Below are 57,671 nucleotides of genomic sequence, written 5' to 3' on the forward strand. Positions count from 1 at the left end.
GAGCAACTGACTTGTAATCAGTAGGTCACCAGTTCGACTCCGGTAGCCGGCACCATATAAGAACCCGTTATCTCGCAAGAGATAGCGGGTTTTTTCTTTGGGTAAAATCTAAATTTTGATTAGCTCAATATCATTTGCTAATTGACATCACTTCCCAGTACTTAGTTGTTTCATTTTGGATGTAAACAAAGAACTTGCTGTTGATGATAAATATAGCAATGCTTCGGTTAAAGCCTTTAACGAAGCTGAACGTATTTGTAGATGTTAATTTTCCACTATCTTGTATTAAGAAGAGCTCAAAATATTTGTTTTCTGTTGAAATGCAACATAAATATTGTTTACCAGTGACTGCATCATAAGCAATGCTCATATAATCATAATAATATGGAAAAGTACCACTATCAGCTAAAGGATCACGGATCAGTTTGCCTGATGGGTGAACTGTTCTTGTCATATATTCTTTATCCTTACTCATGGAAAGTAAGTAAGTATTTCCATCAGCATTAAATGAAATATTAGTAGGATAGAATTTATTCTCAGTATCTGAGTCAGTTACTATAAGTTTAGTCATTTTAGTTCTCCTATTGAATGAAGTTTTATTTTTGACTTTTTTAATAGTTTTTAAAATAATAAAATTCGATAGGAGCTTTATAAAGAGAATGTTATTTAATTAATTGATTTTATTGGCTATAATATTATAAAGTTACTTTATTATAATGAATCACCAACCCATCACTGACCAATTAAACACTCGCCCCAAAATTTTCACTTCTTCTAATGTAGAACGCTCATCTGGGTAATCAATAGTATTATAGCTACGAATGATAATGGTGTTATTGGGGAGTCGATGTAAAATTTTGACTCTCAAAAGATCGCCTTGTTGAATAGCATAAATACCGCCATCAACAATTTTTGTATGCCCTGTACTGATAGTTACAATCGAACCATCAGGAATAACAGGGGACATACTGTCGCCATGAACTTTAAAAGCAACTGCATCACTAGGTTGAACGCCATAGCGATTAAATGTAGAACGAGAAAATCTCAATAATTCCACCTTTTGATTATCAGTGGTACAACTTCCGAAACCTGCGGCTAATTCAATAGTAGTATAGAAGGGGATCTCAACTTCATCTCGTTCTATCGGCGTATTATTATCCCAATCATCAACGGGTGTCATTTCATTTACCGAAACACCATCGTTTCTTTTTGCTCCTCGCCCATATTCTAACCATTCTGCTCGAACATCGAGCCACTGACTCAATGCTAAGATATTTGTTGGATCGGGAATTGATTCACTGTTTAGCCATTTCCATACTGCTGGAGCACTGACTTTTATTCCCTGTTCAGCGAGTGCATCTGTAATTCTTTTACCTAACCCACGTCCTGCAATCCCTGAATCTAAACAAGATTCTTGAAGCCTTTTTGTGAACTCCGTTTTATTATCATTTTTAACCATTAGTTAATTTCCTTTGCAGCTTGACGTCACTTTGGTTAAAATATAACATTAACTATTAGTTAATAAAAGTACAAAAAGTACAAAAAGTACAAAAAGTACAAAAAGTACAAAAAGTACAAAAAGTACAAAAAGTACAAAAAGTACAAAAAAGTAACTAAATAAACCAATGCAAGAGTGGTAAGTAAAAATCACGTTGAGATAACGCCGTAAAATGCGGGTGATTTAGATGCATAAATGCCATGCCTTGTCGTGGTACATGGATGACCAATTAGTAGTGATAGGAAATCAAAAGGAGCATTAAATGAGACTAGCAGACTTACCTAAATATTTTTCACCAAAAAGCATTGTATTAAGTGATGTAAGAACTGTTAAAGCGGTAGATTCACTTTCAGTAACCGATGTTATGACATCAATTAGCCTCGCTACGCGAAAAGGGCGTATGGGAATAGAACTGTTTTTAGCTAAACATAGTATTAGTAACCCAAGCGAAGCGATAGAAAGCCTTTACCAATACGCATTAACGCAAACTTATCAATATAAAGCGATTAATAAATTAACTGAAAACGATAAAGCCAAAGTTTTACATATTATTGCTAATTATGCTTTTCAAGATTACGCAAGAAGTGCCGCAAGTAAGAAAGCGTGTCCTGATTGCAGTAATGGATTTATTGAAGTTGACGTTTTTACTACCAAAAGCTACACCTCAAAATCTGTTAAAGGGTGTGAGCGAAATCTTAAAGATGAGCTTAAAGTTAAACCAAAAAATAAGATTTCTTACCGTGAAGTGAGAGAGACAACTCGAGTTGTTTGCCCTACATGTAAGGGGAAAGCTGAAATTCGTTTAGCATGTCGTTGCCATGGACGAGGCCAAGTTTTAGATAAAAAAGAGAGTGAAAAGCAGGGCATGTCTTTTTTCAAACCGTGCAATCAATGTTCAGGACGCGGATATCCTCGTTTAAAATTCAGCGAAGTATTAGAGCAAGTGCAAACGGTGGTGAGCGTTTCTAAAACTGTTGCATACAGTAACTATAAGCCGTTATTTGAACATTTAGTTGAAGAATGCTTTAAAGAAGAGTCTTTGTCGGAAAAAATTCTTCAAGAAGTGACTGTTAAGTAATAATTTTCTCTATTTATTTCTTATTATGGAAATTAATTATTGACTTTCAGGAAAAATAAGCATACTATAACTCCATAGTGAGAGATTTGTATCTAAAGACCTCACAACAGAATATAAATAGCCTCACTTTTGAAGTGGGGCTTTTTTGTATCTCTAGTTTTTAACTAATATAAATTAACGATATCTGTTAAATTTTATTTTCAATAGAAGACCACAATGTGGTCTTTTTTTATATTCGCCATTTATCTAATTAGATAAATAAAACATAAACATACTCATGTTAAAACAGTACTTAAATTTAAGTGCTGTGGATGAGTATATTATTTATTACAGTTCCTCCTATTGGAGGTAAGCCATGAGAAACAATGAAAGAAAATCCAGATCTATGGGAACAGATATTTATTGTCCTTTCTTCAATGAAAGAGCAAGGAATATCAGCCTCTCTAGCTGGAGGAATGGCTATTCTTCGAGGTTTATATAACGGCGGAGGATGGAAAAAAACCTCTATAGATGGGCTAATGTGTGCAATGTTTGCTTGGTTTATTAAAGATATTCTAATTTTATTTAATATTAATCATGAGTTTGCTTACTTAGCCAGTGTGTTTATTGGCTATGTCGGAGTAGATTCCGTGAGTAAACTCCTTAAAGGAAGAGCAGGAGTTAAAAATGGCTAAAATAGCACGAGGTGAGCGTAATAATAACCCCGGTAATATCCGGCACGGTTCGAAATGGCAAGGATTATCTATAGAGCAAACAGATAAAGAGTTTTGCCAATTTATTTCACCTGAATATGGAATACGAGCTATCTACAAATTATTACAAACGTACCAAAAAAAATATGGTTTAAACACGATTAAAACAATTATCAATCGTTATGCCCCACCTAACGAAAATAATACAGCAGGCTATATTAACCGAGCATCAAAAGAAATTGGTATTGAGGCCGATAACTCAATTAATACGCAGTTAAAAAATGTCACTATTCCTCTAGCCGTAGCGATTGTTAATATTGAGCTTGGCTATCAACCTTATTCTGAAAAAGTTTTTGAAGATGCTTGGTTGTTATTATGAATTATCTATCAAAAGTAATGATAATAGCGATTTTATGCCTAGGTATCGGGTTGCTTTGGTTAATTGATAAAAATAAATCCTTGAAACAGGAATACAATAATATTAATCAATCGCTTATTCAGCAGATTGCAGAGAATAAAGATTATCAATTAAGAATAAATCAGCTTAATCAACTTGATAATCGTCATTTACAGGAACTTGTTCATGCAAAAAAAGAAATTGATCAGTTGCGTGATATTAGTGAGCGTACTCCTGAGCGGGTGTATATCAAAGCAGAATGCCCCAAAGTCTCAGCCACTTCCACCGCCGGCCTGGTTGATGCAAACCCCGCCAGACCTACTGACTCCGCTATCCGAAATTATTGGATACTCAGAGAGCGAATTGCACAATCAGAACAGATAATTTTAGGTTTACAAGATTATGTTCGCCAAGAGTGTATTAATTAAAAATCCCTTTAGTTAATTTATAGTCAATAAAAAATTAATTATAAAATATTCTTTTAAAGAAAAGGAGAGTTATATTAAGGAGGTGAAATGAAAGATAATGATATTAATATTGCCATTCGTGAACAACTATTAAAACAATTTAAATCAGCAAATATTAATGTTGAGGTTATTGCTGGTTATCAGCCAGAAAAAAAACAAGATAATAATATTATTATGTTTTTTCCTATCAAGGAGGTTGGCCAAGGTTGGCAAAAAAGAAATTATAATATTCAAGGTAATAATGCAAACCATAAAGAACAACAACTGTTTGAATTAACATTTCAGGTTCAAGGTTTTATTACGCAACATCCAAATTTAACAGCAGGTGATTTAGTTAGAATGACTCGAATGATTATTAATTCGTTGTCTTTTGTTGAATCAATGAGAAAAGTGGGAATAGGGATACAACGTGCGACCGAAATTAGACGAGCGCCAATAATGAATGTTGGAAATAGCTATGAGCATAATCCTTCATTTGATTTTAATATCACTTTTTCCAGTACTTTATCTTTAGACACTGCTGCAACAAATTTACTTATTTCTAATTTATTTCGTATTTAAGGATAAATATGTCTATTAAACAAACGCGCTATATTGATATTGCAAGTGCGGTTATTGGTGCATCAGCTGCACCTATGCGTAAACTTACAGCTCGTATTTTCTCAACAAATCCTAAAATTCCAGCTGGGAAAGTACTTGAATTTGCCAGTGGGCAAGTGGATGAATTGCTTGGTGCAGGATCACCTGAAGCGAAGTTTGCTCGTCAATATTTTAGTTATGTTAGTCCCGCACCGATTAGTAAACCTAAAGAGCTACAAATTGCTTCTTTTGAACCCGTAGGCCGAGCACCGACATTATTTGGTACGCCAGCGGCAACTCTTGATAAATTAAAGTCTATTGAAGAGGGTGCATTTACTTTAACTATCGGTGATATTTCTAAAAATATGACTGATATTTCTCTAAAAGATGTTGAGTCCTACGCTGATGTTGCTTCTCTGATCCAAGCTAAATTAAACGCTGAAAGCGAACCTCAATTTGCAAATTGCTACGTCACTTTTAATGCGCTTGATAGTGCTTTCTTGATGAGTGGCGGTGTACAAGAAAAAGCGAAGATCACCATGGAACACTCACCTTTAGCTGATGCTATGGGCTTAAGTGATGGAGAGGTATCTGAAGGCAATGTAGCACAAACGGCGCTTCAAGCATTTATCGCTGCCGAAGCGATTTCTGATTCATTTGGTAGTGTGACATTCTTAACCGAGCTTTCAGTAGAGCAAAGTGTTGAGTTAGCAGAGTACATTGCGGGTGAAAATGTAAAATATCAGCTCTATTTGTCAGTTCCGGATAAACAAGCTGAAATTTATAGTAAAGCATTAATCGGTACTGCATCAACGGGATTAAATTTAAAAACTGATGATGATTTTTTTGTTCAAGCTCTACCAATGGCAATTATGGCGGCAACAGATTTTGATCGCACAAATGCGACCACTAACTATATGTATCGCCAATTTGGTATCACTTTCCCATCCCAAGTTAAGACAGATATTGCGGCAGATAGATTAGATAAACTACGCGTGAACTATTACGGTGAAACCGCTGTTACTGGCACTGATATTAGCTTCTATCAGCGTGGTTTTTTATGTGGAAATGCCTCTAATCCATTAGATATGAGTGTTCATACTAATGAGCAATGGCTAAAAGCCTATATCGCACAGCAATGGTTAAGCTTACTGCTTTCCACTCGTGGTATTCCAGCTAATAAAGATGGTGAAGCAAGAGCGATGATGGTTATTGCTGGTGCTGTTACGAAAGCATTAAATAATGGCACTATTCTTACGGGTAAAAAGCTGGCTGAAGTACAAAAAATCGCAATTACAGATGCAGTAGGTGATGATTTAGCGTGGCACGATGTACAAAATAAAGGTTATTGGTACAACGCTGAAATTGTTGAAGAAACAGGCCCCTCTAATTTACCAGAGTACACCATGAAATATGTATTAATTTACGGTAAAGGCGATTGGGTTCGTAAAGTTGAAGGCTCACACAATTTAGTTTAAGGAACAAACAATGAACGATATTTCAGCAACAGGTTTAAGTTTAATTATTCAAGCAAGTAACACATTTCCTGCTGGTATTCCTATTACTACATTTGCAGATGATGGTGATCCTTTAGATTTACCAGCAGTAGATATCACACAAACCGCAGTGGATATTAATGGTAATTTAGTGAGTTGGTCAGCTCCTACACCTCAAACGGTGACGATTAATGTATTAGCAGGTAGTGAAGAAGATGAAAACTTGGCTATTTTGCTTGATGCAAATACAGCAAGACGAGGACGTCGCCATGCAAGCGATATTATTACGCTAGTGGCTTCTTATGGTGATGGTTCTATTACCACAGCTCGTAATGGTCGAATTACTAATGGCAGTCGTGGTAATTCAATTGTGAGTGCAGGGCGCCTCAAATCTAAGCAGTACACTTTTATTTTCCAAGATTTTGATCGTGTCAGAGCACGTTAATTTTTAGCGTTATTCTTATTCATCTTATGGCGGCTTCGGCCGCCTTTTTTATGGAATTTAATTATGTTAATTAAACCCAAAGAGATCACTGTTATTGATAGTGATCGTGAAGAACATATTTTTATTATTAGCCGATTACCTGCAACGATTGGACGAGAAATTCTGGCTAAATATCCTTTATCAAATGCACCTAAAATTGGTGATTATGAAGTTAGCAAAGAAGCCATGTTAAAAATGATGGCTTATGTGGCAGTTGAAAAAGAAGGGCAAGAGATTTATCTAAAAACTAGCACCTTAATTGATAATCATGTGCCTGATGGGGAAGCTTTGATCCGTCTTGAACTCGAAATGCTGAAGTACAACACCAGTTTTTTCGGCAAAGACGGGAGCCAAAATTTCCTACAATACCTTCTAGGCAAGTTCAGCGGTTCTCTCCCGTCGATTATAAAAACGCTGATGGCTTCTTTGCAGTCATCATCTCCGCGGGTTTCGCCTCCTTCACAGAACTCAAAACAACCATAGATCTAGAGGAAGCCTTTGATCTGTGGGAGATCGCGATTACTAATCGTTATAACGAGGCGCTTGCGGCGTCAAAGGAGAGATAATGTCTCTATTACAGGTATTTTCTCAGGTACTGATGTTGGAGGCTGAAGTATCTGATAGTGCATTAGCAAATATTAGAAAATCAGCAGATGAAATTCTTGCTGAAATGAAAAATATTGAACAGGGTGTTTCAGGTGGCATTACTAGTTTCTATAACTTTGTTCAAGAAATTCATCTTAATCTTGGTGAATTACCTGAAGATCATGACATCAGTATCTCATTTAATAGTGATGAAATGACAAGTGCTTCTGTAACCGTTGAAAATTCAATTCAAAGCATTGTTAAAAGCGCGCTAATGGGAACGCAAGAGTTTGATAAATTCTTGCAAGAAATCTTAGTGGGTATGCTGGGTTTATCACTCAATGAGCCAATAAATATTGATCTTAATATCAGTGAAACTCAAGATAAAATTAATTCAGTAACACAAAGTATTGATGACCTGAAAAGTTCTATGTCGGTGTTAGATTACCAACGAGGATTGGTCAATAGCAATGGTGCAGCTGAAGCCCATATTTTAGCAAGTCTCAATGCTGAATATGATGCAATGGAGGATCAACTATCCTCACTGAATAATGAATTGGGATCTTTAACTGAAGCAGAGAAAAAGAATAAAGAAAGTAAAATTGCTATTGATGCACTGATTAAGCAATTAGGTGCCGATTACGATACTTTTATTACCACAATGCAAACACAAGGCATTGAGGCGGCAGTTAAAGAAGCAAAGGCTCAACGTCGATTAGGCGATAGTATTGATGAAACAGGTAAAAGCTACCAAAAAATAGTGGAGAAAATGAAAGATTATATTCTTAACGCTACTGGTGTTAAGGATATTATGGGAACTTTGCAGAAGGTTTTTTCTGCTTCATTAGAACGCGCCAAAGAAATAGAGTCGCTAGATAAACTGAGTAAAAAAATAGGTATCGCAGCTATCGATATCGATGCTTTTTCGGGTGCTATGGCTGAAATGGGCGGCACAAAAGAGGCCGCTCAAGCTGATTTAACGGCAATGGCCAATGCATTTAATGATGCAGAAGATCCTATCGAACAACTTTTAAAAACTGCAGATAAAGTTAAAGGAATGAGCTTTGAAGGCGCCCAAAAAGAGCTGGAAAAATTGGGTGTTGTGGATGAAAAAACCATTGAATTAATGATGAAAGGTCGTGAAGAATTAGAGCGCACAATGGGAGTGCAAAAACAATTCTCTGGTATTAATGATGAAAGTATTGAAAGTTCTATTCAACTTAATGCAGTAATGAATAAATTTGATCAATTAGCAGCACAATTAAAAAATAACTTTTTAGAGATAATTATTCCCGTTCTTGCAAAAGGAATAACGTGGTTTGATAAATTAGTTAGTTTTTGTATTGAGAATAAAGATTTTGTTATCGGATTCTTTTCAGCTATTGGTAGCGCTGTTGCCATTTTTTATTTACCCGCAATGGTGTCTGCGGCCGTTGCTACACTTGCAACTGCACTCCCTATATTAGCTATTGCTGCTGTTATTGGGATCTTAGCAACGGCATTTAAACTCGTCTATGACGATATTATGAATTTTATTAATGGTAATGATTCAATGATAGGCAGTATTTTGGATCAATACCCTGCGCTTAAAGACGCAATAATGATTGTATGGGAAGCATGGCAATTTTTTGTTCAATCTTTAAAGATTGCTTCAAAAGCTATTGCTGAACATGTTATTGCTGCTTGGAATTACATATCTGACGCATTTAATCAATTTGTTATAGCGCTTAATGCGGGCATTAATAATATTATCGAGTGGGGACAATCAATTATTAATGTTTTTGTTTTTGTCTCTGATGCTGTGGTTAGTGTATTTAGTTGGATGTGGGAATATATAGAGAAAATATTAGGTTGGGTTAATGAAGGTATTGATTCAATAAAAGGAGTTTGGCAATCAGCAAAAAGCTTTTTAGGTATGGATGATACAGAAAAAGAAATCACTGTTGTTCAAAAGGTGGAACGGAAATTATCTGATGAAGGAAATCTCAGTTATACCATGCAACAGTCAAACTCAGCGGTACGATCTTATAATCCAATCCAAGATGTAAACGCGTTAAATAATGGATTAACACTGTCATCAACAAATAGTTTGAACCCGATGACCAGTCAAATGATCAGTAACAGATCAAGCGTTAAAAATGAAAGTAATGTTCAAATTGGTGAAATCAGAATTGAAACACAAGCCACTGACGGGCCTGGTGTTGCGAAAGCAGTTAATGAAACATTGATAAATGAAGCTGCTAAAGAAATCTCAGAGCACTACTCTAGCGGAGGTAAGAGTTAATTATGATAACTGAAGTTAGAATTTTTGATTTAGAGTCATTCGCAACACTATTTGATAGCGTTAATCCGACTAAAGTCTCAATTACTGATAGCCATCAAGCAATTAAATTTGCGGTTGAAAATGGCGAAAACCGTAGCGATCACGTCATTATTAATCCTATTAATATCGGTATCGATTTACTATTAACAGGCGATATTGCGAATAGCTATTCCATTATAAAACAGTTATATGATGAACATACGCTGGTGGGAATTCAAACGCGAGTAAGAACCTATCAACCTATGTTGTTAGAAAGCTTGGCTCACGATGAAGATCCCCGAAAAGTGAATGCCATCGAATTAAAGCTCAAATTTATAGAATGGAAAACAATAGAGCCTGAATATAATAAAAAATCTTCTAAATCGACAAAAAAACCAAAGCAAACCTCAACAGTCAATCGTGGAAATGTCAAAAGTACAAAAGCAACACACGCAGGAAAAAAAGAAAAATAGGAGGTAGATAAAATGCAAACTATTCCATTACAAGCTATTCCTAATCAACGATTTTCTGTCGAAATAGCGGGTGTTGATTGGATTTTTACGTTGAAGGTCGCTAATCAAACCATGTTTTGTGATATTGAGCGAGATGGTGAAGTGCTTATTACAGGTATTCGCTTGGTCGCTAATACACCTATTATTCCTTATCGTTATTTAAACCAAGGGATTAATTTAGTTTTTTTAACAGAAAATGATGCCTTACCGTGGTATGAGGAATTTACAAAAACACAATCATTAGTGTATTGGAGTAATGAAGATGGATCTTCGGCGAATAAGGGTGGGTATTGAAGTCGGTGAAAGGCTTCAATGGTATGAAGGATTGCGCATATCAGCAGGAGGAAAGAAATATGCAAATCCATTACAAAACGAATGTAAAATCGCTATTACAGGGCTTAATGCCGAGACAAGAGATTATTTACTGACGGAAACCAGCCCTTATAATAAAAACAAGCAAGTTCGGCGGCTTTATTTAGATGTTGGTCGAATTAACACTGGGTTATTTTCACTTTTTATTGGTGATATTGTCAGTGCAGAAATAGATCCTCCTCCGAATGTCACCATAACGTTATCTGCAAAAACCAGCCATCATTGTTCGGGAAAAATTATTTCTTCTAGTGGCGGTGCAATTCAAAAATTAAGTGAAATCGCGTTAGCTATTGCTAATGACTGTGGTGTGAAATTGGATTTTCAGGCGACCGATAAGAATATTGCTAATTGGTATTATTGTGGCTCTGCATTACATCAAATAGAGCGTTTACAAGAGTCGGGAAATGTTAAAGCTTTTATTGATGATGATACGTTATTTGTAAAAGATGATGATAAAGCATTAAAAAGCCGATTTCGTATTTTGAATATAAATTCAGGCATGATTGGCATACCCAAGGCCACAGAGAGTGGATTAACGGTGAGTTATCTTATCGATAGTACCTCTGAATTAGGCGGAATGCTTCGCCTTGATAGCAAATTAAATACCTCACTAAATGGTGATTACATTATTGAGCAGCTTGAATTTAAAGTTGCTTCACATGATGCTGATTTCACTTATACCGCAACGTGTAAACGAGCTTAATTATGAGTAAACCCAATAATGATATTGCCAGTGTTGGTTCATTGGCAGGGGCTTTTTCGTCTGCATTTCGCCATTTAATGATGAATACAGATGATATGTTACCCGCAATCGTCATTAATTATGATGAAAAAACCAACCGAGCCATGATAAAGCCCTTGGTAATGATGTTGACTACGGATGATGAAAAAATCTCTCGAGCCCCTGTTGCCAACATTCCTGTGTTTCGATTTGGTGGCGGTGGATTTTTTATTAGAGCGCCTATTAAACCTGGTGATTTTGGCTGGTTAAAAGCCAGTGATCGCGATATTAGCCTTATTTTTCAACGTGGCGGTTTAGAAGATCAACCCAATACAACACGATTGCATTCGTTTAGTGATGCTATGTTTTTTCCTGACACGATCAAAGGATGGGCTATTGATGGGAAGAACATTGATGCCTTGGTTATTCAATCAATGGATGGTTCAGTCTGTTTCTCTCTTCATAACGATAAAGTTGTATTAGAAACCCCAAAATATGAAATCAACGCACCTGAAACGATATTTACTGGCAATGTCACTGTGAATGGTAATTACGCTGTAAATGGTAATAGCGATTCACAAGGTGGGTTGATGCGCCATAACGGAAAAGATATCGGCTCAACACATACTCATAGTGGGGTGCAAGCAGGGAAGGACAATACAGGGAGTCCAATATGAGGACATTTTCAATAAACCAGCAGAATGATTTTGCGATAGATGCTGATGGCAACCTTCAAATTTGTGACAACGATGATGCAGTAAAAAATCTTTGTCAGCATTTTATTAAGGCCGTCCGTGGTGAAATGCTACACAAAAAAGATAAAGGTATTCCTTATTGGTCAGCAACATTTAGCCGACAAGTTGATCTTCCTTTATTTGAAATGGCATTTCGACAACGTATTGCTGAAATAGAGGAAGTTATCTCTATCACTTATTTCCATGCTTTTCTAGAAGAGGGAACATTGAAATATCAGGCAGATATACGCACGATATATGGAGGATTTACATTGAATGGCTGACTATCGTTATATTAATAATAAAGGAGTGATTGTGCCAGATACTTCGACGTTACGAAGTAATGTCGAAGATGAATTTCGCACTGTATTTGGTCAATCTATTAATTTATCGCCAGAAACCCCACAAGGGGTATTGGCAACAATGGAAATTGAAAATAGAGATGCTATTGTTCGTAATAATGCTGAACTGGCAAATCAAATAAATCCAGATATTGCTGGTGGTGTTTTTCTTGATGCAATATGGGCGTTAATGGGTGGAGAGCGTATTAATGCCACACATTCCTATTTAAGTGATGTCGAGTTTACGGGGATTCCCGGTACTATTATACCTAAAGGCTCCCAGGCACTCACAATAGCGGGTGCTGTTTTTGAAACGTTATCATCATTAATTATCGCTAATAATGGAAAAATTAATGGTGATATGCGAGCCAAAGAATATGGTTCTATTAGTTGTGGTATTGGGCAATTAAATAAAGTGGCAAGTTCTGTATTAGGATGGGAAAAAGTGAATAACTTAACCCATGCTGTTGTTGGCCGTTATGCTGAGTCAGATATAAAGGCAAGGCGTCGTCGTAAACAAACACTAGCTAAAAATACAGTCAGCGTTGCAGAAGCAATTACTTCTTCGTTATATGTATTAGAAGGGGTTAACTCGCTTTCTTTTCGTGAAAATTTTAATGATCAAGCGTTAATTGTTGATGGTATTTCATTATTGCCACATAGCATTTATGTGTGTGTAGAAGGTGGAGATAGCCATGAAATTGCTAAATCATTATTAAGAACAAAAACAATAGGCGCTGCATTTAATGGTGATATTGAAATAAAGGTAATAGAGCCAGCAAGTGGTCAAGAATATCCCATTAAGTTTTCACGACCGAAAGAAATACCAGTGTTTTGCCGCGTGTCTGTAAAAAAATCCAATATTGATGCACAAACCATTATTCCTGATGCGTTAGAGAAATGGGTACAGGGTGAAATAGATGGCGACAATGGTCTGGTGGTCGGGAGAGAAGTTTCTCCGTTTGAAATTTCAGCTGCGGTTAATGCGGTTGAGCCTCATTTATTTGTCACTAAAGTTGAGCTTTCAACAGATGGAAAAATTTGGAATGTTGCATTAATTCCTATTGGTCTTAATCAAATTGCCCGATTACCAAAAGGGGCGGTACAAGTGGTGATCGTATGAATATTCAAGAATTTGATTTTCATTCTGATCTATTAAAAGCGATCCTCTGGCAATATGAAAATGCAGATAAGCTAAAAGCATTAGCCCATTTAAAAGCGGCTTACTTTAATCAATCAACGGTTTCGTTTTGGCAAAACTGGTATCGAGATGTATTTAATATTGATACAGCTAACGATTTTGGTTTATCAGTATGGTCACGTATTTTAGATGTGCCTTTAGGAATAGATATTCCTCTTAGTGATAAAAATAAAATAGGCTTTGGTTTTGGTAAAAAGAAAACTAATTTTAAGGCAAACTTTCGACGAAATGCGGATTACACTCTATCGCTGACTTTAGATCAAAAAAGAATGCTGGTGAGAATGCGTTATTTTAATCTCACTCAAAGTCCTACCGTGACCAATATTAATGAGTTTCTTAAACGTTTTTTCTGGCGTGAAGATAGCAAAGTCTTTGTGCTCGATCCTTTTGATATGACGTATATGTATTATGTTTTTAATTTTAATCCAGATGAACGTTTACGCCTTTTATTAGAAAACTTCGATTTAATGCCACGCCCTTCGGGTGTCGGTGTTAAATATCGCATCATAACTAAGAAATCCTTTGGTTATGGTCAATATCGTAAAAACTTTCTGAAGAGTAATTTCGGAGAATAATTCCTATGACTAAAATATTTAAAACCCCCTTTGCAACACAAGGGGATAAAACAGTTGTACCTGTAGAAATCCAATCTGATGGTTCTGTGTCTTATACTCAAGGCTATGGTTACGATTATGAGCGTGACCAAGTTACTGATCCTGCGGCAAAAGATATTGAACGTGAAAAAATGAATAGTTTATTTCACGATATCACAGAGTCTATTGGTGAAATTCAATTGCAGGGCTTTGCTAAGTGGTCGGAAGCGGGTAAACCTTATCCTATTCGTAGTGTGGTTTATCATAAAAATAAAGCTTGGCAGTCTAAAATTGAAAATAATAATGTTGAGCCAGTTGCAGGCAGTGCATGGATTGAATTAAAAGCGGATATTAATGCAAATGATGTTGGTGCTTATTCTAAAGGTGATGCAGATAAACGCTTTCAATCCGTAGGTAAATATCAAGTTGAAGGCCATAGTTATTCTAAAGCCGAAACTGATACGAAATACCAGCCTAAAGGGAATTATGCCCCTGCGGGAAATTATGCCACTAAGGGCGAGAGCTATACCAAAGCAGAATCTGAGGGTAAATATCAGCCAAAAGGAAGTTATCAACCTTCGGGTAATTATGCGACTAAAGGTGAAAGCTATACTAAAGCAGAATCTGATAATAAATATCAGGGGAAAGGGAATTATCAAGCAGCGGGTTATAGTTACTCAAAATCTGAAGCGGATAATAAATATCAAGTGAAAGGTAATTATGTTGCTGCCACACGTAAAGTAAATGATAAGCCATTAAGCGGTGATGTGACGGTAACATCGCAAGATATTTTTAATGGCCAAGCTATTTCAATTGGTGCAAATCAAAATTTAAATAACTATAAAACGGCGGGTATCTATTTTCAGCCAGCAAATGCGAATGCAACTGCAAATTTAAATTACCCAGAAACCATGGCGGGTACATTAATTGTTTTAAAAAATGCGGGTATTACTCAACTTTATTATGTTTATAACACGAGCCGTATTTATTCTCGTAGCCAGTATGGAACAGGCGGATTTACGCCATGGGCTAAAGAATTTAACAGTCAAAATAAACCAACCGCGGGTGATGTGGGTGCATATTCCAAAGGTGAATCAGATGGAAAATATCAACCAAAAGGGAATTATCTAGCATCGGGTTATAGCTATTCAAAAGGTGAATCAGATGGTAAATATCAGCCAAAAGGGAATTATTTAGCGTCGGGTTATAGTTATTCCAAAGGTGAGTCTGATAGTAAATATCAACCGAAAGGGAACTATGCATTAGTAGGTAATAGTGGAGCTAAAAATACAGCTAAAAAAGATGTTAATGGATGGTTGAAATGCGGCGACACGGGAATCATTCAACAATGGGGTAAGGAAGAATGGTTTCATGATGGAAGATCGTGGGATTATAAATTCCCTATTCCTTTTCCTAATACAGTTTTCGTTATTGTTGTGACAAATAATAGTGGATGGGGAAGATTAGGAACGAGTCGGCATACTAAAGAGGGGTTTACTTTGGAGGGTGATACTGAAAGTGCATATTTTTCCTATATAGCTATAGGATATTAAAGTTTAAGTATTCAATTTGGAGTGAAAAATCGCCTTTGATTAATTTATAATGAATTATAAATAATATATAGCTAAGCTGTTTATTTTTTGGAATTAACACAGAAGTGATCTGAGGGCTATGGCAAAGCGTTCATTTCTTATTTTCAATAAAACATTGTTACTTAGAAGATTTTTACTTCAAATAATTGAATAATAAGATGAGAAATTTACTTATTCAGTTAAGCTTTTTTTAAAATGACTATATTAAAAATCGTGATGAAAACGATCCTGAAATAATCTTATTTTTATAACACTAAAGCCACCTATTTTATAGGTGGCTTTTCAGCAATAAGATAACATTACTCTTTTATCTTACCTTTATCTTTATCATTAATTTCAATCGGAATATAATAATTCACATCTCTTACTAAAGGAATTGGTTTATAAGCTAGGCTAGAAACCGGATATTCCTCTTTAAAAATGTATTCCTCAATATCGGGCGATCCTTTTTTTCTCGGTATATTTAACTTTCTAAGTAAAATACCATAAATATTATAGATAATATCTTTATACTCTAATGTGAGTAATTTTTCCGGGATCGTGAATTTAAGATATTTAGCATTCTCAATATGTGCTTTATGCAGAAATTGTGCATTATATACTTCAGGCTTATTTTCCATCATGGTTGCATATTTTATCGTTAATTCATTATTTTTCTTAGATAAAATATTATGTACCGCATAAACCCTCTCATGCTTGTAAAGTGCATTTTGAAAGAACACTTTCCAGTACTCTTCTCGTGATTTTTCTGTACTAAAATTCCAATCAATCATATTCGCTTTATAGGTATGCTCTATACCGATTAATGGAAGAGAGTCTATTGTGACAATTTCAATATCGAGGTTAAAACCACTAAATTTTCTTAACGGTAATGTAAAGCCGTGAGCCTGCCAATTCTCTTTTCTACGATAATTATAAGGCGTCATATTAAACAGCTTTTTAAACGCTCTTGAGAATGTCTGCTGAGAATCAAAACGATATTTTAATGCAATATCAAGTAGTGGCGTTCTTTGTAAACGTAATTCAACCGCAGCACAAGAAAGACGTCTTGCTCGAATATAAGACGCTAATGTTAATCCTGTTTGCTCTTTAAACATGCGTTGAAGATGCCATTTGGAATATCCTGATTTTTGTGAAACATTCTCAAGTTTTAGATCTTTCTCTAAATTTTCTTCAATCCAATAGATAATATCTGTAATGACATTTTCACTAAACATATTCTAGCTCTAATTAAAAAATTATTATTGGTGATAGTAAATAATACGCGTATCTAACCAATTTACATAAGATACTGTAATGAAATTAAGTTTGATTGTAAATTTATAAAAATATTTACTCTGATATTGGGTTTTAAAATGATGCTTTATTTCGACAAACTGAATATTAATTATAACATGCTGATATTACTTGATAAGGTTGTAATGGTGTGAATAAAATAACGAACAATTAGATATTCTTTTTTAGATAAAATCTAAGCTAAAAGTGTTATTTTTAAAAATTGATTAATATCTTTATTTAAGAATAAAAATGTAAATAGCTATTATTCTAATTTAATAGAATATAACTACTGTTATTAAGTTAAAATTAAAAAAATTAACTAAAAATAGAGAAGATAAGTGCCATAGGAAAGCTAAGAGGCCAAGTTAAGGCGATTAATAATGCACTTAAAAGACGCATGGCTAGGCTAGGATCTTTGGTTAAAAAGAAAGTAATAATAAACGATATTACAGCCCCAATAAGGTAGCTTATTCCAATAATAGAGATAGCAGACATAACAGATCATTCAGTAAATAGACTGCAATAATTGTACTCCAAAATTGTTAAAGAAACAGAGGAATAGGGCAAACTTTTCAATAAATGTCATTACTAATGTGCAAATTTTAAACATTCATCTCATTTTTGATCTCTGGTTTCTTTGGGATGTAATCACACAAGATAATAACAAGGTTAAAGCCGGGAAATCAAAAAATAAAATGTAATGCTTTGATTTAAATTATTATTTGTAACAACCTTTATTGTCTAGAAAAGAGAATTATTAAAAAATAGAACAAAATGGTATCGATCTTTTTTAGTGGTTTCACTATAAAAATTAAAATTTTTAAATGCTTATTTTTAAGGCAGGATAGTGATGAAGAGGTAAATTTGATGTTTGTAAAATGTGCGGGCTAATTATATTACATCATGATATCGACAGAATGTAACAAATGGGATAAATGCCATTTTATACATACTTGCAGATAAATTGGCTTATGGATGGCGCGACTTAATGGATTTAAGCGTTAGCTAGGAAGCATTTAAAATCCCCTTTTAAAACTGAAAAGGGGATTTATTTTTATGTCCTTTTCGGATAGGGGTTAATAGCCGCCACTATACTAAAATGGTAACTTATCAAAGTAGTAACCTATCAATGACGTTTATTTTGATGAAAATAAACGCTGTTTTGATTAATAAACAACTAGCGTGGTAGTTTTTATGATCCCTTATCAATCAACTTTGACGTTTTGGTTTGAAGAATGCACACCAGAGCAATGGTTTAAAAAAGATACTCAGTTTGATAAAGAAATTAGCCGCAGATTTGGTGAATTATGTTTAAGCGCGAGTCGTGGCGAGCTGGCATCATGGAGAGAAACGATAGAAGGGCGCTTAGCTGAGATTATTATTCTTGATCAGTTCTCACGTAATATTTGGCGTGATACGCCAAAAGCCTTCGCCCAAGATAATATGGCATTAATCTTAGCGCAAGAAGCTATTCGGTTACCTGAATATCTGACATTAACACCCGTAAAACGTAAGTTTATGATCATGCCATTTATGCATTCAGAATCACCTAAGATTCATCAGGATGCAGTTGTCTTGTTTTCTCAGCTTAATGATGAAAATACTTATCAATATGAACTAAGACACAAAGAAATTATTGATAAATATGGTCGCTATCCTCATCGTAATGGGATCTTAGGCAGAACATCTACACCAGAAGAATTAGATTTTTTACAGCAACCAGGCTCTTCATTCTAAAAAAATGCATACCTTTTCGGGTATGCATTTTTGTTTCTTTTCTATGATTGATTAATCAACCATAACATCAAGATTACATTGTAATATGCCATAAGTTATAGAAGGCGATACGACCTGATAATTCGGCAATAATAACCGCGGCTGCACAAGTTGCCAGCGTCATTTTTGATGCTTGCGCTTTTACTGCAGTAAATCCTACGATAACCACACCTAATGCTAATACCGCTAATTGGAATCCCCAAAATAGAGATTGATCAGCGCTGAGTTCTGGGCCTGTAAAACCAAGGAAGCTAACATAACCAGAGCGAGTCGCAAAAGTGATAATGGCACCGATAATAAAGGATAATGCACCTAAACGTCTTGCACCTGTTGCCATTGCTAATACACCACCGCCAACTAATAGCGTCATCCAAAATTGCAATGTGGTGTAGTCTGTATTCCAGTTAGCAATTGTAGGAATATGATAAACTTGTGGAATTGACCAAACAAATGCTAGACCAAAAACAACGGTAAATAGGTTACAAATTTCACGTAAGCCCTTCCATTTTTTCATCACAGTGAGTGCAACAGTTGCAAAAGCAAAACCTGTAAACACACCACTTAAAAATGCTTCGTTACTCATTGGAGAACGGCCAACGCCTAAAAGCATATTGAAAAAACGCAGTGGCTGACCAACGTGTAATCCGCCAATACCTAAGCCAACTAATGTTAAAATCAGGGCTAAAATATTAGCATTACGCAGTTGGTTTTCATCAATTTGACCTAATTTTTTACTGATATAAGCAATAAGAAACAGGCCTGCTGCTGACGAACCTAAAACAGTAAAAAAGACTAGAGGAAGTTCATGCATGGTTTATACCTCCGCCGCATTTTGAACTGAGCCGGTTTTATCACCAGAAGGTTTCGCTTCTTTGTGTGCTTTGATCACGATATTTGGATTGGTCAAGCTAGGATCAGGCATTGGTGCGATACCACATTCGGTACCATGTTTTGCTCTGATCACTTCAATATCATCAAAATCAAGTGCACGTTGAGGACAAGACTCAACACAAACCGGTTTCATGCCTTGGGCTACACGTTCGTAGCAACCATCACACTTAGACATGAGTTTTTTCTTCTCATCGAATTGTGGAGCACCATAAGGGCAACGTAATTCGCAATAACGGCAACCAACACAAATATCTTGGTTAACAACCACTAAACCATCTTCTTCACGTTTATGCATAGCGCCAGTTGGGCAACCTGCAACGCAAGTAGGGTTTGAACAATGGTTACAAGAAATGGATAAATAATAACTATAGATATTTTGTGTCCAGATCCCGTCTTGTTTTGCCCAACTACCACCACCGTATTCATAAACACGGCGGAATTTAGGGCCTAAATCTAAATCTTTTTCATCCTTGCAACTGACTTGACATGTTTTACAGCCAGTGCATTTAGTGGAGTCAAAATAAAAACCATATTGCTTCATGAGTTAACTCCTTATGCACGTTTCACTTCAACAAGGTTTGTATGTTGTGGATTTCCTTTAGCAAACGGCGATGGGTGCCAGCTTGTTAATGTATTAATACATCCACCTGTATCTACACCTGTTGTATCAAGTGAACGCCATGCACCTTGCGGTACTGCAATCACACCAGGTAATACACGATCTGTCACTTTGACGAGAATATTTAAACGACCACGAGCATTATAAATCTCAGCAATATCGCCAGATTTTAATCCACGTTCAGCGGCATCAATTGGGTTTAACCAGAATTGATGAGGAATAGCTTCACGTAACATAGCAACGTTATAGTAACTTGAGTGAACGTGGCCTTTATCGTGGAAACCCGTCATTTGCAGAGGGAATTTCTCTTTAAGCTTAACGTTTTCAACGCCTTCTTCATTTTTACAATATTCTGGAATTGCAGGAATACGATCGCCTTCTGGTAAAACCCAGCCATCAGTATCTTGCATAAGCTTCTCAGAATAAATTTCAATCTTACCTGACGCTGTTTTTAATGGATTAGCGATAGGATCTTGACGGAATGCTTCAAGTGCAACGTATTGATTACGGTTAGGTAATTTACGATCGATAATTCCTACATCATTAGTTTCTGCAAATGTAGGCAGCGCTGGGTTTTTCTCACGCATTTGGTTATAGCAATATTCAATCCACTCTTCGTAAGTACGTCCTTCAGTGAATTGCTCTTTGGTACCCATTTTTTCTGCAATGTCGGTTAAGACATCATAGCAAGGGCGGTTTTCCCAAAGTGGTTTAATCGCATTTTGTAAACGGACGACATAGTGGTAAGCACCACTTGCGTAAGAGTTGTTGATAAGATCGTTTGTCTCAACTGTTGTCACATCTGGCAGTAAAATATCAGCGTATTTTGCAGATGGTGTCATGTGGTTATCCCACACTAAAATAAACTCACATTTTGATTCATCTTGCAGTAAATCATGTGTTTTATTCAAGTCAGCGTGTTGGTTACCAATCACGTTACTGGAATAACACCACATAAATTTAATACCCGTATCGAGTTTATCTTTATTTCTGATACCCGCATTTTTGCTGGTAAGTTGATCACCACGAGCAATTGCTTCAGACCACATAAATGTAGGGATCAAGGTCTTAACTGGATTAGGTAGAGCAAAGCTTGCAACTGGATACGCAACGTTACCGCCCCAACAACCTGTATTTGTACCAGGACGACCAATATGGCCTGACATTAATGGTAGCATCATAATTGCACGACAGGCTTGCTCACCATTTGAAGTACGCTGAATACCCCAACCTTGAGAGATCCACGCAGCTCTTGCACCGCCAATTTCACGCGCTAATTGGATAATACGTGCAACAGAAATACCAGTTAATTTACTTGCCCACTCTGGTGTTTTTGCAATGCCATCAGGGCCATTACCTAAAATGTAATCTTTATAAGAGCCATTTTCAGGTGCTGATGCAGGTAATGTTTGTTTATCCCAACCGACACAATATTCACGTAAGAAATCTTCATCGGTGATACCTTCTTGGATCATCACATAGCCTAATGCAGCAACTAACGCAGCATCAGTACCCGGATAAATAGGGATCCATTCGGCACCTAATGTTGTCACACTATCAGTACGACGAGGGTCAATAATGATAACTTTACTTTTGCTCTTATCTAACGCATTTAACGTTTCATAGAACTGACCACCACCAGACATACGTGTTTCAGCAAGGTTATGACCAAACATTACAACTAAGTCTGAATTCTCAATTTCGGTTAACAGTGATTCCAGCATGTCGCCATAAACATAAGGCACAATACCGGTTAATTGAGAGTATGAATAAGTACCATAGTCACTTAAAAAACCACCAACAGTACTTAATAAGCGTTTACATGCCGTTCTACCGTGTAAATTGGCACCTGTAGAGCCTGTACCATATTGGTAATAAATGGACTCATTACCGTATTTTTCGATGGTATATTTTAATTTTTCCGCGATGATTGAAGTCGCTTCATCCCAAGAAATACGCTCAAATTTACCTTCACCGCGTTTACCAACACGTTTCATTGGGTATTTTAAACGATCGGGGTTATACGTTTTCCAACGTACAGAACGACCACGCAGACACGGACGAATTTGGTGAAGACCAAATGTTGAATCGTCATACATAGTTTCATTAGAAATACGACGAATAACACCATCTTTCACATGAACTTTTAATGGACAACGGCTACCACAGTTCACTAAACATGCACTGTATTTGATAGTTTCAGAAGTCTCATCAGGACGAATACCCTGGGGAGTTTGAGCATTAGCAGCGAATGGTAATGAAACCGTTCCTGCAACAGCGGCAGCACCAGAAATAACTGCTGCAGACTGAATGAATCCACGCCGACTCATTTCAGTAATAGAAGTATTATTTTTAATTTTTGACATTGACATTACCCTAACATTTTTCACAACAAGTAAAGTTGTATATATATGTTAAGTTATAACCCTTCTACCTATAATGATTTATATCAATATAAAAAATGTTAATAACGTTATATAAAAAAATAATTATTAAACAAATGGTTACAATTTCTGATTAATACCACTTTAGTGGTAAATAAAATATCAAATAAATAGGAACTAACAATTGATCGATGTATAAAAAACAATATAGCGATTCTTATTTATATATAGAAAAACAAGATTGTTAACATGATAACAAAATAAGAGATTAAGAATATTTGTTAATAAGAAAAGTAAAAAAGGAGAATAATTCTCCTTTTTTACTCAATACGAAAATGATTTATTGCGGATTATTTTCGACAGGAAATCTGAGTGCTCTTACATCATTTCCAGTTGGAGATTGGTGAACTCTTAAGCCGAATTGAGGCAAAATAGCAAAGATATGATCAAATATATCTGATTGAATCGCCTCGTATTGAACCCAAACGGTGGTGTTTGTAAAAGCGTAAATTTCAATGGGAAGTCCATCGGAGGTTGGCGCTAATTGTCTTACCATAATCGTCATTTGCTTATGAACATTAGGATGGTTTTTTAAATAAGCTTCAACATACGCACGGAAGGTTCCAATATTAGTCATGCCTCGTTGGTTTAATGGCGTTTGACATTCATTGCCCAAGGTTGCATTGAATTGATTAATTTCACTTTCCTTATTTTTTATATAAGGAGCCAACAAGTGAGCCTTTTCTAGATCATCAAGTTGTTTTTTATCTAAAAAATGGATGCTATTAATATCAAGAGCAAGACTTCGTTTAATACGACGTCCTCCTGATTTTGTCATTGCTTGCCAGTTTTTAAAGGAATCTGAAATTAGAGAATAAGTTGGAATAGTCGTAACGGTATTATCCCAATTACGCACTTTAACGGTTGTTAAACTAATATCAATGACAGCGCCATCAGCACCATATTTAGGCATTTCTAGCCAGTCACCAAGGCTTATCATGTTGTTTGCAGATAATTGAATACCGGCGACTAATCCCATAATAGGGTCTTTAAACACCAACATTAATACCGCCGTCATGGCGCCTAAACCACTAAGTAAAATAAGGGGGGATTTGCCAATAAGTAGAGAAATAATCATTATCCCAATCAGCACAGAAGCGGCGAGTTTTAAGCTTTGAAAAATACCTTTTAATGGTAATCGGCCAAATGAAGATGAATTTCTCATGATCTGCATACAGAGATCCATAATAGAGAAAAGCATCAACAAGCCAAAAATTAAGCACCACGCTTGTGCACTGGTGGTGAGAATTTCTTGTGTTTTACCTGATCCCATCCACACCAGCGCTTGAATATTAACAACAACGCCTTGGATTAAAAAAGCAAAACGACTAAATAGTTTATTTATTTCTAGAGAAAGTTGCCATTTCTGATCGTATTGACTTATTGCTTTGGAAATTTTAGGTAAGACCAACTTGTGCAAAATAAAATGGAGAATGATTGCGACAAGAAAAATAATGGCTAAAACGAGTAGGAGAGAAGCGACTTGGGCGTACTCCTCATTGAATTGACGTATCCATGTAAGCAGTTGCTGCTGCATAAAATATCCTCATAGTTAATGTAGATTGTATATTAAGAGTATAGAAAAGAGAGCTTAGTTCAAGAAGGTGAATTTTTTGTTACGAAAAATACGAGGGTAAATGAGATGATAAATAAGCGTAGCAGAGTGAATAAAAGCCAGAAATAGTCTTTTGTGCGATGAGGGTGCTATTTCTGGCTTTATGCTGTATTTTATTTTAAATCAAATAATTACAGTAAGCGAGTTGATGATAATTTTACAACAACTTGGTGCAGGTTAGTAATAAAAGAAGTCATTGATTTCATATTAAGTGTCCTATTAATAAAATGTGATTCATGTCACAAATATTTTCTGAGACTGATTTTAATCACATTTTCATAACAGTCAATAGCTTTATACAAAAATATTTTAAAATTTAAATTATTTTTTATTTTGAGGTTACTTTTTATGTAATGAATCAAACGAAGGATAATGAAGTGTTTGTTTATCTTATTGTTTATAATCATTTTTTATTTGTTTCTGTTAACAATGCTCAGTTGCCTTTTTTCTATTGTGATTTTCACTCAAATTTTTTGCTTTAAGCTAAAAATGGAATCGGAAAAAGAAAGGAAATCACTCAATGAATATCGAAACAAAAGAAGAACGTTTACAAAAAATTCTACAAGGTGAGAAAGGTGCAATAGCACTGACACCACCTATCTATGGCGCTCATGTTCAATCTGTTATTGATGCTGATGTGGATATTAAATTCAATCAGATAAAATCATCTCCTGATGATCCTGACAACGAAGTAAAACTGAATCGAGTTATTAAATATGAGGTAGTTGTAACGGGAATTAATCTACGTTTGGCTGAATGGCGTACCAGTCCGAAAGGCATTTTAATTTTACCCAACAACAAAGATGTCTACACCACAATAGTGGATAACAGCAAAACAGAAATTTCTTTAACGGGTAATCGAAGTGGTGTGGCATCATTACAATTAATCTTAAAAGATGAAGATGATGAAAATATTGTTTATTACGCAACACCGATACAAATTCGTGTTACCCCGCCTAAAACCAATCCTAACACTGACTGTTCATCGACGAATTGTGAAAAATTTGATGACTTGTTGACGATACGCTCAGAATCTATGCAATGGCCAAGTCAGTGGGAAAGTGTTTCTAAAAGTTTTGTGGTACATCTTCAAGATAAAGAAGGTGAAGATGTTCAAAATAAAGAGGTTAAATTAACTTACGATGTGGAGAATAGTACATTAGCTGTTGAGCCAGAAATTTATAATGCAGATGGCGAGAAAATTAATATTGGTAAAACTAACAAATACGGTATTGCAAATTTTAAAGTCAAATTTAAAAAGAGTGAACCTAAACAAGTCGCTATATTCCATGCTGAAACGGAAAATAGCGAAGATCCAACGAAACCAATTAAATCAAGAGATTATTATGTTGAAATGACAACGGAGAAATTACCTTCTCCTAAAGTGCCTGCAACATTAAATGGTATTCTCAGTTATCATAGTGAGAATTATTGCGTTAACGCGAATCTCATTTTAGGTCGTGATATTAGTGAAAGCACACAAGTTGGTTTTTATTTTAACGATCAACTTAAGATGCTGCCATGTACTGATAAATCAGCCGTTTCTGTGAAATTAGAAAATCAGTCATTAACAAATGGCATTCATTACATTTCTTTCTTCACTGTTGATATCTTTGATAATATCTGTTTTTCTCGACGTGAGCGTATTATTGTTGATAACTCTTTAACTGGAGAATGCAGTAAGCAAATTAAAAATATTGCGCCTAAGCCTTGCATTAGTGTCACTATTCCTCAGATTTGCGATCGCTACTTTAATTCTGTCAATATTAGGCTTGTTCCTTCTTTATGTTTACAAATTAAAAACCGCGTAGCGAAAATGAATATCCAAAAAATGGTTATCATCTTTAATGGCTATTCTAAGGTAAATAGTAGTGAAAGAACGTTGGTATATCGCTCAACATTAGAAATCTTCGCTGATGATCCTCGTTTAGGTAATTTCTTACACGATACAACACCTAATAACGATCCTATTAATATGGTTGAAATCATTGAACCTGCATTAGAGAGTATTTTGGCTGATGCATTGCCTAATATTGAAGTAGGGCAACTCGGTATTCAGGTGATGGTATTTGAAAAAACAGGAAATTGTTACCTTTGCGGAGAAAATATGTATACGGTATCTCTGCGCTTACCTTGTGCTTAATGCCAATCTATTTTGCTTTCTACTTAAGAGCCACCTTGTGTGGCTCTTTGTCTATATTTTATTAATAAGATTATTATCACTAAATAATCAATTAATGAGTCATTCGTTTTATCGCACTTGTTATCGATAAAATGGTGATAGAGCTTAAGATAAGTTGTATACCAATTAACGCCATGACGAGTGCTACTGACGTTTCAGGGCCAAAAGCAATTAAGAAATAGGCGATAACTAAGTCTAAAAATCCTACTAATATATTGAACCAGCCATAAAAATTATCTTTAATTTGTTTGAAACCAACATTTAGGCGCAATATGCCAGCAAAAATAAATAAAAAGCCGATAAAAAAGGCGAGACTAAGCATACCTTTTAGTGGATCAGTGATAAAAATATAGCCAAGCAGAAGATAAATAAAACCCGCTAATAACGTAATCAGCATTGACCAACCAGAAGATACTTGAGCATTAAAACCACCAATAATGCTGGATATCGCACAGGCAAAAAATACAACGCCGAGTAATACACTGATAACAATGCCAGAAGAAAGAGGGTTAATAATACAGATAAAACCTGCAATAAAGCCCAACGTGGCAATAACAGTCATTAAAGTACATTGTTTTTTAACCAGTTTCTCTGTTAGCTGAGATAAATTATTTTTATTAATATCTAACATAGCCACCTCTTATCCTTATATTTGGTACATAAGTTAAATTATAGCAATTTTTGCTTATATAACATGACTTAGTTACATAAAACTATAATTAAAAAAAGGTAGGGGTGGAGGGAGCACCTTTAAAATAGAAAACTGAAGGAGTAAGGTAGTGGATTGAGATAGATTGTTAATAAAATTTATAACGGAGGTAAAATGTCTGATATCGTATATTTAGACAGTCACTTTGTACCTAAAGAGCAGGCTAAAATATCTGTTTTTGACCGTGGTTTTTTATTTGCAGATGCCGTTTATGAAGTTACTGCTGTTATTGATGATCAGCTCATTGACTTTAATGGGCATTTTCAACGCTTACAGCGTTCATGCAAAGAATTAGGTCTATCGCTTCCCATTACCAAAGAGTTGCTAATTGATGTTCATCATCAACTTATCGAAAAGAATAATCTTCATGAAGGGCTCATTTATTTACAAATAACACGAGGTGCTAATCCCTCTCGTTCTTTTGATTTTCCATCTTCATCTGTTCCTTCCACAATAGTTGCCTTTGTACAACATTCAACAGTTGTTAATCATCCTAATGCAAAAAAAGGGATTTCAGTAATTAGTGTTGACGATATTCGCTGGCAACGTTGCGATATTAAAACAGTGGCATTATTAGCGGCGTGCCTAGCAAAACACCATGCACATCAACAAGGTGCTGACGATGCTATTTTAATTAAAGATGGCTATATAACAGAAGGCAGTTCAAGTAACTTTTTTATTGTTAATCATGATAATGAAATTATTACACGGCCGTTAAGTCAGGATATTTTACCCGGTATTACACGCCAAGCGATTATTCAATTAGCGCAAGAAGAAGGGCTTAAAATAACAGAACGCCGATTTACACTTGATGAAGCGAAAAAAGCAAAAGAAGCTTTTATTAGCTCAGCGACTACATTAATTTGGCCAGTTATTTCAATTGATAATGAAGATATAAATCAGGGAGCTGTTGGGCATTTATCTCAACGGTTACGAGAGATCTACCTTGATAAAGCACTTAAAAAATAATTGTCTAGACAGACATCCTTTATCAAATTTATCGCACTGCTTTCAGATTTTTATTGCAATATAGCAGTGCGGTAAATTTACCATTCACTATGTTAATTCGTTTTACTGTGTTAATTATGATGTTCAATAATCATGACAGCAGTTGTGTCTGACTCTAAAGCTCGTAATACATGAGTGACATCACCGGGATAGCAAATATAATCACCAGCTTGTAATTCTTGTTGATTATCTAAAGTACCTACTATTGCGCTTCCACTAATAATAATAATATGTTCAGTCACATTTTTACTGTGAGGATCAGAGACTCTATCTTTCCCGGGTTGTGCAATTACGGTGTATATATCGCGTTTTGCGCCTACAGGACAGGATGAAAGTAAAAAAGCATGATAGTACGCTTTTTCTGCACTAATTTTAAAGCCATCACCTTTACGGATCACCTTAACTTCAGGTTGTGGCGCTGAAATAAGTTGAGAAAAAGGAATATTTAACGCAACACAAATTGCCCAAAGTGTTTCAATACTTGGATTCCCTTGTCCCGCTTCTAATTGAGATAATGTTGATTTTGCAACACCCGCTCGTCTTGCTATTTCAGCAAGAGAAAGACCTGCTTTTTTTCTTTCTCTAGCCAGTGCTTGAGAAATAATTTCAATAGGCGCACAAGGCGATGGCATCATAGCTTCCTTCAAAAATCATCTTGCAAAAAAATAAATCGTTCAACATAATGAACGAATGGTTCGATAAAAAATACTACATTCTATGCAAATTAACAGTCGTCTTGATAATAACGTACTTAGAGATATTGTGCTTGTTTCATTAGCTGATGGTATCGTTGGTATCTCTTATGGTGCGTTAGCTCATACACAGGGTTTTGATTTTTGGGTGCCATTGGTGTTATCCATTTTTGTTTTAGCGGGCGCTTCTGAATTTCTTTTTATTGGCGTTGTGGCGATGGGAGGAAGTGCAATATATGCTGCTCTTGCGGGATTAATGGTCAATGCACGACATATTCCTTTTAGTATGGCAGTAAAGGATTTACCGGGAAAAGGGCTTAAATCATTATTAGGTTTTCATATATTAAATGATGAAAGTGTTGTATTTGGTTTATCTCAACGTACCGCTGAACAAAATAAATTAGCGTTTTGGGCTTGTGGCTTAGGCATTTTACTTGTTTGGCCTCTGGGAACCATGCTCGGTGTGTACTTAGGATCATTTATTGTAGATATAAAGATGTTAGGGCTAGATGCAATGTTTCCCGCTATTATTCTTGCATTAAGTTTACCAGCATTAAAAAATAAACTAACACGTCATGCAGCAATAATAGGGAGCATTATTGCACTTGCAACCACATTATTCCTCCCCGCAGGGATCCCCGTTTTATTATCGCTACTAGGCGTACTGTTTGTGATAAGGAAAATATAATGTCCACGGCTTCTATTATTACAGGAATTATTATTCTTGCTGTTGGTACATACGCCATGCGTCTTTCCGGAATATTACTTAATAATAAAGCGGGGGTGTCAGAGAGGGTTAAAGAGCTTCTCTCATTATCGGCGATTGTTATTTTGTTTTCGGTGGCGATGACATCGACATTTTTTGATGGCGACCAACTTGCTGATATTTCAAAAATTATGGGTGTTGGTGTCGCAGGCATACTTACTTGGCAGAAAAAACCTTTCATTATGATTGTGCTTAGTGCCGCAATCGTAACAGCAGGTCTACGCGGGTTAATTAATCTTTGGGGATAACATCCTATAGCGCTTCATCGCGATAAAATATAAAGGAGGCACAATTACCTCCTTCTATTTTGGGATCTCAGTTTTCTATCTATTAATCGCTGTCTGATAATTTAGCTTCTAAAGGTAGAACAATAATAAAACCAATCCCTTTATTATTCAGCCCTTCAGTAACAATTAGCGATGCTTGAATTTTATTGGCGAGATTTTGTGCAATAGATAAACCTAAGCCGCTGCCTGTTTCGTTAGAGCCCGGAACGCGATAAAAACGTGAAAATAGAACATTGATATGTTCTTTTGCGACACCTGGGCCATTATCACGCACGATAACATGTATCCCTTCGGCGTATCGATTCTCAATAGTTACCTCAACTTGACTACCGTTAGGGCAATATTTAATGGCATTATCAAGCAGATTATTAAATATAGAGAGTAAAGCCTGTTTATCGGTTTTAAGTATTAAAGTTTGGCCTTCATTAAGTGATAACTCAATATTTTTAGTAATCGCATAAGGAACGCGTTGTGCTATTGCATTCCCAATGACGTTATAGATATCAAGAGATTCTATTTTTAATGGGAAGTCGTCACATTCTAATCGCGCTAAATCAATTAATTGATGAGAAAGAGCGGCTGCTCTATCAAGAGATTGTTTCATATCATCAATAATTTCTTCACGCTCTTGCTGATCATTGACTAAAGAGAGCAGGTGTAATTGAGCAATAACCGCAGCTATTGGTGTTCTTAATTCATGAGCGGCATCTGCCATAAATTGTTTTTCACGAATATTAGCCGCGTCAATTCTGGCCATTAATTGGTTTAGTTCTTTAAAGATCGGGCGAATTTCTTTAAATTGCTGACCGACATTGATGGGTGTTAAATTACGTGGTTTGCGATTAGAAATAAGTTCCGCAGCTTGTCTTAAAGGGCGTAAACTAAAATAAGCAGTAATTAAGATTGCAAAAATAACAGTCGCGAGAATAAATAGGAAAGGAACAAAGGTACCTTCAACAGGGTTACCAATAACATGGCCTCTATCTTCAACTGATTCACCAATAAACACTTTTATTTTGTGTTTTTCTCCCCAGCTAAAAGAGAGTATCCACTTTTCACCTGCGACAGACACTTTTTCTGATGCTAATGAAAGTACTCTTGTCGGTATGGGTAATTCAGGACGATTAGTATAAATCAGAGTATTATTTTCATCTAAGGCAATAAACCACGGTAGATATTGTAGTTCATCATCTTCACCATTAAGCATGGCGTCGATATACATACCTTGTAAATTATGAGCGACTTCTTTGAGGACTTCAGGTTGGTCAGCAACAATCTCTAAGGTATTAGCAAAACCCTCAGCAATAATTTCTTGTTGTTGGTTATAAACTTTTTCGAACTCAGCAAGATAATCAAATTGTATCCAAGCTAACCAAACACCCCAAAGCATAACAATGGAGATAATCTGAAGGACAATGGTATAAATAAAGAAGGAGCGGATCTTCATTTAATTAGTTTCTTTTTTTAATAAATAACCTACGCCACGAACCGTGATAATGCGTTCTTTGCCTATTTTTCTTCGTAAATTATGCATATGCACTTCAAGGGAATTGCTCTCAATTTTATCATCTAAACCAAATAAACGCTGTTCTAATTCTGATTTACGTACCACATTGTCAGTATTACGCATTAATTCATATAATAATTGGTATTCTTTACCTGATAATAAAAGCAATTCGTCATTTAAAGTGACTTGATGGTTTGCTGGATTAAGTTGTAAATTGCCAATAGACCATATTTGTGAAGAGAAACCGGCCATTCTGCGACTCACTGCTTTTACTCGAGAAATAAGTTCAGGCATAGCAAAGGGCTTTGGTAAAAAATCATCGGCACCTGAATCTAATGTTTGTACTAAATTATCAATTTGAGTGCGGGCAGTTAAAATAATAATCGGGATTTTCTCGCCACTTTTTCTGAGTGCAATCAGTTCATCTTGCCCATCACCATCAGGAAGACCTAAATCTAATAGCATTAAATCGAAAGGGCGCTGTTTTAATTGAACGCGAGCATCCGCAAGCAATCTGACCCAGCATGGTTGAAAACCCGCAATTTCAAGTCCGCGACAAAGCGCTTTACCGAGTTGTAAATCGTCTTCAACTAATAAAATATTCATAATAATACCTACCTAAAATCGTCTTAAGAAAGTATAAGAGCCAAATAAAAATTGAGCAATATAATAAAATGTAAAGCAAGGTTTGATTAATCAACTCTTAATGTAAGATAAATTTTTATTTAATACGTTTTAATAAAAATAAATGACTAGGATTTTTAGGAATAAATTGAGATAAGTATGCTATTTATTTAATTTTTATCACATTAAGGCATTTAATGTTAACTTTAAAGATTTATTTTAGATAAAATTAGTGAGGTTAACCTAATATAGATAATAAATATCTCACTCTATTATGCTAAGGTAACTTAAATGCTTTATTTAAGATGCTTTAGATTTAAAAGTAAAACCTATTAAAAATCAAAGTTCAATAAATAAGGTTTCATATTTAAAATAATATAAATATAAAATGTTGATTTCATTGGATAATATAACCATCAAATCGATGTCTTATTCTTTTATTGAAAATAGATAACTGTTTTAATATATCCCTGTTGTGCAACATTTTTATTAGATTTAAATTATTTACTCTATTGATCTATACTCTGCAGTAAAATTTAACCACTTGAAAGGACTTGGATTTTCAATAAAAGGAATTTACATGAAACGAGATGGTGTTATTTAGTATAAATTAAATCATTCTGTGTCAGAAATGCTCCCAACCCTCTGGGAGCATTTCACATGATGCAATTACTTACAAAGTGAGTTATCCCACAGCATTAAGTTAAGTGGTAAATTTAATGGCGCCACTAATTCATTCACCGTAGTTTGAAGCTCTGTTTTTGCTTGGGTCAGTCTTTGTTTATCTCTATCAGGAATAAAGTTATCTTTTGCTGGTAAATCATCTAATGTGTACTCTTCCACCAAAACGCCATTAGCCCACCGTTGAAATAGCCAATAACTTTCTGGCATTAGTGTATATTTTGTACCATCAATAATTGTTGTTTTATCTTCCTGATAACGAACAGAAATAAGCTGATTTGCAACATTATCCCAGATCCAACCTTTGTATGTTCCATCCTCTAGTCGGTTTATCGACCAATGCATATCATCAGGTTGATAAAAATAGAGCTCAGTTAATACAACATAAGGTGTGGTTTTTGTTGATAATGAGGCTTGAATAAGACCATTAGTAAAATAAGAAATATAAAGTATTTTATTATCAATGTTCAGTTCAATACTGCAAGTATCCCAATGAGTTACTGTTAAACCTTCTTTAGCTGGTTTTTCTGGAATGGAGAACACCTCATCTGTTGCATCATCTTCTGCTGGTGGGTAGTAATGACCAGTAATATATTCACCATTATTGCCATAGAAGTGCCATGTCGCTAAAGGTAAGCTTTTAAAATACTTATTAATGGTCAAAAAAGAGATCAGTGCAATCGTCAAAAAAAGAAATATAAATCGTATTTTTTTAGCCATTTTAATTAATTGCCTATTTTCCGTTTGCTGATTAGGATTCTATAAATTCATAGAAATAAAAGCGAGACATTTAATTAATAAACGTAATATACTTTCCCGTAATTAAGATAATAAGTGCACTTTAACGATCTTAAGATAAATACTTAGATAAGGATGTTCTTCATGATTAAAAATAAAGTACTCGCTGCGCATTATTTTTTAAAAGAAATGGACAATGATAATTATTATCCCTCACACCTTGTAAAAAAAGGGCAAGATTTATTAAAAGCGCTTTGTGTAAAAATAGAAGCAACTTCACCTAAAAATTTGGCAGAACTTTATATTTTAACGCAAGAAACAACAGATCAATTTAATGAGTTAGCTGAAGAATTTTATGAAGAAAATAGTGAAATTGAAACAGTAGCAAGAGAGTGCATTGCTGAGGATTTTTGCGTTATTGCTGATGAATATGGTTTTGAAGATGCTGATATAGAAGAGTTAATTGCAACACGAGATTGGTAGAAAAATGATGAGAAAACCATATCGTGTTTTCTCATTCTTCACTTATCTTAATTTATCAATTATCACCTAAATGATAATGAGAATAATTTTGTTGACAAAGAAATATTTATTAATAAACTAGCTCTCAGTTTGGTCAAAAAGACTCGTAAGCGTTTACGTTAATCAACGCATATAACTTTTTTTAGCCTGTTGTATTGGCAGTTATGTGCTGTTGTACAATCGTATTATTGGAGTCTTTATCTATGTCTTTTCAGGACAAAAATTACTTTTTAGGTATTCCTAAACTTCCTACTCGAGCAATGATTTTTCTTGTTCCTTTTTTCCTTTCTTTTATTATGTCAGGTATTGTTGCTTTTATTAGTACCGTCAAATCTTTAGGAATGGGAATGTACGTTATCTCCCCGTGGTTAACTTCTTGGGGGATCTCTTGGATGATTGCTTTTCCTACGGTTTTATTCGTTTTGCCGATCGCAAGACGCTTTTCACTGTTATTGGTGAAACCCGCCAAATCTAATGATTAATTAAAATGATTAATTAAAAAAAGATCAGCATCTATTGCTGATCTTTTTGTTTTTCACAATGTGAAGTAAACCATCGCCTAAATGAATAAGATCCGATAGCCTTAAACTTGTATATTAAAATGCTATATCGAAAAGCGAAGATATTTTTCTTTGCATAAATTCTTATTGATAGCAGGAGGCTTTAAATGAGTTTGTTGTTCTCCCCTAAAAAACTAGGCCCCCATCAGTTAGATAACCGTATTATCGTTGCACCAATGTGCCAATATTCAGCACAAGAAGGTTACCCGACAGCATGGCACACAATGCATTACGGGCAGCTAGCACTATCTGGTGCTTCGCTAGTGATTGTTGAAGCAACAGCGGTTGAGCCTAGAGGTCGTATTAGTTATAAAGATTTAGGTATTTGGTCTGATCAACATGGTAGTGAATTAAAAAAACTTGTTGATAATGTTAAGCAATATTCGTCTGCAAAACTGGGTATACAAATTGCACATGCAGGACGTAAAGCATCGACTGATTTACCTTGGAATGGCGGAGCATCATTAGCGCCAGATTCTCCTAATGGATGGCAAAAAGTTGCACCTTCAGAAATTCCTTTTGGAAAGAATCATCAGCCTCATGCTTTGGCTATTGATGAAATTGAAGAAATAAAACACGCTTTTGTTGATGCTGCGAGAAGAGCTGAGTTAGCAGGATTTGATGTTATTGAGATCCACGGTGCTCATGGATATTTATTGCATGAATTCTTATCTCCATTATCAAATCACAGAACGGATCAATACGGTGGTGATTTCAATAATCGTAGTCGGTTGTTAGTGGATGTCTTTGTGGCCGTGAAAAACGCAGTTTCTGATAATATATGTGTTGGTGTCAGAATTTCTGCAACAGATTGGGTTGAAGGTGGCTGGGACTTAGAAAGTGCGATTGCGCTAACACAACATCTTGAAGAATTAGGTTGCCATTATATTCATGTTTCTTCTGGTGGATTATCAGAAAAACAAGAAATTAAACTGGGTCCTAATTATCAAGTACCATTCGCCCAAGCAATTTATAATGAAACGCAACTACCTGTTATTGCTGTTGGTTTAATTACTGAGCCAGAACAAGCCGAAGCCATTTTACTTACAGAGCAGGCTGATTTTATCGCTTTAGGTCGAGGTATTCTTTATGATCCTCGTTGGCCTTGGCATGCGGCGGAAAAACTCAAACAAACCATAAAAGTAGCGCCTCAATATTTACGTTGTGCGCCTCATGGCAGCAAAGATTTTTTTAAATAGTGATACCAAGCCACGGAGAATAATAGAGTGTTATTAAGCCTATCCGTGGCTTTTTCTTTTATAACCTTTATGATTATGTGCATAAACGGCAAGCATAAGTGTATTGCGTGGTAAAAATGGGGCGTAAAAAATGAAAAAAAATCCCTTATTGCAGCAACCAAGGATTGTTTAAGACGATGTGTTTTGAATGCGAACACATCATCAGAGAATTAAGCATTCTTTGATGACTCATTAATTTATTGCGAGTCATATTATGAAAAATAAACATTGGTCGCGTGTAGAATATCTGCACGAAACAGTTAAAAATAAAAACATTATTATTAAAGGGCAACACAGTTATTACAGTGATTGTTGGGATGATGGTTTTGAAGCTTCTGTTGTTCGTTATCTTTATGGTGATGAAATTAGTCTGCAATGGGAGCCGTTGTGGGAAATTGATAAATTACATATTGGCGACTATGTCTGTATTGGTGCCGAAGCCATTATATTAATGGGCGGAAATCATACTCACCGTATGGATTGGTTCTCACTTTACCCTTTTATGGATAAGATTGAGGAAGCCTATATTGGTAAAGGTGATACCCATATTCATGATGGTGCATGGATAGGAATGCGTGCAATGATAATGCCTGGTGTGACAGTTGGAGAAGGTGCTATTGTTGCGGCTAATAGTGTTGTTTCCAAAAATGTTGAACCTTATAGCATTGTGGGAGGAACACCCGCGCGACACCTTAAATATCGTTTTGAGCCAAAAGTTATTGAGAAACTTTTATCTTTAAAGATTTACCAATGGTCAGAAAAGAAATTTGATGCTCTGAGGCCTTATTTATGTCAATCATCAATTGATAAATTATTAATTGCAGAAGCGAAATTTATTGAGTAAAGCAACCCCCCTAAACATAACTATGTTTAGGGGGTTTTACTTAGGTATTATTTTAATATAAATTAATCATATCACTAAAAGATAAAAAATAACGTTGCCTTTTTATTTGATCTCCATCTCAAATTCCAGAATATTTTAATTTTATTAAAATACTTATTATTTTAATTTTTTAAGTTTGTTTTTGTTTTTTATAAATTATGCTTTTTCTTTAGTGATTGATTTTATTTTAAAAATAAAAATCAGTTATTTATTTTTTTATTAAATTTAAAATTATCCAATGGTGTTATTGTTTATGTTTAATAGAATTATCAAGAGTTATTAAATTGTTTTATAAGATATATAATGTGTAAAAAATAAAATACATATTACTCTATATGTGAGTTTATTAATTTTGGAGTAATATAGGTATGACTTGTAATATAAATTTCAAGATAAAACTATTAGTTATTATGTTATTTTCATCTACTTCTTCCTATGCTAATAATACCACTTTATTAGGTGGAAATAGTAAAGCTGATGGTAATGAATCGACAGCGGTTGGATATAATACATGGGCTCATTCAGATCAATCAACTGCAATTGGCGCTAATGCGGGAGCTGAAGGTAAAAATGCAACGGCAATAGGTCATAAAAGTACGGCAATAGGAGATAATGCATTGTCATTGGGAAGTGGTGCAGTAGCCACTGGCGAAGGTTCACTTTCTATTGGCTCTCAAGCTTATAGTGATAGTAAAGATGCAATAAGTATTGGTAAGGGAACTATAAATAACGCTGAAAACGGCGTTATTTTAGGAAGTGGAAGTCGCCTTTCAGATGCTGCTGATAATTCGATTATTATTGGTAGCAAGTCATCAGGGACTGCAAGTAATGCGATTATATTAGGTGATAAAAGCAGTAATAATCGTGATAATACATTATCAATAGGCAGTGATAAAAACCAGCGACAAATTATTAATGTAGCAGCAGGTACAGAAGATAACGATGCTGTTAATGTTTCTCAATTAAGAAAAGAAAAAGATAATATTCTTATTGAAGCGGATAAGCGTATTAATGACAATAATCAAAATATTTATAATAGAATTGATCAGGAAAAAGGTCGCATTCTTAAAGAGACAAATAATCAAATAAATGAGAATAATAAAATCATAAAAGGCGATATTGCTAAAGCAAATGATGAGGTACTAAAAAGAAGTGAAACAAAAGCAAATGAATTAGCTAATAGCGCAGAGAAGAAAGCAAATCAATATACTGATAGTAAAATAGATAAACATCAAGAAAATACGATTAACTATATCAATGAAGCAAAAAATGAATTTCATATCTATAGTGAAAATAAATATGCTGAAATAAAATCAGGCGTTGAAGATTATACTAATAATCGAGTGGATGAAATGAAAGGTAATATTGAGAAAAACACCAATGATAAAATTGCCAAGTCTGAAAATAATGTTAAAGAGTATACCAATAATAGAATTGTTGAAGTTGAGAATAGTGGTAAAGAATACACTGATTTTAAAGTCAATGAACATCATGAAAAAACAGTAGAACATATTAAGAATACCCGAGATGAAGTAACATCATTGACAGAAGGGCGAGTTATAAAATCTGAAAAAAATGCCAATAATTATACTGATATAGAAATCAGTAAAATTTCCTCAGGTATTGAGGGTGCAATAAATAGAAATAACGAAAAAATTACAAAAGAGCGTGAAAAATATATTACTCAAAAAGGAAATGAATATATCAATATCACCAATACTGTTATCAATGAAAGAGACGAGTCCCTAAGAGAATACATTGATTCGTCAAAAAAAGACTCTATTTCTATTGCAAATGAATATACCAACAATAAGATTAAGAATATCTTTATTGATAATGATGTTGCGCTCAATAATATGGATAACAAAATAGATAAAGCTGACAAAAGGGCAAGTGCAGGCATTGCTTCTGTTGCAGCAATGGCCAATATTCCTTATGTAACTAATCATACTTTTAGTTTAGGTGTGGGGGTGGGTAATTATCGCGATGCTAATGCACTTGCAACAGGGGCTCAGTATCAAATAACAGAAAGCGCGATTATTCGTGTCTCTGCTTCATGGAATACAGAAGATCGTGGTGTTGTCGGCGGAGGTGTTTCTTATGGCTGGTAAAGCACTTTTGTATTGTGTCCAATAGAATAAAAAATAGAGATAAGGCTGTTTCTTTTTTATCTTTCAGCTAGCTTTTATGGCTCAGATTTGAATAATAAAGGTAACAGCCTTTGTTTTCTATAATGAGTAAATTATGATCTTTCTTCATTCGGGTGGTGGCGCTTTTGAAAAACAAACAAGAGTTAATCAAGCCGCAACGGAAAAAGCACAGCAGATTGCTAAAAGTAAGATAAAACAAGTAGTACAACTTAGAAAGCTTGCAGACTTTCCTGTTGATATTGAACAGATTGGTGTGATATTACTGATTGAACCCACTATTGAGTTAGCGCTTGAGGCTGGGCGACTGTATTCACAATCAACAGATATTGTGATTGCTGAAAGTGCAACGGTAGGAAGGAAACTGACTATTTGTCAGATTGAATTTGTAGTAACAAAAATCTGTGTTCTTTGATTTCTGGACTTATTCAGTTATCCACATTAACTGTGGATAACTCTTGTCTTACATGTTAGTAATCTTATTAATAATTGATTTTATTGGGTATTTTGTATTGATTGAAAAATATCCATTTAAATTAATGTTCTTAATGCTTTGTTATTATTCAAAATAATAAATAACATAATAAAATAATGCAGTTTTGAATTAAGAGAGATAAAAAGTATGACAAATCTCTCTATAAGATGTTATTTATCGAATAATGGCGTTGGTTTTCCGTCGTGATCAACCGCAACAAAATTAAACTGACCATGGATCACTTCTTCACGGCCTTCTGCGTACATATCTTCAAGAAAAATAGAAACATTTACCGTCAAGCTTGTACGTCCAACACGAATAACTTCACCCACTAATTCAATAATCGTACCCGATGGAATAGGGTGATTAAAATTTATTTTCTCAGTTGAGACTGTCACTAGGCGTTTACGGCTAAAGCGGGTGGCGGTAATAAATGAAACTTCATCCATCCAAGCTAATGCTGTACCACCAAAGAGTGTTGAGTGGTGATTAGTTGTGGTGGGGAATATGACTTTAGATACACGGGTGATTGAATTTTTAATTTTATCTTGTAGTTCAGGAGATAAATCAGAGATGGACATAACAATAAAGCCTTCTTCTTTTATACTGTAGGGAGAAATCCCCACAGTATAAAATAGAGTAAATTGAAAGCAAAGTAGATGAATGGCTGATTATGCCGTCTGTAATTAAAAGGTTATTTCGCCAGTTAAAAAGAGTGCAGCATCTCCTGTCAGTAAAACTCGATTATCTTTTAGCACACAGTCGATATTTCCCCCTCGTTTTGAAACTTGTCTTGCTTGTAACTGTATTTTATTGAGTTTATTACCCCAAATTGGTGCTAATACACAATGTGATGTACCTGTAACAGGATCCTCATTCACACCTTTTACGGGCGCAAAGAAGCGAGAAATAAAGTCAAAAGGCGCATGACCTTTAGCGGTGATAATAACACCAGGTAAAGGCAACTGTGCGATTTGAGTGAAATCAGGTTGGTAGTTAATGACGGTTTCTGGATCAGATAAAAAGCAAACATAACGATCACGCGCTTGCCAAACTTCATCTATTTGTAATGTTAATTTTTCTTCAAGCGCTGATTTTATATCGTTATTTAATGTCGCAGGTATCGCTGGAAAATTCAGTGTGAAGAGAGGATCTTGACAAGAAACAGTGAGCTCACCTGAAAGAGACTGGAATTTAAAGCACTTATTAGGAGACTGTTTTATTGTTTTTAATACAAAAGCTGTGGCTAATGTTGCGTGTCCACAAAGAGGAACTTCAATCTTAGGTGTAAACCAACGAATATGATCGCCAACTAAAAAAGCGGTTTCAGGTAAATTAATTTCACTAGCAAGTGTAATTAAGGTGTCATCAGGCAACCACTCTTCTAACAAAACGACAGCAGCAGGATTTCCTGAAAAAGGCAGAGAGGAAAAAGCATTAACATAATAAATAGGAAGAACTGTCATCGCATTACCTTAGTGATAAACTATCAATAAATAGAAGGTAATGAGATTAAGTGTTTTAAATATTGGGTGCAATATTTAAAACAGCGTTCAAATTATAGGATGTAAAAGCAAAAAGCCATGCCTAAGTCATTAGGCATGGCTTTAATAATTAACGCATTAGATTAAGCTTGTGCTTTCTCTTTGCTATCTGCGCTTTGTAAAAGCTTACGAACTGGAATAATCAGTGCAGCAAGAACAACAGCACAAATAACCAGAGCGATAGAAACATGAGAGAAGAAGTCAGGCATTACATCCAGTTTGTCTGGACGGATATTTCCCCCCATTAAACCTGCTGCCAAATTACCTAATGCACTTGCACAGAACCATAGTCCCATCACCTGACCACGCATTTTAGCTGGCGCTAAAATAGTCATTGTGGCAAGACCAATAGGGCTTAAGCATAATTCACCTAATGTCAGCAATAAGATACTGCCAATTAACCAAAGTGGTGAAACGCCTTGTCCTGTTGCAATAACACTTTCAGATGCAAACATCATGACGGTAAAGCCACCTGCTGCAAATAAAATACCAATCACAAACTTAGTCATACTGCTTAAATTCATATTCTTACGTGCCATCATTGGCCATAACCAGCTAAATACAGGCGCAAGAATAATAATAAACAGGGCGTTAACAGACTGGAACCAAACTGCTGGGATTTCAAAACCCATAAAGTTTAAGTCAGTATAGTCGTTGGCAAATAAGTTAAATGATGTTGGTTTTTGTTCAAATGCAGACCAGAAAAGGGCTGCTGAAACCAATAATAGGAAACAAACAAATAAGCGAGAACGGTCACTACTACTTAATCCAGCAAATAGGAATAAATAGATAAAATAGGCGATTACACTACCGGAAATCACATAGACCATAAAGTTAGCCACAACAACTGGGTTAAAAGGAATAACACCAGAAATAATAAGACCAACAATTGCCATAAGAACGACAGATAACGCTAAGATCCATTGACCGACATTACGACGAACAACGGTTGGGCGATCCCAACTTGAATCTAAACCAACTTCGCTATCAAAGCGACGCATGGTTGGTACTGCGTAAAAGCGAAAAATCAGTAACGCAACAAGCATACCAATCCCGCCGATACCAAAGCCCCAATGCCAGCCATAATCACGCACTAAGAAGCCCGTGATGAGTGGTGCAATAAATGAGCCCATATTGATACCCATATAAAATAAGGAGAATCCACCATCACGGCGAGTATCATCCCTTTTATATAAGGTTCCTACCATCACAGTTACGCAGGTTTTAAATAGCCCTGTACCCAATACAATCAGTAATAAACCGATAAAGAACAGATCTTGTGACCAAAACGCTGAGAGTGCGATGGATAAGTGCCCTAACGCAATAAAGATAGAGCCATACCATACAGCTAGGCGCTGACCTAACCAGTTATCAGCCAGCCAACCTCCTGGCAGCGATGTTAAATAAACACCACCTGCGAAAATACCCACAATAGCAGATGCCTGCTCTCTGGGGATTTCCATGCCACCCTCATAAACGGTTGCCGCCATAAATAGAATTAATAATGGGCGAATACCATAGAAAGAAAAGCGTTCCCACATTTCAGTGAAGAAAAGGGAGCTTAATGGATATGGGTGGCCAAAGAAAGTTCGGCTAGATTTTGAGTGAGTAGATTGCATCTTAAATTCCCAAAAAAACCTCTACAGGTCGTTTGCAAGTAAAAAGAACAAAATATCAGCTAGTGGTGAAACAAAATTATTTCATTCTGTTATCAATATCCACTGCATTTAATTAATATATTTTTAACATACTTTTGTCATAATTTAGCGACTAAAAGTATATTTAATACTTTATAAACCATTTTTTGGTGCAAAAGTCGATAAAAATCTCATTTTACGATAGTTAACCTTGCAATTTTTTGAAAAAAGAGGACAAGAAAATTTTATAGCTCTTAACAAACAGGGGGTGAGAATATTCTTAATAAACAATAAATTACAAAAAATAGAATAAAAAAAATAACAATTAGGCCTTTAAATGTAAAAGTGTAATTTTTTGAAGAAAAAAAACTATTAACTGATCTTATTTGTAGATTTTTTGACTACTTTTCTTGTGGCGTTCTAAAGCTTAACCAAGAATAAATTAGATTAAAAAAGACAACAGCTGCGGTGAAATAAAAAACAGCTCTAAACCCATAGCTTGCAGCAACAAAAGCACCCATTAACGGTCCTGTAACATTACCAACATCTCTTAGCGCTTGGTTATAGCTGAAAATTCGACCCGCAATAGCAGGGGTAATGTTATAGAGAATAAGCGTTTGTACCGCAGGTAACATGGCGGCATTGACTGCACCAAGTAAAAAACGTAGTGCGCCAAGCTCCCAATAACTACTGACCAGTGCCATTGGAATTAACATGAAAATGGAGAGCCCAAGGGTAAAAAGAAGGACTTTATCAGGGCCAATTCGGTCACCTAATTTACCAAAACGAGGTGCGCTAATAAGTGCAGCAATACCGGGTACAGAGGCGACAACACCACTGATAAAGGCAAGGTTACTGACTGAACCTGTTAATTCACGAATATAAAGTGTCAAAATAGGTGTAACAGAGCCTGTTGCTACTTGAATGATCATTGTAGTGAAAAATAGGCATACAACGAGTCTTTTATTTTTAAGTGATGAAAAGACCTGTTTTGTGGTTAGTGCGTCTTTTTTAGAAACAGGTGTGAAGTTTTCACTTACAAAAAAGAGGGTGACTAAAAAGCAAATAAATAAAACGGCGGAAGTAATAAAGAATACAGGGCGTAAACCATAGAGATCGGCAAGCATACCGCCAATTAAAGGACCTATTAATGCGCCACTTACTGCACCTGTTGAAAGAGTCCCTAATGCCCAGCCACTTTTTTTAACTGGAACCTGAGTGGCAATTAACGCATTTGCATTCGGAACAAAGCCACCTAATACACCAAGCAAGGCTCTCAGCACTAATAACTGCCATATATTTTGAGCGAATCCAATTAATACCATCACAATTGCCATACCAAGGGCGGATCGTAACAGCATTAATTTTCGGCCTTTTCTATCTGATAATTTTCCCCAAAAAGGCGCTGCAATGGCAGAAAAAAGGAAGGTAATACTAAATGCAACACCTGTCCAAAGGTTAAGCTCTTCGTGATCGGTTATACCAAGTTCTTCTACATAGAGAGGAAGAAAGGGCATGATCAAACTAAAACCGGCACCAGTTAAAAAACAGCCAAACCAGACAATATAGAGATTACGTTTCCAAGAGTTATTTCGGGGTTTGAGATCCATGTTACTCCTTTAGCCGAGAACGAGAGAGTAAACCAAGAAAATAGACTGACAATAACCGTAGCGATGTTGAGCGTGGCAACAACGAGTCGGTTTTCTTATTTTATGATGAATAAGAATATAGCCATGATACAGAATAAGTGCGATAGGTCTTGCTCTTATAATGTGTTTTGCAGGAGTTTTCAGCTTGTGCTGTTATTGATTTTATTATTGTTATTTCAGTGTATTGCAATATAACAAAGTGGCTGTTTTGGAATAAAACAGCCACTTTGTATTAGTGTACTTTCTTTATTTCGTTATATAAAGAAGCGTCACCTTCTGGGCGAGTTTTAAAGCGACGATGTAACCACATATATTGGTCTGGTGCGCGTAAAATCTCTTGTTCAACCACTTTATTCATCGCTTTCGCGGTATTTTCCTCATTATCAATAGGAAAATCAGCAACAGGTGGTGAGATAATTAACTCATAACCTTTGCCTTCAGGTAAACGTTTTGGCGTAAATGGAATTAATGCGGGATTGCTGGTTTTTGCCAGAATATAAGTTCCCGTTGTTGTTGCCGCTTTATCAACCGCAAACAAAGGCACAAAAACACTTTTACGTGGACCATAATCATGATCAGGTGCATACCAAATAATTTCACCTGCTTTTAAACCACGGATCATGCCTTTGACATCTTTTCTGTCGATCATAAATTTATTAGAACGTAATCGACCCCATGTTTGTAGCCAATCCATAACGGGATTATCGTTAGGGCGGTAAACACCGACTCCAGGGGTATAAATACCAAAAATCCTAGCACCAAGTTCAAGAGTCAGAAAATGGATGCCAATAAGCAAAATGCCTTGTCCTTTTTCTTGAACCATTGAGATATTTTCAAGTCCGCTGACTTTAAACCAGCGTTTGACACGCCATTCAGGCCAAAACCACGCCATGCCTGTTTCGAATAATCCCATACCAACAGATTCAAAATTTTTATTAACTAAGGCTTCTCGCTCACTTTTCGGCATCTGTGGAAAACAGAGCTCAAGATTACGTTCTGCTATTTGGACGCGTTTTTTTAAAAAAACTTTCGAAAAACGACCTAGGCGTGTACCTAGCCAATAAATGACAGGATAAGGAAGGAGAACCAGAATATAGAGTAATCCGATCCCGAACCAAGTCAGCCAATATTTAGGCTGCAAAAATGATTTTTTAAATGGAGGTGACTTTATCATAAGCCTATCTATTTACTATTTTTCCAATGAATATCTTATATTGTGACATTTTTTAGCGCAGATAAGAAATTTTGTCATAAATTAGGTGAAATTATTTCGATACCTTGTAATGCAGTCACCAATTCGGCAATATTTTTAGCTGTCATTTTGTCCATCACTTTTGCTCGATGAACTTCAACGGTTCTTATTGAAACACAAGCAACTTCTGCAATTTCTCGATTCATTAATCCTTGAATAACATAATAAGCAATGTCTTTTTCTCTTGGGGTTAATGAAGCATAACGGCGACGAATATCATGTGCGGTAAAACGAGTATTGGTTTCAAGAAATGCTGCATCTAAAGCAGATAACAATGCATTGCTATCAACGGGTTTTTGTAGAAAATCGATAGCCCCTTTTTTTATCTCTTCAACGGCCATGGGAATATCGCCATGACCGGTTAAAAAAATCACAGAAAGGGTGCTGTGTTTATCAATTAAATGCTGGTGGACTTGCCTGCCATCGGGTTTTGGCATTCTCATATCTAACAATACAACACCTTGCTGATAGAGATTGACATTGTTGATAAAGAACTCGCTATCATTCCAGACATGAGCTGAATAACCTAAGCTTTCTAATAAAAACTGACAAGCATCAGTGACAGCAAGATCATCATCAACAAGATGAATTGTTGGCATTTTTTCTCCGTTATTTATTTTTGTTAGGGAAAATAAGTGTGATTTTTATTCCAACTTTATTTTGTTCATTCTTTTGGTTTTCAATATGAATATCAGCACCTTGAGAAAGCAATAAACGTTGGCAAATCACCAAACCTAACCCAAGTCCTTCCGTTTTTGTTGTTTGGAATGGGGAAAAGGGCTGTTCAAGTTGGCTGTGGCTCATTCCACCTGCATCGTCTTCAATGACAATAAGCAACCTATCAGGAGCCTTATGGGTGCTAATTTTTAGTACTTTAGCGCCAGCTTGAAGACTATTGGTGATTAAATTCGATAAAATTTGCTCTAATAATGTTTCAGGTAAACACAGGGTATCATGTTCATCAATATGGGTGATCAGTGAAACCTGTGGGTATTTATCTTCTACGCGTAAAAGCTTCCAAATATGTTGGATGCACTCTGCAATATTTTGATGAGAAAGCAAAATGGTATCCGTGTTAGGTGTTTGTTTTCCAACCCATAAACGTAGATTTCTAATGATATCAGCACCGCGTTGCGCTTGCTTATCTATTTGTTGCAATGCAGGTAGCAATGGGTGCGATTCGTTCTCTTTTTTAAGGCGAATAACGCTCCCTTGCGCATAGCTTTTAATGGCAGAAAGAGGCTGATTAAGCTCATGAGCAAACCCTGATGCCATTTCTCCCAATATATTTAAGCGTTGGGCGTGTTCTAACTCTTCCTTTTGCTGTCTTAATCGATTGTGAGCATGTTCCAGTTGGCGACTACGACGCCTAACTAAATAGCTGATCCAGACTTGGTTTAGGATGAGAAAAAGGATAGCAGCCAATGAAAGGCCAATAATAAATTGGTGCTGAATGGCCCAACTTTGCGCATCTTGCCAAAGCTGTCTTTGTCGAGGATGTTGGTTGACTTCCCTTAATAGATTTTCAACTTGTGTATGTGAAGCTGGGGCTCCCCATTTCATTGGTTTACTATCATCGGTGAGTAAAACGCGAGTGACTTTATCAACAAGTTCATCAGGAACAGTATCTAGTGCTGCAAATGACCAATTAGGGTAGAGCGGTGTACTGGTTAAACATGGCGTATTGGTTTGATAGGAAATCACGGGGCGGTAATCACTTTTACGAATAAGCCCTTCACGATCCATATTTTCCAGTAAACAGACGGGAATAATTGCCGCATTAATATCTTCATCTCGTAAGAGATAAAGTAAAGCGTCAGCCGGAAAACCAGTGAAACGTAATGTGAAATCTTTATCAGGATCAATACCTTCTTCTCGTAGCGTTTTGTAACCTAAAAGATAGCCGCCAAAGGCATCAGGTGCGATGGCGCCAACGCGTTTTCCGATTAATTCATGGGCAGAAGTAATCGGGCTATCGTTACGGACGAGAATTAGGCTCCCAATGACATTTCGTGTCGTGTTATCAGGCTCATAGCCAGAACGTAAAGAGAGCAACCAGCGTAATGGAAATGCATTATCTAATTGAACAAATTGCGCAGGATTTGTGAGTAAAAAATCAACATTTTTCTTTGCAACCGCTAACTTCATTTCCTCCAGATTTAATGGCATTAACACAAAGTTTTCTGACGGAAATTGTTCATTTAATGTGTCAACAAGTGGATGCCAGTGTCTTTGAGTGGATGCATCGCCACGTAGTGCTAAAACACCGATTGTCCACTCTTTTGCTGTGGCTTGTAGAGGAAGTACAAAAAAGAGCAGTAATAACCCAATACTTACTGCGTTTCTTATCCCAATTGTCTGTTTTATCGTCATAAATATCTAATGTTAAATATTGTCTTGGATCAAGTTCGCACTTGGTATGTGGTAAACCACAATAGGTGTCGTCTTCAGTAATTTTTACAATGCACTTATAACAAAACACATACTTTTTAATTTCTATTTCCTTCACTCATAGTGAGATTGTGTAATTGAGTGATGCTGGAGACAAATATGGATCTTGGAAAACGAAAATTTTTACAACAATTAGGGGTCCTTACTGCGGGTGCTTCACTGGTTCCTTTAGCTGAAGCCGGCATTAAATTATCACCTGAGCGTCGTGAGGGCTCAGAAGATAAACGCTACGGAATGCTGATTGATTTACGCCGTTGTGTAGGATGCCAGTCCTGTACTGTGAGCTGTAACATCGAAAATCAGACACCTCAAGGACAATTTAGGACGACAGTAAACCAATATCAGGTTGCTATCAAGGGGCAAGAGGGGATAACCAACGTCTTACTGCCTAGATTGTGTAACCATTGTGACGAACCACCTTGTGTGCCAGTTTGTCCTGTTCAAGCGACTTTCCAACGTAAAGACGGCATTGTCGTCGTTGATAATGAGCGTTGTGTTGGTTGTGCTTATTGTGTTCAAGCATGTCCTTATGACGCACGTTTTATTAATCACTCAACACAAACAGCAGATAAATGCACTTTCTGTGCACACCGTCTCGAAGTTGGATTACTGCCAGCGTGCGTTGAATCTTGTGTTGGTGGTGCCCGTATTATCGGCGATATGAAAGATCCTAATAGCACGATCAGCAAGATGCTGCGTACACATGAAAAAGAGCTGAAAGTATTAAAACCAGAAAGCGGCACACTGCCACAAGTTTTCTATCTCGGCCTCGATGATGCATTTGTACAACCGTTAGCAGGTCAAGGACAACCCGCATTATGGCAGCTGGAGGTTCACTCATGATCCCGCAAGTTTCTCAAATTCAAGAAGTCATCGCGATCCCTCAAGAATATTTTTGGTTACCTTGGGCTGTGCAATATTTCTTTTTTATCGGTATTGCTTGTAGTGCAACGCTTTATGCGTGCTGGCAATGCTGGAAAGGCGGTGCAGGTAATCAACGTTTAGAAGCAGTTGCTGTCTTTATTGCGGTAACAGCCGGCATTACGGCACCTCTTGCTTTAACGGCAGATTTACACCAAACAGCACGAGTGTGGCATTTCTATGCTTATCCAACACCGTGGTCTTGGATGGCATGGGGCTCACTGTTACTACCGTTATTCTCAGCATTTAGCATGCTTTACTTTGCCGCGATGGTTGTTCGCTTAGTCTGGAAGCGTGAATACAAATTAACTCGTTGGGTAGCATTAGCTTGTTCATTAACTGCGATTGGTTTGTTGTTATATACAGGTCGTGAAGCCTCTATCTTAAAAGCAAGACCTGTGTTGTATACCTACTGGTTACCAATACTGTTGTTCTTTAGTGCAATGCAAGTACTACCGACATTACTTGCATTAGGCACACGTCGTGAACCTGTACATCAGCGTGAATTAGCGATGTGGTTTGTGAGTTCACTGATGTTATTAGCAGTATGTACGGGCTTTTGGATTGCTGGCGATACGATTTCAGGTCAGGCAATTAGAGAACAATTAGTAATGGGAAGTCTTGGCTGGTGGAGTGCCATGGGCGTTATCGCACTATGGAGTATCTCTGTCGTGATGGGACTTTTGATGGCAAAACAAGCACGTTCGGTTGTGTTTATTACCATCATGGCATTTGTATCAATGGGACTTGCGTGGGTATTACGCTGGTTGATGTTGATGGGTGCTCAATACATTCCAAAATATAACATAATTACAAACCCTTATGAGTTTACGCTAGGTAATGATGGACTGATGGCAATTGTTGGTACATTTGGATTGTGGATAGCGTTAACCATTTTATTTAGAGAAAGTATTCGTTGGGTTGTCAGGAGAGTGCAGCATGGCTAAGTTTACAAGACGTCAATGGCTTAAAGGTGGGTTAGTTATCGGTGGTATTGCCGCATTTGCTGCCAGCTACCGTGATGTTGCTAAACGTGCCATAGATGGTTTAGTTGATGGCACATCAGGCAAAGTGACACTCGATAGGATCAACGGAAACTCTTTATTACCTGAAGGTAAAGTTGTAAAAGACGCTAAATGGCAAGCGAATACAGATCAATCGGTTTGTATGACGCAATGTTTTGGTTGCTGGACACAATGTGGCGTTCGTGCCCGTGTTGATAGAGCAAATAATAAAGTTTTACGTATTGCAGGTAATCCTTATCATCCACTTTCTCATGATCATCATTTTGGCTATAACATGCCAATTAAAGAAGCATTTGAAAAAATGGGTGGTGAAAGTGGTTTAGAAAACCGCTCTACGGCTTGTGCTCGTGGTGCAACTATGATGGAAAGCCTTGATAGCCCAACACGTATTCTTGAACCGATGAAACGCGTGGGTAAACGCGGTGAAGGTAAATGGAAACGCATCAGTTTTGAGCAATTAATTCAAGAAATTGTTGAAGGTGGCGATCTCTTTGGTGAAGGTCATGTTGATGGTTTACGTGCCATTCGTGATTTAGATACTTTAATCGATCCAAAGCAACCGGCTTTAGGCCCTAAAGCTAACCAATTATTAATGACAAATGCGGGTGATGATGGACGTGATACGTTTATTCGTCGCTTTGCTCAAAACTCATTTGGTAGTAAAAACTTTGGTGCTCATGGCTCTTATTGTGGATTAGCGTACCGTGCTGGCTCTGGTGCGTTAATGAACGATTTAGATAAAAATGCCCACGTTAAGCCTGACTGGGATTATGTTGAATTTGCTTTATTCTTAGGAACATCACCCGCACAATCAGGTAACCCATTTAAGCGTCAAGGCCGTCAGTTAGCTAACGCACGAATTCGTGATTCGTTTAATTATGTGGTTGTTGCACCTGCTTTACCTTTAACAACAACATTAGCTAACGATCATGGGCATTGGGTTCCGGTTCAGCCGGGAACGGATGCGGCTTTAGTCATGGGGATGATCCGCTGGATCATTGAAAACAATCGCTATAATGCAGAATATCTGTCAGTACCAAGCGAAGTTTCAATGAAAAATGTGGGTGAGAAGAGCTGGACAAATGCGACTCACCTTGTGATCAGTGATGAAAAACATCCTTTGTCAGGGCAAATGCTGACAACTGCACATTTTAATGATGTTGCAGAAGGCGAAGAGCAAGCCTTAGTTTTATCACTTGAAGGTGAATTAGTTCCATCAACTCAAGTTAATAAAGCACAATTGTTTGCTACGCATACGGTGACATTAAAAACGGGTGCTACCGTTACGGTTAAATCAAGTTTCCAATTACTTGATGAAGCGGCTAAACGTATGACACTGGCAGAATATAGTGAGCGTTGTAAAGTACCAGAAACAACAATCGCTGCATTAGGTCGAGAATTTACCGCTTATGGTCGAAAAGCTGCGGTTATCTCTCATGGCGGTATGATGGGAGGTAATGGTTTCTATACAGCGTGGAGCGTGATTATGCTTAATGCGCTAATAGGTAACTTAAACCTTAAAGGTGGGGTATCTGTTGGTGGCGGTAAGTTTAATGGTGCAACTGATGGCCCATGTTACAAAATGGATAGCTTTAAAGGTAAAGTTAAACCAAAAGGCATGGTGTTATCACGCAGTAAAGTAGCCTATGAAAAATCTGATGAATACCGTGAGCGTGTAGAGAATGGGGGATCCCCATATCCAGCAAAAGCACCTTGGTATCCGTTTGCTGCTGGTCAATTAACGGAGCAACTAGGCTCTGCATTAGCAGGTTATCCTTATTCATTAAAAGCATGGATAACGAATATGACCAATCCTGTTTATGGGATTGCGGGTATTCGCCAAGTGATGGAAGAGCGTTTGAAAGATCCGAAGCATCTACCTTTGATTATTGGTATTGATGCTTTTATGAATGAAACAACAGCGCTGGCAGATTATATTGTTCCTGATACGCATAACTTTGAGAGTTGGGGATTTAGTGCGCCTTGGTCTGGTGTTCAAACTAAAGCAAGTACAGCGCGTTGGCCGATTATTGAACCTCGTGTTGCAAAAACAGCCGATGGTCAGCCAATCTCAATGGAAACATTCTGTATTGCTGTGGCAAAAGCCTTAGATTTGCCAGGTTTTGGTGAGAAAGCAATTGAAGATATGGATGGTAACTTCTATCCAATCAATAGTGCGGAAGATTACTATTTACGTGTTGCCGCTAACATGGCGTTTATGGGGGAAAAACCTGTTGCCCCTGCAACCAATGAAGATATTTTATTAAGTGGTGTCGATCGTATTTTACCTGCGATAACGTCAACGTTAAAAAATGAAGAAGTTCTTCAAGTTGCGTATATCTATACACGAGGTGGTCGTTTTGCCCCTTATGACAAAGCATGGAATGGTGAAGAAACAGGGCCACAGTGGAAAAAGCCATTACAAATCTGGAATGAAGAAGTAGCGAAAAACCATCATGCAATAACAGGTGAACGTTATAGTGGTTGTCCTACTTATTATCCACCACGTTTATCGGATGGTAGTGATATTAATCAGCACTATCCTGAAGAGCAGTGGCCATTAAAATTAATGTCCTTTAAGTCTCATGTGGTGAGTAGTTCAACAGCTATGATCCAGCGTTTAAGAATGGTAAAACCGAGTAACTTAGTCGCAATTAACCCTCAAGATGGTAAAAAATGGGGTGTTAATCATGGTGATAAAGTTCGCATTGTTACACCGGGCGGACAAGTGGAAGCTGAGATTAGCTTACTCGATGGTGTAATGCCGGGCGTTTTAGCAATTGAACATGGATATGGGCATCAAGAGTTAGGCTCTCGCCAACATTACTTAGATGAACAGCCATTACCGATGGATAAAGGCATTGGCAACGGTATCAATCTTAATGATTTAGGGTTTGCCGATCCAACACGACAAATTGCTAATACATGGTTAGATTGGGTATCTGGTGCATCTGTACGTCAAGGTTTACCTGCTAAGATTGAGCGTATAGCTTAATTATCAATTTGGTATTTTAAATAATCACTTCACTCTTTACAAAAAGAAGAGTGAAGTGATTGCACAATCAATCAGTTTTACCTTATCTTTTATAAGATAGAGCTATATCAGTTTAATTATTTTAATATCACATGTACCCTACATACATAATATTATAATAAATTTAAGGTGGACAACACGCATATTAGCCACCTCATTTACAGGGAGTAATAATGGGAATTGGATTCCTTTTTTCTTCTGTTTATTTTTTATAATTGAAATGTAATAGGATTATTTCTCATATATGTATTTTAAAATATTATATATGAAAAATAATTCAATTCGATTTTTTACATTAATCTTTTCGGTAATATGTCTTTTGTGTGAATATACGGTACTACTGCTAATGGACAGTTTCTTAGCAATTTGATGGTTAGGTATTTCATTCATCCAATAATTAATAATTTTTTGCTCTTGTAAACTAAAAATAGAGCATAATGAATGTTTATAGGTTGGAAAGTAAACTTGGCACCGAGACGTGAACAAAGATGTCTTTTCAAGCACCCAAGGAAGTATCTTTTTGGGAAGGATAAAACAGTTATTTGTCAATGCGATAGGTCTTTCTTTGTCTGGATAGTTAGCATCAATGTAAAGGTAAAGACGGCAACTTCTTGTTGAAATAAAAAAAAGTTGCAAATGTGGGCAATGTGCTATTTCTCGACAATATCTTGTGAGATCAATAAATATAATATCTGGCATTGAGTGATTAATATAATTATTGGCTTCTTGTATAGATGATATGTCAATTATTTCATGTCTTACATTTCTCTTCGAAAAATAATGTTTTATACCATTACGAGTAAAAAAACATTCGTCAATAATTAATACTTTCACAAATAACTTCCTTGTTTGTAGCCGTTTTAATTTATTAAAATAAAGATAACTTTATTTTATGTCAATTCGGCTTATATGTTCTTTTTTTGAAGATATATCGAATAAAAAGATTATTATTATTTTTTCATTAAATGAAAGTTGATTTATTAATATTACCAATCATTTTCATACAGTAAGAGCTGGTTTATATATTGATATAAACAATATGTGATAGTAGATTGTAGAGAGATAAAATGAGAACAGGAGTACCAAGTACCCCTGTTTTGCGTTCGCTATCTTTTCTAGATCTTTTTATTAATGTTTGGTGTTGTCTGAAACAGAATCTTCAGATGATTCAATTTTATCAATGCCAGCTTGAAGAATATGAATCAACTGCTTAGCTATGTCTGTTGTGAGCCAAAGTGTCTTATCTACAACTGCGTTTTCTGGATGATGTTCGTTTTCAGGAAGATAATGTAAACGCAACATCATGGCATCGTAGATGTCAACAGTACTGATGTCCCAGCCTACAACAGGATGTGTCTGAATAACTTCATTTTTTCTACTCATAATACCTCCTAATCATACAACCGGTTTTGACTAAGAGAGAAGCTCCCACACAAAGTGGTTACTTTTCAGTATACGAGATTTATCGTGATTAAAAAGATAAATTTTGGTTATAACAAAAAAATGTGTGCTGGCTCTGATAAAAGAGTAATGCACCATTAACAGTCGAACAAATGTTATATGGTGCATTTTAGATAAATATCAAGGGGCAGGATTAATCGACAGTGATATCCCAATGAATATTTTCATTTGCTAAGAAAGGAATTAGTGCCTCATTACCACAAAGGATTTGTGCAGGAGCTTCAACAGTTTTTTCAGTTAATGTGATTGTTCCTTCATTAACGGGTAAACCATAAAAGCGAGGACCATTTAGAGAACAGAAGGCTTCAAAGTGTTGTAATGCATTAAGTTCTTTAAATACGGTTGCGTAGGCTGCCAGTGCGGTTGGAGCATTAAATACCCCAGCACAACCACAAGATGATTCTTTGCGGTGTTGTAAGTGAGGTGCAGAATCTGTACCTAAGAAAAAGCGAGAGTTTCCTGATGCAACAGCTTCTCTTAGTGCTTCTTGGTGAACGTTGCGTTTAAGAATAGGTAAGCAATATAGGTGAGGTTTAACACCACCAACCAACATATGATTGCGGTTAAACATCAAATGTTGCGGAGTAATAGTAGCACCGAGAAATTCATTTCCTTCTAATACATACTGAGCGGCTTCTTTAGTTGTAATATGTTCAAAAACAATCTTTAGCTCAGGAAATTGTTTGCGTACAGGAGTCATAACGCTATCAATGAAACGTGCTTCTCTATCAAAAATATCAATACTTGAAGCGGTTACTTCGCCGTGGATCAGCAATGGCATACCGATTTTTTCCATCACACTTAAGATAGGATAAATCTTTGTGATATCGGATACACCATGACTTGAGTTAGTTGTTGCATTCGCAGGATAAAGTTTACAAGCAGTAAAAACACCTTGTAAGAAACCTTGTTCAACTTCTGAAGGCAATGTGCTATCTGTTAAATAGCAAGTCATTAGCGGTTCGAAGTTATCGTCGGCAGGAATAGCTGCCTTGATGTGATCACGGTAAGTGCGAGCAGCTTCAATCGTTGTAACAGGTGGAACAAGGTTTGGCATGACAATAGCTCTGCCAAAATAGCGACTGGTATAAGGAACAACAGTTTTTAGCATGTCATCATCACGAAAGTGAACATGCCAATCATCAGGACGGCGAATAGTGAGGGTGATAGGTTGTGCAGTGGTCATATACCGGCTCCGTGTGTCTTAGGAAAATCGAAAGATCAAGGATTGGATTGGACTAAATAGTCAAGCCGGAAACGAATGCTAATACGAAAACGATTAAATAGCTACCATTTAATCGCATTTTTTTATTATGTTTTTGGATTTGTGTAAGGTGAAACAGAGAATAAAATCAAAAGGTTACGAGGGTGACACAAAAAGAAATGGCTCCTCCAACTGGACTCGAACCAGTGACATACGGATTAACAGTCCGCCGTTCTACCGACTGAACTATGGAGGAACATCATTAAGTGGCGTGTATCATATAGTGGGTGATTTGATATGTCAAAGGACAATCGATGATATTTGTTTAAGTGCATAGATAAACAACATATTGTGCATTTCTAAAACAGATAATCTAATAATGAGGTAATAAGCACGTTTAAATGGTTATTTTTTTCATACTGAAGAATAAAAATAAAGATAAAAAATAAAGAGATAACGTATTTGAGACAATGCTGAGATCTGAAAAATAAAAGGGATAAAAAATAAGAAAGGTATTGATAATTAAGATAAGGTGAAAAGCAAAAAGCCCGCACTGTAATAGCGCGGGCTTTTCTAAATTTGGCTCCTCCAACTGGACTTGAACCAGTGACATACGGATTAACAGTCCGCCGTTCTACCGACTGAACTATGGAGGAAGCGAGTTCTCGTGAGAACGAGACGGATAATAGCGAGGGTGATGGACTTTGTAAAGTAAAAAAAGTGAAATAATAGTTTAAGTGGTTAAAAAATAACTAATTTATAGTTTTTAAATCAAATAAGGTAGTTTTGAGTTTAAAAAATAGTCAGTAGAACTGTGTTGATTGAAATAGTCTGATAAAAAGACGTTCTTTTATGGATGATTTTGAGTTAACACAGAATAGAAATGGCAAATACATAAGATGAATATGTAAAGGATACAAAGGAAATAAATAAGAAATAAAAAAATAGAGGCGTAAAAATAACTGATGAGTAGAAAGCAAAAAGCCCGCACTATAATAGCGCGGGCTTTTCTAAATTTGGCTCCTCCAACTGGACTTGAACCAGTGACATACGGATTAACAGTCCGCCGTTCTACCGACTGAACTATGGAGGAAGCGAGTTCTCGTGAGAACGAGACGGATAATAGCGAGGGTGATGGACTTTGTAAAGTAAAAAAAGTGAAATAATAGTTTAAGTGGTTAAAAAATAACTAATTTATAGTTTTTAAATCAAATAAGGTAGTTTTGAGTTTAAAAAATAGTCAGTAGAACTGTGTTGATTGAAATAGTCTGATAAAAAGACGTTCTTTTATGGATGATTTTGAGTTAACACAGAATAGAAATGGCAAATACATAAGATGAATATGTAAAGGATACAAAGGAAATAAATAAGAAATAAAAAAATAGAGGCGTAAAAATAACTGATGAGTAGAAAGCAAAAAGCCCGCACTATAATAGCGCGGGCTTTTCTAAATTTGGCTCCTCCAACTGGACTTGAACCAGTGACATACGGATTAACAGTCCGCCGTTCTACCGACTGAACTATGGAGGAAGCGAGTTCTCGTGAGAACGAGGCGAATAATAGCTATCCTCGCTCACCTTGTAAAGTAAAAAAATGAAAAAAATAACTGTTTGCTCAAGAGTGCATCAGATTGTTTCTTTTTTAACAAAAATGTATAAAAAATAAATGGTTATCAGTAGAAATAATATTCGAAATTACATTTCTACTTGCTGAAATGTATCTTACATTGGAAAGAAAAGATAAGACGTTTTTTTAAAAGGAAGTTTTTCATACTGTTTAGTAATACAATCTGACAAATTCAAAGACTAATTGAAGATCCAGAGACGATGGATACTACGAATTTATCAGTACCGATGGTATTAGAGTTTGAGCAATTTAAAAAAACACTTCTTCTATATACAAAAGATAAAGAAGGGGGATGGGATACCGCTGTTTCTGGTTTAGCGTTATGTCGATATACTTCTATTACAGAGTCAGAAGGCTGGATGTATGAACCTAGTTTGGCTATTGCTGCGCAAGGTGCAAAGCGGATAACGATAGGGCTAGAGACAAATTGTTATCGTCCTATGAATATGCTTCTAACATCATCAGAAATACCAACCTTTGCTAAAGTTTGTGAAGCTTCAAAAGAAACGCCTTTTTTGGCAATATTGCTAAAATTAGACCTCGCTCTATTACCTGAACTGCTAGCTGAAAATAAGTTTGAA

Annotated in this window: 55 protein-coding genes, 4 tRNA genes and 1 pseudogene (1 of these 60 running past the window's edge); 33 read left to right on the top strand and 27 right to left on the bottom strand. The window is 36.1% G+C overall.

Annotation, left to right across the window (positions count from 1 at the left end; genetic code table 11):
* Positions 1 to 130: 130 nt before the first annotated feature.
* The gene (locus CBE70_RS15495; protein ID WP_100160020.1) at positions 131 to 571 is read right to left on the bottom strand and encodes a hypothetical protein; all 441 of its coding nucleotides are present in this window, start codon (positions 569 to 571) and stop codon (positions 131 to 133) included.
* A gap of 150 nt (positions 572 to 721) precedes the next feature.
* The gene (locus tag CBE70_RS15500) at positions 722 to 1,459 is read right to left on the bottom strand and encodes a LexA family transcriptional regulator (RefSeq protein ID WP_100160021.1); all 738 of its coding nucleotides are present in this window, start codon (positions 1,457 to 1,459) and stop codon (positions 722 to 724) included.
* 301 nt (positions 1,460 to 1,760) lie between these two features.
* On the opposite strand from CBE70_RS15500, the gene CBE70_RS15505 reads away from it, so the two are divergent.
* The 18 genes and pseudogenes from CBE70_RS15505 (at position 1,761) to CBE70_RS18570 (ending at position 15,605) form a co-directional block, all read left to right on the top strand.
* On the top strand, positions 1,761 to 2,576 hold the full coding sequence (locus CBE70_RS15505) for an antitermination protein Q (RefSeq protein ID WP_100160022.1): 816 nt from the start codon (positions 1,761 to 1,763) through the stop codon (positions 2,574 to 2,576).
* 365 nt (positions 2,577 to 2,941) lie between these two features.
* Entirely contained in the window at positions 2,942 to 3,250 is a 309-nt protein-coding gene (locus CBE70_RS15510) for a phage holin, lambda family (protein ID WP_088495157.1), read from the top strand.
* On the top strand, positions 3,243 to 3,647 hold the full coding sequence (locus CBE70_RS15515; protein ID WP_100160023.1) for a structural protein: 405 nt from the start codon (positions 3,243 to 3,245) through the stop codon (positions 3,645 to 3,647). Before CBE70_RS15510 ends, CBE70_RS15515 begins: the two co-directional genes overlap by 8 nt.
* Positions 3,644 to 4,093 (top strand): lysis protein, encoded by a 450-nt coding sequence (locus tag CBE70_RS15520; RefSeq protein ID WP_100160024.1) that lies wholly within the window; start codon positions 3,644 to 3,646, stop codon positions 4,091 to 4,093. Before CBE70_RS15515 ends, CBE70_RS15520 begins: the two co-directional genes overlap by 4 nt.
* A gap of 87 nt (positions 4,094 to 4,180) precedes the next feature.
* Positions 4,181 to 4,693 carry a phage gateway protein gene (locus CBE70_RS15525; protein WP_100160025.1) on the top strand — a complete coding sequence of 171 codons (513 nt, stop codon included), beginning with the start codon at positions 4,181 to 4,183 and terminating at the stop codon, positions 4,691 to 4,693.
* 8 nt (positions 4,694 to 4,701) lie between these two features.
* Positions 4,702 to 6,189 carry a DUF3383 domain-containing protein gene (locus CBE70_RS15530; protein ID WP_100160026.1) on the top strand — a complete coding sequence of 496 codons (1,488 nt, stop codon included), beginning with the start codon at positions 4,702 to 4,704 and terminating at the stop codon, positions 6,187 to 6,189.
* 10 nt (positions 6,190 to 6,199) lie between these two features.
* Complete coding sequence (locus tag CBE70_RS15535) at positions 6,200 to 6,652, top strand: phage tail fiber protein (RefSeq protein WP_100160027.1); 453 nt, start codon at positions 6,200 to 6,202, stop codon at positions 6,650 to 6,652.
* Positions 6,653 to 6,715: 63 nt separating this feature from the next.
* Positions 6,716 to 7,174, top strand: a complete 459-nt coding sequence (locus CBE70_RS15540; RefSeq protein ID WP_100160028.1) for a hypothetical protein — start codon at positions 6,716 to 6,718, stop codon at positions 7,172 to 7,174.
* A gap of 82 nt (positions 7,175 to 7,256) precedes the next feature.
* Complete coding sequence (locus CBE70_RS15545) at positions 7,257 to 9,560, top strand: phage tail tape measure protein (RefSeq protein WP_100160029.1); 2,304 nt, start codon at positions 7,257 to 7,259, stop codon at positions 9,558 to 9,560.
* Between the two features lie 2 nt (positions 9,561 to 9,562).
* Positions 9,563 to 10,051, top strand: coding sequence for a phage baseplate protein (locus tag CBE70_RS15550; RefSeq protein WP_100160030.1), 489 nt, complete (start codon positions 9,563 to 9,565; stop codon positions 10,049 to 10,051).
* 12 nt (positions 10,052 to 10,063) lie between these two features.
* Positions 10,064 to 10,384, top strand: a complete 321-nt coding sequence (locus CBE70_RS15555) for a phage baseplate plug family protein (protein ID WP_100160031.1) — start codon at positions 10,064 to 10,066, stop codon at positions 10,382 to 10,384.
* Positions 10,353 to 11,165 (top strand): baseplate hub protein, encoded by an 813-nt coding sequence (locus CBE70_RS15560; RefSeq protein WP_100160032.1) that lies wholly within the window; start codon positions 10,353 to 10,355, stop codon positions 11,163 to 11,165. The genes CBE70_RS15555 and CBE70_RS15560 overlap by 32 nt, the downstream gene beginning before the upstream one ends.
* 2 nt (positions 11,166 to 11,167) lie before the next feature.
* Positions 11,168 to 11,860, top strand: coding sequence for a Gp138 family membrane-puncturing spike protein (locus tag CBE70_RS15565; protein ID WP_100160033.1), 693 nt, complete (start codon positions 11,168 to 11,170; stop codon positions 11,858 to 11,860).
* Positions 11,857 to 12,201 carry a hypothetical protein gene (locus tag CBE70_RS15570; RefSeq protein WP_100160034.1) on the top strand — a complete coding sequence of 115 codons (345 nt, stop codon included), beginning with the start codon at positions 11,857 to 11,859 and terminating at the stop codon, positions 12,199 to 12,201. The genes CBE70_RS15565 and CBE70_RS15570 overlap by 4 nt, the downstream gene beginning before the upstream one ends.
* Positions 12,194 to 13,381, top strand: a complete 1,188-nt coding sequence (locus tag CBE70_RS15575) for a baseplate J/gp47 family protein (RefSeq protein WP_100160035.1) — start codon at positions 12,194 to 12,196, stop codon at positions 13,379 to 13,381. The genes CBE70_RS15570 and CBE70_RS15575 overlap by 8 nt, the downstream gene beginning before the upstream one ends.
* Positions 13,378 to 14,034: a DUF2612 domain-containing protein gene (locus tag CBE70_RS15580; protein WP_100160036.1), complete on the top strand. Its 657-nt coding sequence runs from the start codon at positions 13,378 to 13,380 to the stop codon at positions 14,032 to 14,034. Before CBE70_RS15575 ends, CBE70_RS15580 begins: the two co-directional genes overlap by 4 nt.
* 5 nt (positions 14,035 to 14,039) lie before the next feature.
* Positions 14,040 to 14,420: pseudogene (locus CBE70_RS18635) on the top strand (hypothetical protein); the annotation flags it as partial.
* Complete coding sequence (locus tag CBE70_RS18570) at positions 14,403 to 15,605, top strand: pyocin knob domain-containing protein (protein ID WP_332835636.1); 1,203 nt, start codon at positions 14,403 to 14,405, stop codon at positions 15,603 to 15,605. The pseudogene CBE70_RS18635 and the gene CBE70_RS18570, both read left to right, overlap by 18 nt.
* Before the next feature lie 338 nt (positions 15,606 to 15,943).
* Here the strand turns inward: CBE70_RS18570 and CBE70_RS15590 are convergent, their stop codons facing one another.
* Positions 15,944 to 16,861, bottom strand: a complete 918-nt coding sequence (locus CBE70_RS15590) for a helix-turn-helix domain-containing protein (protein WP_100160037.1) — start codon at positions 16,859 to 16,861, stop codon at positions 15,944 to 15,946.
* A 376-nt stretch (positions 16,862 to 17,237) separates the two neighbouring features.
* The gene (locus CBE70_RS15595) at positions 17,238 to 17,417 is read right to left on the bottom strand and encodes a GhoT/OrtT family toxin (protein ID WP_036912664.1); all 180 of its coding nucleotides are present in this window, start codon (positions 17,415 to 17,417) and stop codon (positions 17,238 to 17,240) included.
* A 699-nt stretch (positions 17,418 to 18,116) separates the two neighbouring features.
* Here CBE70_RS15595 and CBE70_RS15600 point away from each other — a divergent pair.
* On the top strand, positions 18,117 to 18,659 hold the full coding sequence (locus tag CBE70_RS15600) for a DUF924 family protein (protein ID WP_100160038.1): 543 nt from the start codon (positions 18,117 to 18,119) through the stop codon (positions 18,657 to 18,659).
* Positions 18,660 to 18,732: 73 nt separating this feature from the next.
* Here the strand turns inward: CBE70_RS15600 and CBE70_RS15605 are convergent, their stop codons facing one another.
* The 4 genes from CBE70_RS15605 to CBE70_RS15620 form a co-directional block, all read right to left on the bottom strand.
* Positions 18,733 to 19,509 (bottom strand): dimethyl sulfoxide reductase anchor subunit family protein, encoded by a 777-nt coding sequence (locus CBE70_RS15605; RefSeq protein WP_023581763.1) that lies wholly within the window; start codon positions 19,507 to 19,509, stop codon positions 18,733 to 18,735.
* A 3-nt stretch (positions 19,510 to 19,512) separates the two neighbouring features.
* Positions 19,513 to 20,130 carry a DMSO/selenate family reductase complex B subunit gene (locus CBE70_RS15610; protein WP_023581764.1) on the bottom strand — a complete coding sequence of 206 codons (618 nt, stop codon included), beginning with the start codon at positions 20,128 to 20,130 and terminating at the stop codon, positions 19,513 to 19,515.
* 11 nt (positions 20,131 to 20,141) lie between these two features.
* Positions 20,142 to 22,574, bottom strand: a complete 2,433-nt coding sequence (locus tag CBE70_RS15615) for a DMSO/selenate family reductase complex A subunit (RefSeq protein ID WP_100160039.1) — start codon at positions 22,572 to 22,574, stop codon at positions 20,142 to 20,144.
* A gap of 358 nt (positions 22,575 to 22,932) precedes the next feature.
* Positions 22,933 to 24,189, bottom strand: a complete 1,257-nt coding sequence (locus CBE70_RS15620) for a mechanosensitive ion channel family protein (RefSeq protein ID WP_100160040.1) — start codon at positions 24,187 to 24,189, stop codon at positions 22,933 to 22,935.
* A gap of 598 nt (positions 24,190 to 24,787) precedes the next feature.
* Here CBE70_RS15620 and CBE70_RS15625 point away from each other — a divergent pair.
* Positions 24,788 to 26,410: a hypothetical protein gene (locus tag CBE70_RS15625; protein WP_100160041.1), complete on the top strand. Its 1,623-nt coding sequence runs from the start codon at positions 24,788 to 24,790 to the stop codon at positions 26,408 to 26,410.
* Between the two features lie 91 nt (positions 26,411 to 26,501).
* Here CBE70_RS15625 and CBE70_RS15630 read toward each other — a convergent pair whose 3' ends face one another.
* Positions 26,502 to 27,080 (bottom strand): HdeD family acid-resistance protein, encoded by a 579-nt coding sequence (locus CBE70_RS15630; RefSeq protein WP_100160042.1) that lies wholly within the window; start codon positions 27,078 to 27,080, stop codon positions 26,502 to 26,504.
* Between the two features lie 192 nt (positions 27,081 to 27,272).
* Here CBE70_RS15630 and CBE70_RS15635 point away from each other — a divergent pair, with 192 nt between their 5' ends.
* Positions 27,273 to 28,127, top strand: coding sequence for a D-amino-acid transaminase (locus CBE70_RS15635; protein ID WP_100160043.1), 855 nt, complete (start codon positions 27,273 to 27,275; stop codon positions 28,125 to 28,127).
* 110 nt (positions 28,128 to 28,237) lie between these two features.
* Here the strand turns inward: CBE70_RS15635 and CBE70_RS15640 are convergent, their stop codons facing one another.
* Entirely contained in the window at positions 28,238 to 28,798 is a 561-nt protein-coding gene (locus tag CBE70_RS15640; protein WP_100160044.1) for a helix-turn-helix domain-containing protein, read from the bottom strand.
* An 85-nt stretch (positions 28,799 to 28,883) separates the two neighbouring features.
* Between CBE70_RS15640 and CBE70_RS15645 the strand changes: the two genes are divergently transcribed.
* Together CBE70_RS15645 and CBE70_RS15650 are read left to right on the top strand one after the other, a co-directional pair.
* Entirely contained in the window at positions 28,884 to 29,546 is a 663-nt protein-coding gene (locus CBE70_RS15645) for an AzlC family ABC transporter permease (protein ID WP_023581771.1), read from the top strand.
* Positions 29,543 to 29,872 carry an AzlD domain-containing protein gene (locus CBE70_RS15650; RefSeq protein ID WP_100160045.1) on the top strand — a complete coding sequence of 110 codons (330 nt, stop codon included), beginning with the start codon at positions 29,543 to 29,545 and terminating at the stop codon, positions 29,870 to 29,872. The genes CBE70_RS15645 and CBE70_RS15650 overlap by 4 nt, the downstream gene beginning before the upstream one ends.
* Positions 29,873 to 29,954: 82 nt before the next feature.
* On the opposite strand, the gene CBE70_RS15655 is transcribed toward CBE70_RS15650, so the two are convergent.
* The 3 genes from CBE70_RS15655 to CBE70_RS15665 form a co-directional block, all read right to left on the bottom strand.
* Positions 29,955 to 31,358, bottom strand: a complete 1,404-nt coding sequence (locus tag CBE70_RS15655; protein WP_100160046.1) for an ATP-binding protein — start codon at positions 31,356 to 31,358, stop codon at positions 29,955 to 29,957.
* Positions 31,359 to 32,024: a response regulator gene (locus CBE70_RS15660; protein WP_100160047.1), complete on the bottom strand. Its 666-nt coding sequence runs from the start codon at positions 32,022 to 32,024 to the stop codon at positions 31,359 to 31,361. It lies immediately after the preceding gene.
* 687 nt (positions 32,025 to 32,711) lie between these two features.
* Complete coding sequence (locus CBE70_RS15665) at positions 32,712 to 33,443, bottom strand: hypothetical protein (protein ID WP_100160048.1); 732 nt, start codon at positions 33,441 to 33,443, stop codon at positions 32,712 to 32,714.
* A 162-nt stretch (positions 33,444 to 33,605) separates the two neighbouring features.
* Between CBE70_RS15665 and CBE70_RS15670 the strand changes: the two genes are divergently transcribed.
* The 6 genes from CBE70_RS15670 to CBE70_RS15695 all read left to right on the top strand — a co-directional run bounded on the left by CBE70_RS15670 (position 33,606) and on the right by CBE70_RS15695 (position 39,226).
* Positions 33,606 to 33,944 carry a DUF5713 family protein gene (locus CBE70_RS15670; protein WP_100160049.1) on the top strand — a complete coding sequence of 113 codons (339 nt, stop codon included), beginning with the start codon at positions 33,606 to 33,608 and terminating at the stop codon, positions 33,942 to 33,944.
* 242 nt (positions 33,945 to 34,186) lie between these two features.
* A complete protein-coding gene (locus CBE70_RS15675; protein WP_099075800.1) occupies positions 34,187 to 34,465 on the top strand; it encodes a DUF2798 domain-containing protein in 279 nt (92 codons plus the stop codon).
* Between the two features lie 185 nt (positions 34,466 to 34,650).
* Positions 34,651 to 35,742: an NADH:flavin oxidoreductase/NADH oxidase gene (locus CBE70_RS15680; protein ID WP_100160050.1), complete on the top strand. Its 1,092-nt coding sequence runs from the start codon at positions 34,651 to 34,653 to the stop codon at positions 35,740 to 35,742.
* Positions 35,743 to 35,995: 253 nt separating this feature from the next.
* Positions 35,996 to 36,625, top strand: coding sequence for a CatB-related O-acetyltransferase (locus CBE70_RS15685; RefSeq protein WP_100160051.1), 630 nt, complete (start codon positions 35,996 to 35,998; stop codon positions 36,623 to 36,625).
* Positions 36,626 to 37,032: 407 nt separating this feature from the next.
* Positions 37,033 to 38,775, top strand: coding sequence for a YadA-like family protein (locus tag CBE70_RS15690; protein ID WP_100160052.1), 1,743 nt, complete (start codon positions 37,033 to 37,035; stop codon positions 38,773 to 38,775).
* Positions 38,776 to 38,908: 133 nt separating this feature from the next.
* Positions 38,909 to 39,226 (top strand): hypothetical protein, encoded by a 318-nt coding sequence (locus CBE70_RS15695; protein ID WP_100160053.1) that lies wholly within the window; start codon positions 38,909 to 38,911, stop codon positions 39,224 to 39,226.
* 230 nt (positions 39,227 to 39,456) lie between these two features.
* Here the strand turns inward: CBE70_RS15695 and CBE70_RS15700 are convergent, their stop codons facing one another.
* From CBE70_RS15700 to ttrS, 7 genes are all read right to left on the bottom strand, one after another.
* The gene (locus CBE70_RS15700) at positions 39,457 to 39,867 is read right to left on the bottom strand and encodes an acyl-CoA thioesterase (protein ID WP_006533237.1); all 411 of its coding nucleotides are present in this window, start codon (positions 39,865 to 39,867) and stop codon (positions 39,457 to 39,459) included.
* Positions 39,868 to 39,972: 105 nt separating this feature from the next.
* A complete protein-coding gene (locus tag CBE70_RS15705) occupies positions 39,973 to 40,752 on the bottom strand; it encodes a PhzF family phenazine biosynthesis protein (protein ID WP_100160054.1) in 780 nt (259 codons plus the stop codon).
* A 161-nt stretch (positions 40,753 to 40,913) separates the two neighbouring features.
* On the bottom strand, positions 40,914 to 42,449 hold the full coding sequence (locus CBE70_RS15710) for a peptide MFS transporter (protein WP_100160055.1): 1,536 nt from the start codon (positions 42,447 to 42,449) through the stop codon (positions 40,914 to 40,916).
* Positions 42,450 to 42,868: 419 nt separating this feature from the next.
* Positions 42,869 to 44,077 (bottom strand): multidrug efflux MFS transporter MdtG, encoded by a 1,209-nt coding sequence (gene mdtG / locus CBE70_RS15715; RefSeq protein ID WP_100160056.1) that lies wholly within the window; start codon positions 44,075 to 44,077, stop codon positions 42,869 to 42,871.
* Positions 44,078 to 44,348: 271 nt separating this feature from the next.
* Positions 44,349 to 45,290, bottom strand: coding sequence for a Kdo(2)-lipid IV(A) acyltransferase (locus CBE70_RS15720; protein ID WP_100160057.1), 942 nt, complete (start codon positions 45,288 to 45,290; stop codon positions 44,349 to 44,351).
* Positions 45,291 to 45,364: 74 nt separating this feature from the next.
* Positions 45,365 to 45,967, bottom strand: a complete 603-nt coding sequence (gene ttrR, locus CBE70_RS15725) for a tetrathionate respiration response regulator TtrR (protein WP_100160058.1) — start codon at positions 45,965 to 45,967, stop codon at positions 45,365 to 45,367.
* Positions 45,968 to 45,977: 10 nt separating this feature from the next.
* Complete coding sequence (gene ttrS / locus CBE70_RS15730; RefSeq protein WP_100160059.1) at positions 45,978 to 47,741, bottom strand: tetrathionate respiration histidine kinase TtrS; 1,764 nt, start codon at positions 47,739 to 47,741, stop codon at positions 45,978 to 45,980.
* 177 nt (positions 47,742 to 47,918) lie between these two features.
* Between ttrS and ttrB the strand changes: the two genes are divergently transcribed.
* The 3 genes from ttrB to ttrA are packed head-to-tail and all read left to right on the top strand — an operon-like array spanning position 47,919 to position 52,760.
* A complete protein-coding gene (gene ttrB, locus CBE70_RS15735) occupies positions 47,919 to 48,662 on the top strand; it encodes a tetrathionate reductase subunit TtrB (protein ID WP_100160060.1) in 744 nt (247 codons plus the stop codon).
* Positions 48,659 to 49,687 carry a tetrathionate reductase subunit TtrC gene (gene ttrC / locus CBE70_RS15740; protein WP_100160061.1) on the top strand — a complete coding sequence of 343 codons (1,029 nt, stop codon included), beginning with the start codon at positions 48,659 to 48,661 and terminating at the stop codon, positions 49,685 to 49,687. Before ttrB ends, ttrC begins: the two co-directional genes overlap by 4 nt.
* On the top strand, positions 49,680 to 52,760 hold the full coding sequence (gene ttrA / locus CBE70_RS15745; RefSeq protein WP_100160062.1) for a tetrathionate reductase subunit TtrA: 3,081 nt from the start codon (positions 49,680 to 49,682) through the stop codon (positions 52,758 to 52,760). Before ttrC ends, ttrA begins: the two co-directional genes overlap by 8 nt.
* Before the next feature lie 270 nt (positions 52,761 to 53,030).
* Here ttrA and CBE70_RS15750 read toward each other — a convergent pair whose 3' ends face one another.
* The 7 genes from CBE70_RS15750 to CBE70_RS15780 all read right to left on the bottom strand — a co-directional run bounded on the left by CBE70_RS15750 (position 53,031) and on the right by CBE70_RS15780 (position 56,994).
* Positions 53,031 to 53,633: a response regulator transcription factor gene (locus CBE70_RS15750; RefSeq protein ID WP_100160063.1), complete on the bottom strand. Its 603-nt coding sequence runs from the start codon at positions 53,631 to 53,633 to the stop codon at positions 53,031 to 53,033.
* 294 nt (positions 53,634 to 53,927) lie between these two features.
* A complete protein-coding gene (bssS, locus tag CBE70_RS15755; RefSeq protein WP_064720401.1) occupies positions 53,928 to 54,182 on the bottom strand; it encodes a biofilm formation regulator BssS in 255 nt (84 codons plus the stop codon).
* A gap of 211 nt (positions 54,183 to 54,393) precedes the next feature.
* Positions 54,394 to 55,446: a dihydroorotase gene (gene pyrC, locus CBE70_RS15760; protein ID WP_100160064.1), complete on the bottom strand. Its 1,053-nt coding sequence runs from the start codon at positions 55,444 to 55,446 to the stop codon at positions 54,394 to 54,396.
* A 198-nt stretch (positions 55,447 to 55,644) separates the two neighbouring features.
* Positions 55,645 to 55,720 (bottom strand) — tRNA-Asn (locus tag CBE70_RS15765).
* Positions 55,721 to 56,044: 324 nt separating this feature from the next.
* Positions 56,045 to 56,120, bottom strand: a tRNA-Asn gene (locus tag CBE70_RS15770).
* Positions 56,121 to 56,481: 361 nt separating this feature from the next.
* Positions 56,482 to 56,557, bottom strand: a tRNA-Asn gene (locus CBE70_RS15775).
* Between the two features lie 361 nt (positions 56,558 to 56,918).
* Positions 56,919 to 56,994, bottom strand: a tRNA-Asn gene (locus CBE70_RS15780).
* Positions 56,995 to 57,290: 296 nt separating this feature from the next.
* On the opposite strand from CBE70_RS15780, the gene CBE70_RS15785 reads away from it, so the two are divergent.
* Positions 57,291 to 57,671 carry the 5' portion of an AraC family transcriptional regulator gene (locus CBE70_RS15785; RefSeq protein ID WP_232797414.1) on the top strand. Its footprint extends 552 nt past the window's final position, so the window shows 381 of its 933 coding nt (coding positions 1–381); its start codon is at positions 57,291 to 57,293; its stop codon lies off the right edge, out of view.

Origin of the sequence: Proteus columbae (assembly GCF_002777965.1) — a bacterium.
Lineage (GTDB): Bacteria > Pseudomonadota > Gammaproteobacteria > Enterobacterales > Enterobacteriaceae > Proteus > Proteus columbae.

Bases quoted from the DNA above. Each gene is read 5' to 3' on its own strand.
- CBE70_RS15495 (WP_100160020.1), bottom strand. From the start codon at position 571: ATGACTAAACTTATAGTAACTGACTCAGATACTGAGAATAAATTCTAT.
- CBE70_RS15500 (WP_100160021.1), bottom strand. From the start codon at position 1,459: ATGGTTAAAAATGATAATAAAACGGAGTTCACAAAAAGGCTTCAAGAA.
- CBE70_RS15505 (WP_100160022.1), top strand. From the start codon at position 1,761: ATGAGACTAGCAGACTTACCTAAATATTTTTCACCAAAAAGCATTGTA.
- CBE70_RS15510 (WP_088495157.1), top strand. From the start codon at position 2,942: ATGAAAGAAAATCCAGATCTATGGGAACAGATATTTATTGTCCTTTCT.
- CBE70_RS15515 (WP_100160023.1), top strand. From the start codon at position 3,243: ATGGCTAAAATAGCACGAGGTGAGCGTAATAATAACCCCGGTAATATC.
- CBE70_RS15520 (WP_100160024.1), top strand. From the start codon at position 3,644: ATGAATTATCTATCAAAAGTAATGATAATAGCGATTTTATGCCTAGGT.
- CBE70_RS15525 (WP_100160025.1), top strand. From the start codon at position 4,181: ATGAAAGATAATGATATTAATATTGCCATTCGTGAACAACTATTAAAA.
- CBE70_RS15530 (WP_100160026.1), top strand. From the start codon at position 4,702: ATGTCTATTAAACAAACGCGCTATATTGATATTGCAAGTGCGGTTATT.
- CBE70_RS15535 (WP_100160027.1), top strand. From the start codon at position 6,200: ATGAACGATATTTCAGCAACAGGTTTAAGTTTAATTATTCAAGCAAGT.
- CBE70_RS15540 (WP_100160028.1), top strand. From the start codon at position 6,716: ATGTTAATTAAACCCAAAGAGATCACTGTTATTGATAGTGATCGTGAA.
- CBE70_RS15545 (WP_100160029.1), top strand. From the start codon at position 7,257: ATGTCTCTATTACAGGTATTTTCTCAGGTACTGATGTTGGAGGCTGAA.
- CBE70_RS15550 (WP_100160030.1), top strand. From the start codon at position 9,563: ATGATAACTGAAGTTAGAATTTTTGATTTAGAGTCATTCGCAACACTA.
- CBE70_RS15555 (WP_100160031.1), top strand. From the start codon at position 10,064: ATGCAAACTATTCCATTACAAGCTATTCCTAATCAACGATTTTCTGTC.
- CBE70_RS15560 (WP_100160032.1), top strand. From the start codon at position 10,353: ATGGATCTTCGGCGAATAAGGGTGGGTATTGAAGTCGGTGAAAGGCTT.
- CBE70_RS15565 (WP_100160033.1), top strand. From the start codon at position 11,168: ATGAGTAAACCCAATAATGATATTGCCAGTGTTGGTTCATTGGCAGGG.
- CBE70_RS15570 (WP_100160034.1), top strand. From the start codon at position 11,857: ATGAGGACATTTTCAATAAACCAGCAGAATGATTTTGCGATAGATGCT.
- CBE70_RS15575 (WP_100160035.1), top strand. From the start codon at position 12,194: ATGGCTGACTATCGTTATATTAATAATAAAGGAGTGATTGTGCCAGAT.
- CBE70_RS15580 (WP_100160036.1), top strand. From the start codon at position 13,378: ATGAATATTCAAGAATTTGATTTTCATTCTGATCTATTAAAAGCGATC.
- CBE70_RS15590 (WP_100160037.1), bottom strand. From the start codon at position 16,861: ATGTTTAGTGAAAATGTCATTACAGATATTATCTATTGGATTGAAGAA.
- CBE70_RS15595 (WP_036912664.1), bottom strand. From the start codon at position 17,417: ATGTCTGCTATCTCTATTATTGGAATAAGCTACCTTATTGGGGCTGTA.
- CBE70_RS15600 (WP_100160038.1), top strand. From the start codon at position 18,117: ATGATCCCTTATCAATCAACTTTGACGTTTTGGTTTGAAGAATGCACA.
- CBE70_RS15605 (WP_023581763.1), bottom strand. From the start codon at position 19,509: ATGCATGAACTTCCTCTAGTCTTTTTTACTGTTTTAGGTTCGTCAGCA.
- CBE70_RS15610 (WP_023581764.1), bottom strand. From the start codon at position 20,130: ATGAAGCAATATGGTTTTTATTTTGACTCCACTAAATGCACTGGCTGT.
- CBE70_RS15615 (WP_100160039.1), bottom strand. From the start codon at position 22,574: ATGTCAAAAATTAAAAATAATACTTCTATTACTGAAATGAGTCGGCGT.
- CBE70_RS15620 (WP_100160040.1), bottom strand. From the start codon at position 24,189: ATGCAGCAGCAACTGCTTACATGGATACGTCAATTCAATGAGGAGTAC.
- CBE70_RS15625 (WP_100160041.1), top strand. From the start codon at position 24,788: ATGAATATCGAAACAAAAGAAGAACGTTTACAAAAAATTCTACAAGGT.
- CBE70_RS15630 (WP_100160042.1), bottom strand. From the start codon at position 27,080: ATGTTAGATATTAATAAAAATAATTTATCTCAGCTAACAGAGAAACTG.
- CBE70_RS15635 (WP_100160043.1), top strand. From the start codon at position 27,273: ATGTCTGATATCGTATATTTAGACAGTCACTTTGTACCTAAAGAGCAG.
- CBE70_RS15640 (WP_100160044.1), bottom strand. From the start codon at position 28,798: ATGCCATCGCCTTGTGCGCCTATTGAAATTATTTCTCAAGCACTGGCT.
- CBE70_RS15645 (WP_023581771.1), top strand. From the start codon at position 28,884: ATGCAAATTAACAGTCGTCTTGATAATAACGTACTTAGAGATATTGTG.
- CBE70_RS15655 (WP_100160046.1), bottom strand. From the start codon at position 31,358: ATGAAGATCCGCTCCTTCTTTATTTATACCATTGTCCTTCAGATTATC.
- CBE70_RS15660 (WP_100160047.1), bottom strand. From the start codon at position 32,024: ATGAATATTTTATTAGTTGAAGACGATTTACAACTCGGTAAAGCGCTT.
- CBE70_RS15665 (WP_100160048.1), bottom strand. From the start codon at position 33,443: ATGGCTAAAAAAATACGATTTATATTTCTTTTTTTGACGATTGCACTG.
- CBE70_RS15670 (WP_100160049.1), top strand. From the start codon at position 33,606: ATGATTAAAAATAAAGTACTCGCTGCGCATTATTTTTTAAAAGAAATG.
- CBE70_RS15675 (WP_099075800.1), top strand. From the start codon at position 34,187: ATGTCTTTTCAGGACAAAAATTACTTTTTAGGTATTCCTAAACTTCCT.
- CBE70_RS15680 (WP_100160050.1), top strand. From the start codon at position 34,651: ATGAGTTTGTTGTTCTCCCCTAAAAAACTAGGCCCCCATCAGTTAGAT.
- CBE70_RS15685 (WP_100160051.1), top strand. From the start codon at position 35,996: ATGAAAAATAAACATTGGTCGCGTGTAGAATATCTGCACGAAACAGTT.
- CBE70_RS15690 (WP_100160052.1), top strand. From the start codon at position 37,033: ATGACTTGTAATATAAATTTCAAGATAAAACTATTAGTTATTATGTTA.
- CBE70_RS15695 (WP_100160053.1), top strand. From the start codon at position 38,909: ATGATCTTTCTTCATTCGGGTGGTGGCGCTTTTGAAAAACAAACAAGA.
- CBE70_RS15700 (WP_006533237.1), bottom strand. From the start codon at position 39,867: ATGTCCATCTCTGATTTATCTCCTGAACTACAAGATAAAATTAAAAAT.
- CBE70_RS15705 (WP_100160054.1), bottom strand. From the start codon at position 40,752: ATGACAGTTCTTCCTATTTATTATGTTAATGCTTTTTCCTCTCTGCCT.
- CBE70_RS15710 (WP_100160055.1), bottom strand. From the start codon at position 42,449: ATGCAATCTACTCACTCAAAATCTAGCCGAACTTTCTTTGGCCACCCA.
- mdtG (WP_100160056.1), bottom strand. From the start codon at position 44,077: ATGGATCTCAAACCCCGAAATAACTCTTGGAAACGTAATCTCTATATT.
- CBE70_RS15720 (WP_100160057.1), bottom strand. From the start codon at position 45,290: ATGATAAAGTCACCTCCATTTAAAAAATCATTTTTGCAGCCTAAATAT.
- ttrR (WP_100160058.1), bottom strand. From the start codon at position 45,967: ATGCCAACAATTCATCTTGTTGATGATGATCTTGCTGTCACTGATGCT.
- ttrS (WP_100160059.1), bottom strand. From the start codon at position 47,741: ATGACGATAAAACAGACAATTGGGATAAGAAACGCAGTAAGTATTGGG.
- ttrB (WP_100160060.1), top strand. From the start codon at position 47,919: ATGGATCTTGGAAAACGAAAATTTTTACAACAATTAGGGGTCCTTACT.
- ttrC (WP_100160061.1), top strand. From the start codon at position 48,659: ATGATCCCGCAAGTTTCTCAAATTCAAGAAGTCATCGCGATCCCTCAA.
- ttrA (WP_100160062.1), top strand. From the start codon at position 49,680: ATGGCTAAGTTTACAAGACGTCAATGGCTTAAAGGTGGGTTAGTTATC.
- bssS (WP_064720401.1), bottom strand. From the start codon at position 54,182: ATGAGTAGAAAAAATGAAGTTATTCAGACACATCCTGTTGTAGGCTGG.
- pyrC (WP_100160064.1), bottom strand. From the start codon at position 55,446: ATGACCACTGCACAACCTATCACCCTCACTATTCGCCGTCCTGATGAT.